Raw genomic sequence first — 43,190 nt, 5'->3', positions numbered from 1 at the left:
TCGCTTTTCTTCTATAGTAAAATGTAAAATTATTGAATTGATAGAAAATCAACCACAAGTTATGGTGATGAGCCAAAAAAATTACATTTATGAGATAAAAGTCAATGTTTCAACAAAAAAGAGCAATCCCAAGAATTTTGAAAATGCTCTTTCTTATGTTTGAAGAATGTGATTGACACTTACATCGTTACTCTCAACTTACTCATCAAGATGATGCGATGAAGATTGTAACATCTGCGCATAGATGCCGCCGGATTCCATTAATTTCTGTTGTGGGCCTGCTTCGACTAACACACCCTTGTGCATAACAAGCACTATATCGGCATTGTGCACTGTATTTAAACGGTGAGCAATCACAAAGCTTGTACGTCCCTGCATTAACACATCAAGGGCCTCTTGAATCGCAAGCTCCGTAACAGTATCAATACTACTTGTCGCCTCATCCAACAACAAAATTTTCGGGTCAGCAATCAATGCTCTTGCAATGGACAGTAACTGCTTTTGACCTTGCGAAATACCACTGCCATCTGCGGCAAGTACTGTGTCATAGCCATCCTTTAGCGACATGATAAAGTCATGTGCATTTGCACGCTTCGCTGCTTCTTCTATCTCTTCATCACTAGCATCTAATCGACCATAACGAATATTTTCACGTACAGATGCTTCAAACAAAAATGGATCCTGTAACACAAAGGCCATTTGTGCGCGCAATGCTTGTCGTTCTATTTGCTGAACGTTTACACCATCAAATAAAATCTCACCCTTTGTTACCTCATAAAATCTTGCAATAAGCTGTAAGATAGTTGTTTTTCCTGCCCCAGTTGCCCCAACAAGAGCTACCGTTTGTCCGGACTCTACGTTAAAATTAATGTCCTTCAAAGTGTAAGCTTCTTCTCCTTGCTCATATTTAAAGTACACATGTTGAAAGCTCACCTGACCTAATAGTTTGTGCTTCTGCGCAGAAGCTGCTTCCTCTTCGGACTGTTCATCCAGTAACGTAAATACACGCTCAGCACCAGCAATCGCTGACAGCACGGTATTAAATTGATTGGCCAAATCATTTAACGGTCGTGTAAATTGCCTTGCATATTCTGTGAAAATAACAATGACTCCAATCGACACATGACCATAAAGAGCAAGTACGCCGCCAATACCAGCCACAATTGTAAAGCTCATATTGTTTAAAAAGTTCATGACCTTTGGAATATATCCCGAGTATGTCTGTGCCCAAAAGCCGGTTCTTTTTAATCGTAAACTTTTTTCGCGAAACTCCTCTTTCATTCGTTCCTCTTGTGAGAAAGCTTTCACTATTCTCTGGCCCGAAATTGTTTCTTCAATCATGCCATTAAGAGCCCCTATAGCCGCTTGCTGCTCTTTAAATAACGGTGCGGTTCTCCGCGTGATCCAACGCATCGCCCAAAACATAATCGGTATAATCGTCATCGTTATTACTGTTAGTAAAGGACTTAAACTTAGCATGATGATCACTGTTCCCGTCAATGTTACTACACTAGAAAACACTTGGATAAAGGAGCTATTTAACGTTGAGCTAACTGCTTCAATATCGTTCGTCATCCGACTCATTAATTCCCCATGTTGACGGCGATCGAAAAAGGCAATCGGTAGTCTTTGGAAATGAGCAAATACACTCGTTCGTAATCTATAAATGGTTTGTTGCGCAATACCAATCATCCAATAGTTTTGCAAAAATAAAGATACTGCTAATAGCGCATAAATGCCGATTAACAGCATAATTCCCTTCTCTAGTCCTGCAAGCTCTCCATGCGTTACGTACATATCAATCATTTTACCGATTAAATACGGACCAAGGAGAGCCAAAAGGGAACTCGCCAAGACAAGTAACAGTACAATAATTAATAGTACACGTTGTTCATCAACTATTTTCCATAAACGTATTAGTGTACTTTTCCAATTTGTCGCACGAGGTCCCTTCTTTTTCTTAACAGCCTGCTTCACATCATCTTTCGTCAAAATCGGCTCATAGCCAAAAGGTTTTTGGAAAAATCCCATTATTCCTCCACCTCCTGTTGGGAGATTGCGATTTTTTTATAGAGCGCTGAAGTTTGCAAAAGCTCTTCATGCGTCCCATATGCTACCACTTTCCCTGCATCAATGAGTAAGATACGATCTGCACCTCTAGCTGTCCGAATCTTTTGAGTGACCACTAACATCGTTGCTTGTTCTTCACTCAATGCCTCCCATAATGCCTGCTCCGTTTTAACATCAAGCGCACTTGTACTATCATCGAGCATTAATATATGCCCTTTTCTTAATAATGCTCTCGCAATCGATAATCTTTGTTTTTGACCGCCTGAAAGATTGACACCCTTCTGACCGACTCTTGTCTCGTAACCATTCGGGAAATCCTCCACAGAAGCATGGATTTGCGCTTGCATTGTAGCGTGTAACACTGCATCCATTTCAGCCTCTACATCGCCCCAACGAACATTATCTGCAATGCTTCCTGTAAACAATAAGGATTGTTGTGGAACATAGCCGATGATTTCGCGCAGTTCTTGTAAATCCCATTGCTGTACATCTTTCCCCTCTACTACTATTTTTCCTTCTGTGACATCGTAGAAACGAGGAATAAGCTGTAGCAACGTAGATTTCCCTGCACCTGTTGCTCCCATAATGGCTAGCTTTTCACCAGACTTCACTCGAAAGCTTACATCGGAGAGAACAGGCGAGTCTTCCCCAGGATAAGTAAAGCTCACATGATCAAAAGCTAATTCTCCAAAACTCATGCCATTAGATGTTTTCTCTGAGGATGATGGTAGCTCAATGTCATTTTCAGTTGAAAGGACTTCTGCCATACGCTCTGCTGAGGCTTTTGCACGCGCATAAAAAATAATAATAAAGGCAAACATCGAGAACGAGCCTGTCATGCGCATTGCATAATTGATAATGGCTACAACATCTCCAAGCGGTGTTGTACCTGTAGCTATTTGCTTCGTTCCAAACCACAGCACTGCAAGTAAACTCATATTCATAATAAATAACAGTACAGGCATAATATACTCCATTGTGCGTAGAGCCTTTACAGTATCTATCTTCAAGCGTGAGGCAACTTCATCAAAACGAGAGGCTTCATATGCACCGCGAAAATAAGCCTTCACTAATCGAATAGCCTGTAGATTTTCCTGTAGTACACGATTCAAACGATCCATTCTCTTTTGCACAAGTCCAAAATAAGACACGCCTTTTGCCACCATAAAAATAAGAAAAATAAAAATAATTGGTGCGCCAATAACTAAAAACAACGCTAGTTTAGCATTTACAACAAAAGCCATAACGATGCTACCAACAACGGCAAGTGGTGCACGAAGCATAATACGCAAACTCATAAACAGTACCGTCTGAACTTGCGTCACATCATTCGTTAACCTTGTTATAAGGGATGCCGTTGAGAATTTTTGATAAGTAGCTAATGTAAAGGATTGTATTTTTTCAAATAATGCATTTCGTAAATCATAGGAAAAGCTCTGTGCTGTATGTGATGAAAAATATGAATTAACGACACCGGCTATAAAGGCTACGAAGGATAAGCCAAGTAAAACAATTCCCCATTGCCAAATCATCCCTTGATTTTGAGCTCGTACTCCATTATCTATGATTTTAGCCATGATAAGTGGCTGAGCGAGCTCCACAAACAATTCCACTAGCATTAAACAAAACGCAATCAATGCAGTCCATTTATAAGGCTTTACATAGGAAAAAATTTCTTTCATATTCTTCCCCCTTGTTCTTAGTGAAAAAAGTCCCATAAAATTCAAATATAGTAAAGAACTCCTATGTAGATAGTATTTTTATGCTTTTCCTCCACCTATAGAAAGCCACGTTACACAAACAAGCATAACGAAGACACCAACTAATTGCCAAAAACCTAAAGATGTACCAAACACAATTACTGAAATAATCATTGCTGTTAGCGGTTCAATACTAGAGAGGATACTTGTCTCAACTGCTGTAATGTATTTCATGCTACTTAAAAAAAGCACGAAAGCCACAGTACCGAAGAATATTAAAGCAATCATAAAGCATGTAACCTTAAAATCCGTGAAAACTAGCAACAAATTTGACTGCCAAATTCGACTAATAACGCCTAATGTAAATCCTCCTATAAGCATTCCCCAACCGACAACAAGTAGTACACTCCATTCTTTCATCAAACGTGCAGGGTACAATGTGTAGAAGGCAAACGTAAGACCAACAGCTACGCCCCACAATAAGGCTTTGCTACTAACTAACAAAGCGTCAAATGAAGCGTTCGTTAGTAGGAGGAAAAGACCTATTAGTGTACCAATAATCCCTAATACTTGATATTTCGGTGGCCATTTCTTTAAACTAAGAGAGACATAAGCAACAACAAATATCGGTGCTAAAAACTGTAATAAGGTAGCAAATACAGCATTACTTTCGTTGATTGCCGCCACGAAAGCAAACTGTACACCCAGCATCCCTGCTACCCCGAACACTAGGAGTTGTCTACTCCATAGTTTTTGTTTCCAAATACCGAAAATATCTTTTCTAGTTAACAATAAATATGTAAGTAATATAATACCAGCAACCGATAAACGAATTGTTAACATAAAGGAAACTGTCAATGGTGTATAGTTGAGTAACCACTCCATCAAAGGGCCAGTTGCCCCCCATAACATCGCACCGGAGACGATAAATACTATTCCTTTTAATCGTTTCATACAATTCTCACTTCCTATATAAATACTAAAAAATGTTATTTTTCTTCAATTCTTTCCTTATATTCCGCTAAAAAAGTCCCGGGATTATTAATTATCAAATTTTTACAATCATATTCATAATGACTAATTCCCGATAATTAACTATAATAATAGTATATATAGATTACTCAAGGAGATCGAATAATCATGAGTCATATGCATAAATCATTTACGATCGATGAACATTATTTAAATTCACTCCCTTTTCCTGCAATTGTTATGAATCAAGATGGACAGGCTATAAAATTGGGAAAGCTTGCTGAACAGCTATTTGGTTTTTCAGCTACTACTATTAACGAACATACAGCTTCATTTATTCACGAAAATTTACTACGTCAGCTTTCGTTAGAAAAGTATCAAACCCTTTTACAAAATGATGACAGTACGTATATCAATCAAATTCAACTGAGCACATATACAAATGAAGAAATTACAACAGCGCTGCTAGCTAATCCATTTACTGAACAAGGAGAGCGTTTCATTCTTATGATGTTTATGCTACCAGAATTAATGATTAATTTTGTCTCAAGTAGCAGCACTCTCGTAGACTTAAAACAAGGATTAGACTCGACATTTATGACAATAACACTTGATTATGATGGGTTCATTTTAGAATGTAATGCTGAATATCTAAAAACGAGTCAATGGACACCGAAACGCGTTATTGGTAAAACGTTTTGGCAGCTATTCCCTGAAAATAAAGAAAGTGAAAAGATCACAACTACTATCTGGCGTAATTTAAACAATGGCCAAACGTGGCAAGGTGAAGTCGAAAAAGTTACAAAAACAGGCCAATCTTATTGGGTACTACTAACAGCTATCCCAACATTTAATCTTGAAACGAATGAGCAACAATTTTTATTAATCGAAAAGGATATCACCAAGTCCAAGAACATACAACACCAGCTTGAAAAAATCGCTTATATCGATACAGAAACAGGCCTCATGAATGCACACCGACTCGAAAAAGTGATTTCCCAAATGATTGAGGAAGAAAGAAACTTCTCTTTTGTCTATTTAAGTATAGATAAATTTTATACGTTAAAAGAGTTACATGATCAGCAAATCGATCAAAGTCTTATTGTAGAGTTTACCAATCGTATAAAAATGTACTTCCAAGATAGCACAATGGCACGTATTAACGAAAATGATTTTGTCGTGATTACACCATTAAGTGAATGGTTTATTCAAGGCTTCCTATCTTACTTACAACAACATCCAATTTATAACAGTAATGTTGCGGTCCCTATTTCTATTAGTGGCGGAATTACACGTTATCCAGAGGATCAAACTACATTCTCCCAACTAATGAAGGCATCCATTGCTACTATTACAACTGTCCGTGAAGCAGGTGGCGATAAAATCGTCTCACTATCAAAAGCAACACATAAGGCATTAAATCGTAAAGCTTTAATTGAAAAACGTTTACTTCAAGCTCTTGACCAAAAAAACCTAAAAGTTCTCTATCAGCCACAAATTGATGTTACTTCAGGTAAAATCACAGCTGTAGAAGCACTAGTTCGTTGGGAAGATGAAGTAATAGGCGTTGTCTCACCAGATGAGCTTATTCCAATTGCTGAGGAAACTGGTCTCATTAATAATATCGGTTCCTTTATGTTAGAAAAAGCTTGTGAACAGGTACTAATCTGGAAAAAAGCTGGTCTTGATTTAAAAGTATCTATTAACTCTTCCGTACGCGAATTCCGTGATAAAAACATGGCAAAGTCAATTCTTGAAACGTTAGCGAAAACTGGCTGCCCAGCAAACCTTATTCAAATCGAAATTACAGAGAAATTTGCCCTAGAAGCAGAAGCTGCTACCTTTATCACACAGCAAATGCGTAAGCTTGAAAATGAAGGTATCGCCTTTATACTAGATGATTTCGGTACCGGATATGGTTCATTTAGATATATGCAAATTCTACCAATAGATACATTGAAAATCGATAAAGCATTTACAAGTTCTTTATTAAAATCTGAAAAAACCCAAAAGCTAATGAACGGTATGGTGCAACTCGGAAAATCTATGGAACTTAAAGTTGTAGCAGAAGGTGTCGAAACTGCTGAACAAGCAGATCTTTTGATTTCTTATGGCTGTGATGCAATTCAAGGTTACTATATTAGTAAACCAATTCATGCCGAGGAAATTGAAGCACTACTAGTTAAATAGTTAATTTAGGAGGTTACGTTTAAGAACGTAACCTCCTTCTTGTTATTAATGAAAGTCTAAATAAAGTATGGCTCTTACGCAAAGCGAGGGGTTGATTTCCGTTCCGACTGGCGCTTTGTAGCTGCCGCTTTGCTTTCGCACAGTTAAAACATTGTTGCTGCCGCTTCACTTTCGCACAGACAAAATATTGTTGCTGTCGCTTCGCTTTCGCACAGACAAAATATTGTTGCTGTCGCTTCGCTTTCGCACTACGCTTTCGCACAGAAAACATCCGCTTTGCTGCAGGGTCTCGGGCCAACAGATGTCTTTTGCGCGAAGGCTCTTTTAACATTATAAAGGAGGTTACACTTAAGAGCGTAACCTCCTTCTTTATATTTGTTCTGTCCACCGTTTTGGCTTTTCCATCCGCAATGCCAAAAGCCTTATTTCTTGTAGACCTGTTGGAATTTCGCCTTACCGGTACGTACAGAACGGAAAATAAGCTGTATAAGCACCTCTGCAAATACAAGTCCTATAACGATGGCACCTGTAATTAAAAATGCCTTTAATCCATACTGTAGCCCTTGTACATAATCATCCTCTACAACATTTCTCATTGCATTATAAGCCATGCCTCCCGGAACTAACGGGATAATACCACCAACAATAAAAATAATCATCGGCATTTTGAAGCGTCGAGCATACAAATGAGAAACGATAGCAATTACGAAAGAGCTAAAGAATGAGGCATTTACTACATCCATACCATGCTCTGTTAGGACGAAGTAAATCATCCAGCCTACTACCCCAACAAAACCACAATAAATGAGGGTTTTTCTAGGTACGTTAAAAATAATTGCGATACCAGCAGTCGCAAAAAAGCTAAGAATCAACTGTATGATATAGTCCATGTCATCTGCCTCCTAAAACGATAGAGTGACGGCAATAGCTGCACCAATTGCAAAAGCTGTTAAAAAGGCCTCTACGCCCTTTGCCATCCCTGACATAAAATGACCTGCCATTAAATCCCGAACTGCATTCGTGATCAAAATACCTGGTACCAGTGGCATAACGGAGCTAATTATAATTTTATCTAGTTCCATACCATGGCCATATTTCACTGAAAAGACAGCAATAGATCCTACTACTAATGAAGCCGTAAATTCTGAGAAAAATTTTACTTTTGTTAAGTCATTTATCAATAAAAGCACTAGGAAGCCTAGCCCCCCTGCCAAACAGGCAAAAAGGAAATCAGACCATCCCCCCTTAAACATTATAAGGAAACAACCACTCGCAAGAGCCGATGCTATTACTTGAATATATGTTGGTAAAAAATAATTTGTTTTTTGTATCGACTTTAGCTCGTCATAAGCGTCTTCTAGTGTTATCATGTGAGATGTGAGTCTCCGAGATACTGAATTTACCAAGGCTATTTTTTGTAAATCTGTTACCCTATTGGAAATCGATGTAATTCTTGTCGGCTGTGTCTTGCCTAACGAAAAAATGATTCCTGTAGGTGTGGCATAACATTGCGCGTCCAGCATATTTTGAGAATGTGCCATGCGTAGCATTGTATCCTCCACACGATATGTTTCCGCACCACTTTCAATCATAATTCGCCCTGCAAGCAATAAACAGTCAATCGTAAATTCATTATCCACTTCATGTAAAACCATTACAGTTATCTACCTCCCTCAATTATGCCTCGGCATAATTGCGTCTGGAATCGGCTTTGTGCTTAGGCCTGCGTGAGGGCCAACACGATGTTGGTCATTTCGGTAATGCCACAGGACGTGGCGTTTTTACCGAGGGCCGACACGATGTCGGTCATTTCAGTAATGCCACAGGACGTGGCGTTTTTACCGATGCAGGTCAGTTAGCCGTTATCGCATGGATGCGATGATTTTAGGCTAACATCCTTTTAGAACTCCTTTCCGATTCCATGACATCCGCCGGAGGCTTTAACTTCTTTCACCGGGTGTTTGGCACCCGCTGAAAGAAGTTAAGGTTCCTTGCCAATAGTATCGAACTGCAAATAAAAACTCAACAAAAAATTTTAACTTTTAACAAAAGTACTTTGGCTTACATAAGTTAGAAATGGTAAGCTAATGGGTAATTTATTTATGAAGATTGGTTTCCCATAAATTGATAGCAAAACATCGTAGATTCGTATAACTTTTTCAATGACTAACACGTCTTATTGTATAGAAAAATAAATATGGAAAGGAGCGTATCCATCAAAATGCCGGAACGCAGAAAAAGACGCGGCCCAATGATTGATTTCCTATTAATTGGCCTCATTATTACATTAACAACTATTATTTTAGTCATTATCCTATCAAAGGATGACTTTAAGTTTCAAAAAATTAGTGCCTCTAAAGAGACAACTTCAGATTCAATAAAGAGTAATTTATCCACAGAAAGCTCTGCGTTTCCAGGTATACGTATTGTAACAGATGTTTCTAATGATAAGCGAACTCCTTTTGCTATTCACTATCCAGAAACAGATAATAAAGCTTTTAATGATGCTGTATTACAGTACATAAAGGATTCAAAAGAAAACTATCTGTCATCTATGAAAGAAAATAAAGATAAAGAGGTAATGGGTGAGCTTAATATTAGTTTGGAAACTTTCCCATATCAAAAACATTACTATTCTTTTGTACTAACAAAAATGCTGTATACAGGCGGAGCCAATCCTGAGGTTTCAACAAAAACATTCTTCATCAATCATGAAACTGGTAAACTAATTTCCATTAAAACATTGTTGAACAACGATGAAAACAACTTATCGGCATTAGCTACTAATGTACGTAATGACTTACAACAAAATCTCAAGTTAAAGGATGAGCTTTTCAAGGATGATTTAATAAAGTCAACTGAACCGAAGTGGTCTAATTTCAATCGCTTTGCTATCGTTGATGATTCGTTACAATTCTATTTTGATGAGTATGAGATTGCTAGCGGAGCAGCTGGTTCACCAATTGTGAAGCTTCCCCTTTCACTAATCAATCCGTTGTTAGCCTCAGATTTCCAAATCGCTATGGAAAAGCCGACGAAGCCAATTAATACAGGTGATCCAAACAAAAAACGTATTGCCTTAACTTTTGATGATGGCCCACATCCAAAGGTTACAGAACAGATTTTAAATACGCTCGATAAATATCATGCAAAAGCTACCTTCTTTATGCTCGGTAGTCGTGTTAAATATTACCCTGATATCGCAAGAGACGTACTTGCACGAGGACATGAAATAGGTAATCATTCATGGAACCATCCTGTATTAACAAAACTGTCACTAGAGTCAGCAGTGAAGCAATACACATCTACAGTTGCGGAGATAGAAAAGGCCATTAATCAAAAGCCAACTGTATTTAGACCGCCATACGGTGCAACAAACGATACGATTAACGCTCAAATTTCAGTTCCTGTTGTTTTATGGACGATCGATACGTTAGACTGGAAGTATCGCAATGCACAAAAGTTACTACCTAATATCAAAAACAATTTACACAATAACGCCATTGTCTTAATGCATGATATTCATCAATCGACTGCTGATGGTCTTGATGCCGTGCTTGCTTATTTACAAGGGCAAGGCTATGAATTCGTGACAGTATCGGAAATTCTTCCATATCGTCAAAAATAACCAAAGAAAAAGTCCAATGAACGCAATAAAGTAAAAGGATTCACGCACAGTTTTGTGTGTGAATCCTTTTTGCTCTTCGGAAGGTGGATGTCGATAAAAATTAAAAGTTAGTTGATAAAACAGGAAAGTTTGTCGATAAAATTTAAAAGTTGGGTGACATTTTATTAAAACGTATGTCATGCGGATAAGTTGTTCTTCGTTACGACTGGGTGACTCCTCGGGGATAACGAAGGCTAAAACCATCACGTCCTGTGATAACGCCTTCGTGACCAACATCCTGTCGCTGCTGCTGCGTTTGTACTACGCTTTCGCACAAAAAACACCTGTTGCCCCGAGACCCTGCAGCGACAATGTTTTAACTGTGCGAAAGCGAAGCGGCAGCAACAAAGCGCAGTTAATTCATTTTTATATGAATACTTTGAAGATTTATCGGAACAACATCTCATTTTATCGGAACATTTTCTCGTTTTATCGGAACAATTTTAGCTTTTATCGGAACAATTCCTGTTTTTCTCTACTATGGGCAACTACTTAGGGATCATCGCCACAGACGAGACCCTGCAGCGAAGCAGAAGTTGTCTATGCGAAAGCGAAGCGACAGCAACAACAAATGCGGCTCCGCCCAGTCGGAACGGAAACCAACCCCTCGCTTTGCAGAATCGTCTTTTTTAATAAGACGCATTGACACAATAGTTTTTCAACAACACGAAAAGTCCAATAAACTCAAGATTGAGTTTATTGGACTTTCTTTTTATTTTATAGTTAATGTATCAAGTGGAGTGAAGTCTTTTAGCTGATAGCTCTTCACTTCATTGTTAGCTACTGTGTAAAGAGCGTCATCTATATAGACTACTCGCTGTACACGCTGCTCCCAACTTTCATACTGATCGCCAATGCTTTTATTCACAATATTTCCTTTAAGTACGATTCCTTTATCTGCAGTGATTTCATAGATTTGTGCGCCTTGACCTTTGTAGACGATTTCATCCCCCTTCCCTGCATCATAAAGGACAACTGGGAAACCAAAGTAATGGTATTCCTTATTACGGAATAGCGCTTTAGGATTGTATTGAACTTCGGAGTACGAGCCTTCTCCACCGATTTTTACTGTTGATTGTTCCTTTGGATTTTTGAAATCTGAAACATCAAACAATGACATTTTCATATTTGTTGTAACCGTAAAATTACGCTTCGAATATGCATCATAGCGTTGCTCGGTATCATAGCCAATGCCGATTAAATGTGTATCGTCTAATGGATGTAAATAGTTACTAAAGCCTGGAATCTTTAGCTCACCTAGCACGGTTGGCTTTTTCGGATCTGCCACATCAATAACAAACAGTGGATCCACTTGCTTAAATGTTACCACATATGCTTTTTCGCCCATAAAGCGTGCAGAATACACTTTTTCACCAGGAGCTAAATCTTTTACTGCACCAAGCTCTTGTAAATTTTCATCTAAAATAAATAGGTGGTTTCGTGATATTTCTTGTTCATCCCATGTACTTCCTTCAGTTGTAACGATGCGGAAATTACCTTTATATTCATCCATTGAATATTGATTTAACGCTGATCCTTTTACTTCCGTAGTACCTACAAAATTCATGGCAGTTCCATCAACATCCCATTTAAAAACTTGTGTATCCGTTATTCTTGGCATCCAGATCATATCCATAATACGACCAGCAGCAGGCACTGGATTTCCATCATAAATAGGTGTTGTTAAATAAAGTGCATTCTCCGACATATACATTCCACTACTACCACCTAAGTATCCCTTAGTATTCGCTTTTGTTTTTGCACCATTTTTTAAATCCACTGCTGTAATTAAACTATATGTTCCATCCATTGTATTAGGTAAAATAGAAATTTTCTCTAGAGGTAAACTTTTGTACTCTTTTCCTTCTACACTATCAAATGTTTTCGGTTTTAAATCCGGCACTTTTTGCTCTCTTAGCATCCAATAATTCGGATACATATTACCGATTAAGTATAATGTGTCATTTGTAATTCGAATATCTTGTAAATATCCCTCTTGCCCCATTTCACGTATAAGCTTCGGATTTTTTGGATTTGAAATATCATACAAAGTAGCTGTCGACATGCTTGTGCCTACTTTTTCTAGATATTCACCCCCAATCACTATTAATAAATGATCATATAATGCTAGTTTTGAAATATATTGTGATTCTTTCAGCTTGATTGTTGTCGTTAACTTTAAATTTTTCGGATCTTTCGCATCAACTACATTAATGCCTTGATCTTTTACAGCATAAATAAAGCCATCTTTGACAACAACAATATCCCCTTCTTCCACTCCTTCGACTTGATTATTCGTTGTAGAGGAGTTGTCTGCACTCGCTTTGTCATCGCTCTTTGCCATTTCCGTGGTTGCTTCATATTCCAGTTCTTTATGTGAATTAGCTAAAAGTGATTCAAAATATTGTTGTAGCTCTTTTTCCGATTTTACAGGTTCAAGCTTTTCAATGATGGTAAATGCTATTTCTTGCGATGTCATTTTAGTTCCATCTAGTACAAACGCTTCTTTATTCACATGTAATTTATAACTACCAGGTACTAAATCGCTTACGATTATTGTCTTTTTATCTTCTCCCACTGTTACTGTTGCTGTTACCTTTTGACCTTTGCTATTTGTTACGTAAACATTGTCTTCCGTTATTTTGCTTTCCTTTAGTGCCTTAGTAAAGGAAACTTTCCAGCTATGAGTTGTCATACTCGCACTCGTAGTCTGTGCCTCTACTTTTGGGGCCGACATCAACATAAAAATTCCTGGCAAAATAGCTAGTGCGGTGATGAGTAAAATTGCTCTCCATTTATTTTTCATCAATTTACCTACCTTTCGTAAATTTGTTTATTAATTAGACTTCCAAAGAATTAAAAAGTTACATTATTCCGAATTTTTCCTCAGTAAAAAACGAGAGAAACTGAATCCCTCTCGTTACGTTTGTTACTGCTTTTTTATGTTATTGTACTTTTACTGTATATGTCCCGTCTTCATTATCAAATTTATAAATATATAAATAATACTTTCCTGGTTCCGCAGTAAATTTACCTTCTATAATATTACCATCTTCCTGTCCATAAAATGCGCAATTTTGCATATCAGACTCATGAAGAAGCACCCATGATTCCAATTTGATTTTCATTTACGACAGAAATATCTATTTCTTTTGGAGACGTAACATCGAATATGTATACATCCGTATCATTCTAAGCAATGACCCTTTTTTATAGTTATGATGTAATCACTACAAAAACATAATAACCAACCAAAAGATCATTGGCTATGGATAACATTATTTGCTTACAACTAAAGGTTTATTAACTTTCTTGTCAAACAAATACATAATATGGCTAAGTACCAAGAAAAATACTATAAGGCCACCGATGTAGACAAGGGATTTTGCTCCTACTCTGTCGTAGTCAAAGAAAAAGTAAGCGTAATGTACTGGTTTCCCATCAATTGGCGATATACTGTACACATATCCCATTAGACCTGTGATAGTAGCAAATGCCACATATGAGAGTGGGTATATCAAAACATAATATACATCTCGGTATTTTAAATGATTAGATTCTGTAAATAGAAAATAATCTACAAGGCAAAGAATAGGTGTAATCAAATGTACTGCAAGATTATCAAATTTCCAAAGATAAAAACTCCCACCCATTGTAAAGGTAGTAGGAGCTAGCAACATCCAATAAACGATAAGTGTTAAAAGTAAATCAATTACACATATCATTTCAAAACGTGAAAAATAGCCAGCACTTCCCGTCTTCCCATCATTTATCAATCCCTTAACTGTACGTATAGTAAGTATACTAAACAAGATCAATGCTAAAAAATTGCTTTGGATAGTATAGTACATAAAGATCTTAAAATTCATTTCGCCCGATAGGATGCCCATACGTAATAATAGACCATATAATATAAAAATAAGGCTACCCATTCTAAATAATAAGGCTATAACTCTATTATGTATCATACGATTCCTCCTAATTTATTTTAATATCATTTCATTCAACCAACTATTCATCCATCATTTCATCTTAAATTTTTACAAGAAAAATTATTCTTGCATTATAGCGAAGCTTTGTCAAACATTTACCCTTACCTCCGTTCGTATTTATCCGAATTTTCAGATCGTTTGTTACAATTCAGCCTTAATGATTAAATAAAAACTATAAATAGACCAGTCTATAGTTAGACTGGCCCACCTGTAAATACCTTTTCTATTGATTCTAGAATAGAGAGTTGTTTCCTTACAAGTCTCAGCTGCTCAAATGTAAATGTCATAGATATAAGAAGTTGACCGTCTTTGATATTCTAGAGATGGTGTATAAAACGACGGTGAAGCATAGACATGCTGCCTAAAGAAAAAATCGCGTTTAAATAGGCTTCTTTAGCATGCCTATTTTTTTATCACTTGCTAGATTTGAAACAAGGATCTTTCGTGTCTAGTAATTTACTTGGTAAGCTTGATGGGCATGTGATTGTGCCCCTATTAGTCTAAAAACAAACAATCGCAACATTGTTTTTTATTTGGTATTTTTTCTTTATTCCTTTAGATACATTGATAAAAGCTGGCTTATTCTTCAAATGGCCATTTTGGTAGCATTTTTGTTAATGGCTTATCTTGACGTTTTCCTAATACATAGTCAGCCTGCATAATTGTATGAATTTCCCGCGTGCCTTCGTAGATAACCGGTGCTTTCGAGTTACGTAAATAACGAGCGACTGGATATTCATCCGAATAACCATATGCTCCATGAATTTGTACAGCATCATCCGCAGCTTTATTGGCAAAATCACAAGCCTGCCACTTTGCTAATGATGTCTCGCGCGTATTACGTACACCTTTGTTTTTCAACTCTCCAACACGATATACAAGTAGGCGACTCATTTGATAGCCCGCTTCCATTTTGGCAATCATTTGCCCTACTAGCTGGTGCTCACCAATAGGTTTACCAAATGTTTCGCGTTCATGACAGTATTTCACGCTCGCCTCGAGACACGCTTGAATAAGACCGACAGCGCCTGCAGCTACTGTAAAACGACCATTATCTAACGCAGACATCGCAATTTTAAAGCCTTCTCCCTCTTCTCCAAGGCGATTCTCTACAGGTATACGTAGATCTTCAAAAAAGAGCTCACCCGTATTACCAGCACGAATACCGTATTTACCTTTAATGGCCTTCGATGTAAAGCCCGCCATGGAACGCTCTACGATAAATGCACTAATGCCATGATGCTTTTTCGATTTATCAGTGTAGGCAAAAACGATAAAATGGTCAGCTATATCACATAAGGAAATCCATGTTTTTTGTCCATTTAACACGTAAAAATCTCCATCCCTTACAGCGGTGGTAGACATTGCGGCTACATCTGACCCTGCTCCGGGCTCTGTTAAACCAAATGCCCCAATCCGAACTCCTTTTGCCTGTGGAACAAGGTACTGCTGTTTTTGAGCCTCTGTTCCCCATTGCATTAAGGTCATGCTATTCAGGCCTGTATGAACAGAAACAGCTGTGCGAAACGCTGTATCTCCACGTTCAAGCTCTTCACAAACGATGGCGAGTGCATTGTAATCCATCCCACTACCACCGTATTGTTCTGGTACACAAACACCCATTAAGCCTAGCTCAGCAAGTCTTGACCAAATCTTCGGATTGAAGCCGCCCTCAGCATCCCACTTCGCAATATGTGGAAGTATCTCGGCATCCACAAACTGCCGCACTGTTTTACGTAACATTTCCTGCTCAGTGGTAAATTCGAAATTCATGACCAAGCACCTACCATTTCACAATCATTGCAGATGTATGAGACGTCTCCTTAATGACAACACCACGTTTAGCCATTTCTTCAATATAAGTATCGCCAGGTACAACTGATTCAGGTGCAAATACACCGCGCTCTGTAATTTTATTTTCCCCAATCATTTGAGCAACGACAGAAATTGTATTTGCTGTTGCACGAGCCATAGCCGTTTCATTAATCGTCATATCTTTACGCACGACCATTTCGTACTCATACGTCACTTGTTGTTGCGCTTTTTCACCCGCTACAATTACGCGCAGTAGCACTGCATCTGGTTTTGTACCAAGCTCAAGTTTCTTTTTAAGTGCCTCACGAACAACTGGACGTACAGAAACCTCCTGATTTTCTAGCTCTACCTTATTACTAGCATCGAGGAATCCTAAATCTGCTAATAGCTTAAATTTCTCTGCATGTCCTTTATAACGAATCGTTTTATATTCTAATGTTTGGACATTTGGGAATGTCTTATACAATGTCGATATACCGCCAGATGTATAAAATGCCTCAAGCACACCAAAATCTTTGAAATAAATAGGTTCAACACCTGATAACGATGGAACTTCTTGAAGTTTACCTTTTTGAATCACTTTTGATGGCTCCGTATAATGATCAAAGACACCATCTAGAGAAAATACTCGCGTATAGTGAAGAGGTGGCTTCGGCTCTGTAGGAATACCGCCTACAAATAGTTTAATAGATTCTACCTCATCTAATTTCGAAGCACCGTAGCCCGCTAAAATGTTGACCATACCTGGAGCAACACCCAAGTCTGGAATAATTGTTACACCTTTTGCTTTTGCCTCTTCGTCTAGATCTAATATTTTTTCTGTTACACCGCCAATATGACCACCTAAATCGACGGAATGAACACCAGCCGCGATTGCCGCTCTTGCTACACGCTCATTAAAGGAATAGAATAATGCATTAACGACTACATTGCCTTTTGAGATAACCTCCATTAACGAGTCATCGCGCTCAGCATGAAGTTCTACAACCTCAATCTTATCTGTATTTAACGAGTCCACAAAGTTCTGCGCTAAATTCACGTCTATATCCCCTAAAAATACACGCTCCACTTTGCTATTTTTTATTAAATCACGAGCTACCTCTTTCCCCATTAAACCTGCACCTAATACAACAACTTTCATCAAGAACATCCCCTTTCATTGATCTGTTATTCTGTATCGATTTGTGCTCTTTGTAATTTACCGCTATAGTCTACATAAATACTTTTCCATTCTGTATAGACATCTAAGGCAGCTACACCCGAGTCGCGGTGACCATTCCCCGTGCCCTTTGTGCCGCCAAATGGTAAATGGATTTCAGCACCCGTTGTGCCAGCATTCACATAAACAATACCTGTATCTAAATCTCGTTGTGCGCGGAAAATCGTATTCACATCTTGTGAGAAAATTGAACTGGATAAGCCAAATTTTACGCCATTGTTTACTTCGATTGCTTCATCCAAACTTGCTACTTCAATTAGAGAAACGACCGGACCAAAGATTTCTTCCTGTGCAATAATCATGTCAGGCTTCACGTTGGTAAATAGTGTAGGCTCATAATAAAACCCTTTATCATAAGGAGGCTCAGATAAAATTCTACCTCCAGCTAACAACGTCGCCCCTTCCTGTTTGCCGATTTGCACATAGTGATTAATCTTTTCTAATGCGGCTTTATTAATCACAGGTCCGATTTTCACACCGTCATCTAGGCCGTCCCCAATTGTTAGCTTTTGCATTTCGTCTAATAGACGTTTTTCTAGTTCTTCTCTTACATCTTTATGCACGATCACCCGACTACATGCTGTACATCTTTGACCAGCAGTGCCAAATGCACTCCATAAAATGCCTTCAGTGGCTAGCTGTAAATCGGCATCATCCATAACTATGACTGCATTTTTCCCACCCATCTCTAATGAAATCTTTTTCAGGTGTTTACCACCTAGCTCTGCTACCTTACTTCCTGTTGTTGTAGAGCCGGTAAATGAAATGACCTTAACATCTGGATGTTCAATCAATGCTGTTCCAACTGTTGGCCCCGTACCAAAGACGATATTTGCCACTCCGCCTGGTAAACCAACCTCTTCAAAAATTTTGCCCATTTCATACGCCATCATTGGTGTCTCATTCGATGGCTTCCAAATGAACGTATTACCAGCAACAATTGCAGGGAATGACTTCCAAGTAGCAATAGCCACAGGGAAATTCCACGGAGTTATTAAACCTACAACGCCAATAGGTGCTCGTACACTCATAGCAAATTTATTAGCCAGCTCTGACGGTGTTGTCTCCCCAAATAACCGTCGCCCTTCACCAGCCATATAATAGGCCATGTCTATCCCTTCCTGTACTTCACCTCGAGCTTCTTCAATAACCTTGCCCATCTCTTTTGTTAAAACGGTCGCTAAATGTTCCTTTTTCTCTTTCATTTTTTGACCGATGGCATATAAATAGTCAGCACGTTTAGGCGCAGGTACTAATGCCCAGGTTTTTTGTGCTTGTTTTGCAACCGCTACCGCTTCATCTACCTCACTTGCAGTAGAACGCGGTATTGTAGCTAGCTGCTCCCCATTAGCAGGGTTGGTCACTACTATACTTTGTAAATGTGAATGTGTTACCCATTCACCGCCGATATAGTTTTTAATTTCCACTACAAACACCCCCTAAACAATCTATGTTGCCTCTGCCTCATTGTTACCAATTGCATTGCTTTCAGACAGATATTATCTATTACTCTATAGTATATAAAAATAGATATGTCAAAATTCCGAATTTTTAATATATAGAGATCTGAAGAGCATTCTTTTGGATTAATAACATCGGTGACAATCGTCAGAGGCTTTATTTTCTTTTAGCTGAACATTGTTGTCAGTTACGGATGAAAGTCTTTTGTGAGTAATCCGCCGGAGGCTTTGGGCCAACAGATGTTTTTTGTGCGAAAGCGTAGTGCTAACGCAGCGGCAGCAACATGATGTTGGTCACTCAGTCATTGCCACAGGACGTGGCGTTCTTAGACTGAGTCCCTCTATTTCAGCGGATGTTTGACACCCACAAAAAGAAGTTAAAACAATCACCAATTTTCAGCTAGGTGAAAATAAAAAATACTCATTCTAGTTGTTTATATTCGACATTCACTAGCTTATTCCCTTTTTTCCTAAAATAATTAATTATGCATTGAAACTAAAACAACTTATAATCGTATACAATAACAAAACTATTTTTGGAGGAATCCCTTTATGAATAATCATGAAATTGACTACAAATTATATGGCGATGATATGCAATACGTGCAAGTTGAGCTTGACCCTCAAGAAACAGTAGTAGCTGAAGCTGGAGCTTTAATGATGATGGATGATTCTATCCATATGGAAACTGTCTTTGGCGATGGTTCAAGAGGAAGCCAAGAAAGTGGTATTATGGGTAAATTATTTGGAGCTGGAAAACGTCTAATTACGGGTGAAAGTTTATTCATGACGACATTTACGAACGTTGGTTCAGGTAAACGTCATGTGTATTTTGCTTCTCCATACCCTGGTAAGATTATTCCAATGGATTTAAGCCAATTGAACGGAAAGATTATTTGTCAAAAAGATGCATTTTTAGCTGCTGCTAAAGGAGTTTCAATAGGTGTTGAATTCCAGAAAAAAATCGGTGTTGGCTTCTTCGGTGGTGAAGGCTTCATTATGCAAAAGCTTGAAGGAGACGGCATGGCTTTTGTACATGCAAGTGGAGCTATTCACGAAAAAACTCTACAACCTGGCGAAGTATTACGTGTTGATACAGGCTGTTTAGTTGCTATGACATCTGATGTGGATTACAATATCGAAATGGTTGGAGGCGTAAAAACTGCATTATTTGGCGGTGAAGGTATCTTCTTCGCTACTTTAAAGGGTCCGGGTAAAGTATGGATTCAATCATTACCATTTAGCCGCTTAGCAAGCCGCGTCTTTGCTGCAGCACCAATTTCTCAAGGCGGTGGCGGTCAATCTAAAGGCGAAGGTGGCATTGGCGGTTTGTTTGATATGTTTAATAGATAATGGACGCTTTTTAATCAATTATGTCTCGGCATAATTGCCTTCGGAGGCTTTACTAATTTCAGCGGATGTTTGAACACCTTTGAAATTAGCTAAAGGAGCACATCTAATTACGATGTGCTCCTTTTCTTATAAATTCAGTTGAATTATACCCTATATTTCCACTGTGGACGGAGCTTAGCCGCTTTGTCGTAAAAATTACTCCTACTTCTGTTATCTTCGGTGCAATTAATCTATTCGATTCGTTACAGCCTTGCCCTGCCCATATGCGGTAAGCTCTTTAACGTTCAACATCAGCATGGCAGTTCTAGTTTGAAGCGAGGCACTACCGATATGTGGAAGTGCTACAACATTTGGAAGCGTCAATAATGGATGATCCAACGCAATAGGCTCTTGTTCAAAGACATCCAGCCCTGCTGCCCACAGCTTACCGTTTTTTAACGTATCATACAGTGCATTCTCATCGATAATGCCACCACGTGATGCGTTAATTAATACCGCGTCATCCTTCATTAAAGCAAGTTCCTCTGCTCCTATAAGTCCTACAGTATCATTGTTAAAAGGTGTCATAATAACAACAAAATCCGATTGTTTTAAAAGATCCTCCAACGACACATATTGAAAGCCATACATTTCTTCTACCTCATGGCGACGTCTACGATTGTTGTACAAAATTTTCATATCAAAACCTTTTGCTCGTCTTGCAACCGCTTGACCAATACGTCCCATACCAATAATTCCTATAGTGGATCCTGAAACATCTTTACCTACTAATTGCATCGGATACCAGCTTTTCCATTTACCCTCACGCAAATATCGTTCGCTTTCTGGAATTCTTCGAGCAGTCGCAAGCAATAATCCCCATACTAAATCTGCAGTCGTATTTGTTAAAACTCCTGGAGTATTAGTCGCCATTATTCCACGCTTACGCAAAGCTTTGACATCAATATTATTATATCCGACTGCTAAATTAGTCACGAGTTTTAAATTGGGTGCATGTAATAATAACTCTTCATCGACTTGGTCAGCAATCGTTACCCACAATACTTCACAATCTGCAACAGCTGCCAATAGTTTTTCCCGTGGTATAACAATTTCCTCTTCCTCCCATTGTTTAATATCATAATACTCTTTCAACGGCTCAACTATATGCGCTGGGAACTTTCGTGTAATAAATAATTTCTTTTTCATATTCCGAACACCCCTCTACTCAATTCGCCTATAGCGTAACACTTAGAACGCTCATTTTCTAGGAATTTCTTATCCTTATATATGTAATCGCTAGTCCTTTTTATCAGTCTACAAACTTCATCCGTCTATTTGTTGTTTCATCCTTCAGATAAGCGATTTTGTCCTATTATTTACGAAAAATAAACCTAGGCTTATCACTGAAAATTGAGAATAACATTTTGTTTAAACAGTTGGTTCATGAGGATAAGTTAATTGGAGTGAAAACTCGGCGACTCTTTGGAGATCAGCAATAGAGGAACGAAGACTAAAAGCATCAAGTCCTGTAATAACGCCTTCGTAACTCCGTGCTGTTGCCGCTGCCGCTTCGCTTTCGCGCAGATAAAACCCTTTTGCTGTCGCTACGCTTTCGCACAAAAAACACCTGTTAGCCCGACGCCCCCAGGAAAACATCCAGTCGGAACGGAAATCAACCACACGTTAAGGTGATAACAAAAAACTATGCATAGGCTTTATGCATAGTTTTTAAAAATCTCTGATTGTTGTATCTAAACGATTGGCGGCTTGTTTTAATTCCTCGGAAGATTCTCCAATTGATTCTATAATTCCTGATAATTCCGTTATTTTCAGTCCGACGTTTTGGAAGTTTGAGATAGAACCGTCTACTGAGCCAGATATTGCATCGAATGCTTTTAAAGATTCTGCGTTTTGCTCAATACTATTGTTCACCAACTCTTGGATTTCATGAATTGCTTGAACAACTTGGTTTGTAATTCCATTAGACATTGTTATGAGATCCGCGATTTGTTCAACCGAACTTTTCGTTTGATCTGCAAGCTTACGAACTTCGCTCGCCACGACAGCAAAGCCTTTTCCATGCTCTCCTGCACGTGCAGCCTCAATAGCCGAATTTAATGCTAGTAAATTTGTTTGGCCAGAAATACTTTTCACTATTTCGATAACAGCATTGATTTTTGAAGAAGATTGATCTAATTGCTCCACCATACCCGACATTTCAACTGTCTTATGATGAATTTTTCCTGTTTGCTCATTAATTAATGTAATTTTAGAATAACCTTCAGACGATACCTTTTGCATTGTTTTTGCCTCATCGATACTTTCCTTCAAGTATTCATTCACTTCCTTGGCGTTATAAACAAGTTCGGTCACTGTTTCATTAGTACTATGAGATTGAGTCTCTAGTTGCGTAGATATCCCACCTATAATTTCCTTTACATGTGCTCGAACACTATCCTGTTGCTTCTCAATTAATGTATTAGCATAATTATCATATTCCTCTAGGACAATCTGTTGTTCGAAATTACAGATTTTACTGATGGCATCACAAAACTTCTCTTCTTCGTCCCTCGGTAATTGAAGCTTATAAACAATCTTTCTTAAAAATTTTTCAAGATTTTGAAAGGCTGCTAAATACCACTTAGGATACAAGTTAATCTTCACATGCATTTTCGCTACTCGCCTTCTCTTCTCCAAAAATGCATCGTCTATACGCCCTTCGAACATTTCTATAATATGATGGCGTAATGTTTGGCGTAAACGCTCACTAGAGCTATACTTTTCAATAACATCACGTAAAACTGGCACACTTTCAATTGCATGATAAAATGCCGCTACTACCTCTAAGACATGTCGTTCAATATACGGTTTTAAACTTCTGATCAACTGCAAATCTTCTTTAGTTAAATTTACTAGATTTAACTGTAATAAACGTTCCTGATCTTGAATAATAACCCCTATGCTTGATTCATCACTTATTTCAACTGTATTTTTCTTCGGTCTATTTCCAATTTGAAACAATTTATCCACCTCACTGTGTCTATGTCTATTCTACTAGATATTATCCGAAAACAAAAAACTCTCCGAATCAATTATAAGTTCCAAACAATTAAAATGACAATATATAGGTAAAAAATATCTGTTTTCGCAACAAGGATTGAGCCACCTTACTTATAAACAATACTCATTAACCACTTAATTTTACCTAAAACAAGATAAAAACGCTAAAAAAAGCCACTCATTCTGAACCAGAAGAGTGACTTTATTAATTACATAAAGATAATAACAGCTAGTACAGCAGCTAGTACTAAACGATAAATAGCAAATGGCATTAATTTCACTTTTGAAACAAGTGCTACAAAGAATTTAATAGAAAGTAATGCAAAAATAAATGAACTAATGAAGCCCACTACATAGAAGCTAAAATAATCCATAGATAGCGTATCCCAGTTTTTCAGTACAGATACTAAACTAGCACCCGCCATAATTGGTACTGCCATAATGAAAGTAAAATCTGCGGCCACACGGTAACTCATACCACATAGTACACCACCAGATATTGTTGCACCTGAACGAGAGAACCCTGGCCAAAGCGATAAACATTGTACTAAACCTACTTTAAATGCTAAACCATAAGAAATCTTATCTAGTGAATCCACTTTTGGTTTTTTCGGCGCAAATTTATCTGCAATAATCATTAAAATTGCCCCAGCTACTAAAGCATAAATAACATGCTCTACTTTAAATAAATGATCATCGATAAAGTCTTTAAATGCAAAACCTAATACAGTTGCTGGCAACATGCCCACAATAACATGCATTAAGTTGAAGCGACCTTTCATCGAAGTAGATTGTCCTTCGATTCTATATAGCCCTACTAAGCTCAACATTCGTTTCCACATCACAACGACTACGGCTAATATAGAACCTAGTTGAACAACAATTTTAAATGTATTGGCGGGATACATCCCTAAAAACTCCTCTGTCTTTAGCCACATATCGTCCACAATAATCATATGACCTGTCGATGACACTGGTGCAAACTCTGTCAGCCCTTCGACCATGCCTAATATAAGCGCCTTTAATAATTCAATAATATCCACGTTTTCACCTTACCTTTTGTTAATTAAATGCCAACATATTATAAAATACACTTTTTCATATACTATGACTATGACATTTAGTTATGAGTAGCCTGCCTCATCACCATAACGTGGGGTTATTTTGAGCCACATGCCCAATTTACCAACTAACGAAAATTTATATCCACAACCCATAATTCAGAACGGCTGCCTATTCGCATTGGAGGACCCCAAAAGCCAAAACCTGATGAAACAAGTGTATGCATTTTCTCCTTCATCTTATAACCATGATCGAGCTCAAATACACGAGCTGTTATATACTGATTAGGCCATAGTTGACCTTTATGTGTATGTCCTGACATATGGAAGTCTACACCCATTTTTGCAGGCGTATTTAAATCATTTGGGGTATGATTCATGACAAACCAAGGCAAGTCATCTGCTGTCTTCAATGCATCTAATTGCTTTCTATCCTTGTTTGTAATATCCTCTTGCCCCGTTAATACTATCACATTATCGATTCTAATAGTTTCATCACACAAAACTTTTACATTAGCATTTTCCATCTCTTTAATAAATTCAGGGATTTGCTTGCCATAGTACTCGTGATTGCCCAGTACACCGTACACTCCATATGTAGATGTTAATTGTTTCATCACATCTGCCATTCCATCGTTAACAAACCATTTAGGGTCGTCATCCACAATATCCCCAGCTAAAAAGACGATGTCCGGTTTTGCTTCATTCGATAACGTAACAAAGCGCTGTAAATGTTTTTTATGTGATAGAACACCTAAATGAAAATCTGATGCAACTACAACTCTCATCGATTCTAGCTCACTACTCTTTTTATCCATCGTTATTTCTAAATGCCGAACAACAGGTGAATACGCTAAATAAGTGCCCACAAAACTTAGTACAAACAAAGTAGCAATTGCAATACTACCAATTATCTGTACACTTTTAAAAGGACTTAGCCAAAGAATCAAGTGTGCTGCCAAACAAAGCAGTAATCCGTATTCAAAAATAAACATCCAATAATTATGGATTATTGAAAACATTCGTAAAGACTCATGCAATCTACTAATAATAATACTAAATGCAATGATATACAGCACTAACCAATATAAAATTGGATAACGGAACCATCCCATCGCCACAAGCCAATGTCTCAATCCCCATCCTAAGTAAAAAGTTAATGCACTATATATACTTAATAAAAGAATTCCACCGATTACTTTAGGCATTTCAGTTCCCTACTTTCATATAGTATTAGTTGATTATACATTATGCTTAACATTTACATTTGCATTACGTATTTCTAATAGAAAGTAAGTGTAAAAGGGCTACCAATCCGCTCATTATATCAAGTGTACATTTCCCTTGTAATTTAATCGTTTTATTTACATGACAATCTCATTAGGAAAGTGACAATATCGTAATCTAAGGGATTACACAAAGTCGTTTACAGCACATAGCTAGAGTGCTCATCGCCTACGAAATCGAACCTATATTATGTTAGATCCCCTTTACTCTTCAATCTATTATAAAATTATGTAAAAAATCTTTGAATAATATACTTTAATTTTTCTGAATATTTAAGTAACATTGTAATTGCAAGAGAAAATTTACGCATGTATGAGGGAAAAAGGGGCGTTGTTCATATGACAAGATATAAATTCGAATCAACAGAGCATGAGTTATTTCGTAAAACCTTACGCAAGTTTTTAGCAGAAGAAGCCGAGCCACACTATCCACAATGGGAGAAAGATCATCTTATTCCACTTGAATTTTGGCGTAAGCTTGGGGAAATGGGCTATCTATGCCCCCAAGTAGAAGAGCAATACGGCGGTCTCGGATTAGATTTTAGTTTTGGCGTTATTATTCAAGAAGAGCTAGAGCGCGTAGGTTCGAGCCTTATTGGCGTTGGTCTGCATAACGATATTGTTGTGCCTTATATTGAGGCATACGGCTCAAATAAGCAAAAATCACGCTGGCTACCGAAATGTGTTACAGGCGAACATATTACAGCAATTGCTATGACGGAGCCAGGCACAGGTTCAGATTTGGCAAACATCCAAACAACTGCTATTCGTGATGGTGATCACTATATCGTCAACGGACAAAAAACATTTATTACAAATGGTATTCATACAAATTTAGCGGTCGTTGCTGTAAAAACAAATCCTCAGGCAGAAAAAAAGCATCGTGGCATTAGCCTCCTTGTCATTGAAGACGGGACACCAGGCTTCACAAAAGGTCGCAAACTCGAAAAAGTTGGCATGCACGCACAGGACACAGCCGAGCTATATTTTGAGGATTGTCGCGTACCTGTAGAAAATCTCCTTGGTGAAGAAGGTAACGGCTTTATTTATATGATGCAAAAGCTGCAACAAGAGCGTTTAGCAGTAGCCATCGCCGCACAAACGGCAGCTGAGGACATGCTTTCTTTAACAATTGATTATGTAAAATCACGTCAAGCTTTCGGAAAATCCATTAGCGACTTCCAAAATACGCAATTTAAAATAGCCGAAATGGCGACAAAAATCGAACTTGGCAAATCATTTTTAGAATCTCTAATAGAGGAACATATCGCAGGAAATGATGTCGTAACAAAAGTTTCAATGGCAAAATACTGGATAACGGAAAATGCACGTGAGCTTGCTGTCCAGTGTATGCAGTTACATGGTGGCTACGGTTATATGGAGGAATACAAGATTGCTAGAAGATATCGAGATATTCCTGTCATGTCCATTTATGCAGGTACCAACGAAGTCATGAAAGTGATTATTGCCAAGAATTTAGGGTTATAACTAAGGAAAACTATTATACCAATGAAATTAAGGTGTGATATTGATTAAAGTATAGCTCTTCGGCAAAATGAGAGGCCGAAGTGACGGATAGATGGGCTGAAACGACGGAAGGAAGAGCCGGAACGACAGATTGATTAGCCTAAGCAACGGTATGTAGGGCTGGAACGACGGATTGAAGCCTAAGCGACGGTATGTAGGGCCGAAGTGATGGATAGAAACGTCATTGTCATGGATAGAAACGTCAATTCCGCGGATAGAACTACCAATACCATGGATAGAAACGTCCTTGCCGTGGATAGAACTACCAATATCATGGATAGAAACGTCAATTCCATGGATAGTGCTGCCAATTTCGTGGATAGAAACGTCCTTGCCGTGGATAGAACCGCCAATTTCGTGGATAGAAACGTCAATTCCGCGGATAGAACTACCAATACCATGGATAGAAACGTCAATTCCGTGGATAGAACCACCAATATCGTGGATAGAAACGTCATTGCCATGGATAGTACTGCCAATACTACGGATAGAAACGTCATTGTCGTGGATAGAACCACCAATATCATGGATAGAAACGTCATTGCCGTGGATAGAAACGTCAATTCCGTGGATAGAACTACCAATACCATGGATAGAACCGCCAATTCCGTGAATAGAACTACCAATACCGTGGATAGTACTGCAAATACCGTAGATGCTCCCGCCAAAGCGACCGAATAAAGTGCCAAAATGAAGGATTTCCTCACGTATTTTATTTTTCAACATAATGAAAACAGCGGCAAAACTTTTGCCGCTGTTTTTTGTTTATGATGCTGGAATTCGAACGATTACCTTAAATAAATCTCCATCTACCTCTATACTCATACGAGCACCATGCAAATCTACAATGGATTGTGCAATGGCTAAACCTAGCCCTGAGCCCTCTGTATGGCGTGAAGAATCTGCTCGCTTAAAGCGTTCAAATAATTCATCGGCATCCTCGCTAATTTCATATTTCGCAACATTCTTCACCGTGAATTCAGCATCACCTTCTACCGTACGTTTCAATGTTATATAAACACGTGTGCCCTCTAATGCATATTTCAATACATTAACGATTAAATTATCGATCATTCTCCACCATTTTTGTCCATCCACATACGCGTAAATTGGTTCATCTGGTTTTGTCATGCGTAAATCTAAATGCGCCTGTGCTAAATCTTCCTCATGCTCCCCTACCGCCTGCTGTACAAGCTGGGTTAAATCCACTCGACTGCGATGAAGCTCCATATTACCACTCGCCATTTTAGACACTTCAAAAAGATCCTCAATCAGCAATTTTAGACGCTCTGATTTTTTATCAAGTATATGAATGTATTGCTTACGTTCTTCCTCAGTAATATCAGGATTTTTTAGTAAATCTGTATACGTAATAATGGATGTTAACGGCGTGCGTAAGTCGTGACTAACATTCGTAATAAGCTCTGTTTTTAAACGCTCACTTTTTGCCTGCTCATGCATAGACGTGCTTACGCCTTCTCTTAAATGATTAAGATTTTCTGCATGTCCTGCGAGTGATGATTTGCCCTTTACCTTGACATCACGATTTAATCGCCCTTCTGCCATGTCTTTTGTATCCTTCATAATTCGGTTTAAATAGCCCATTCTAGAAAGGAAGAGAATCATGGCTGGTATACCGATCATTGCGCAGATGCCCAAAACTAGAACGGGGAATCCGCCACCTCCTATCATTGAAGCAACAAGGCTTCCACCACCGAAAAATGCTGCCCCAATCATCACAATGGAATGTAATGCAATGGAACGATTTATAATTAAATCTGTGATTGATCCACCTAGTGACCATAAATAGCTAGCTTTTAGGTTCTCCTCTAATTTCTGCGCTGTATTCACCCGATCATACAACCAAATTAGCTGTACAAAGAACAGCATTGCAATAATGATTAAGGTACCTATTTTAAACAGCAAACTAGTGAAATACTGTACATAGTTGGATTGATAATTAATTAACTCAATCGCTTCAAAAGCAATTTCAGACGCTACCAAATATATGAATGCACTAATTAATAATAATCCAATTGGGTAATCAATTTTCATCTTTGCAAGAACTTCTTTTTCCTTTAAACCTTGTACCATCTGCAGTACTTCTTTACGCCCTTTCCATGCAAAAATAGCTGCCACAATACTCGTTAACCATATAAAGTAGAACATGTATTGATGACGTGTAAAATGGTCATAGCCTCCCAAGATGTCTACGGCTTGTGCTGATTTTTTTGAGATAGTAATAATGCCAGTGTAATCCGAAGTTTCCCTCAAATTATCTGTATCCACATTGATTTCATTTTGATAAAAAATATCGTTTAAAGAACTACTGATATTCGTAGTCGTTAATGGATGTTGCCCAGTAAACTTTATTTTGAAAGCATTACTACCTGAAACATCACCCGAACGATATGTTTTGTCTGTTTCAGTGTTCGTTAATTCATAAGACCAGTAATTATAATTTTTCACAAAACTCTTTGCTTCTTCTTTTGCTGCCTTTATATATTTATCAACAAGCTCTTCCTTTTGAGTTAGAATTTTTTTACGGACATGCTCATCATCCTCAAAATTAGCCGTAATATCTTTAATTTTTGCGTCCCGCTCTTTTTCAAGTTTTGTTTTTAAGTCCGTTGCATTTACATTAGTAGCATCTTTAATGCGATCTTCATATTGAACTTTAATACTATCTATCTGTTCTCCTAATGTTCCATAGCGATTACGATGTGCCTCTATCTCACTTTGTGTAACCACAATTTTACTTTTCAAATCCTCAGCTGTTGGTAAATTTAACACTAATGGTCCTAACTCTGACTGAAAATTATCTAGTTCTTGCTGGAAATTTTCAGATTGAAAATACGACTTTCCAATATATTTGTACCCGACCTTAGAGAACGTAAATATACCGAAAATTACCCAGATTAAACATATAAGAGCGAGAAGAGATTTCCAATTTTTTAACATACTTTTAACTCCTCTCTAAAAAATTCTCTCAAGCAATTGTAACATCCCCGAAGAGCGTGAAGTTACTATCTGATACGCGTACACACCAAAATAAATTAGTCCAATAACCCCTGCTACAAACCCTGCAATTGTAGCATATTGCTCTATTTTATTTTTCCATTTTATAGCCAACGCCCCACACCACCTTTAAATAACGTGGATTTTTCGGATCTGCTTCGATTTTTTCACGTATTTTTCGAATGTGTACAGCCACAATATTTTCCGCATTGTAAGCTTCCTCATTCCACACACGCTCATAAATCTCTCTTATCGAAAATACACGCCCTGCATTTTTCATTAATAATTCCGTAATCTTATATTCGATTGGTGTTAATCGAACAGGCTCTCCTTCTAAATTGATTTCCTTTGCATCTTCATCTAATACAAGTCCGTTGATTTCTACCTTTGCTGCTCCATCATTGTACGTCCCAAGTTGTACATAACGTCGCAGTTGAGATTTCACTCGAGCCAACAGCTCTAATGGATGAAAAGGCTTTGTGACGTAATCATCTGCGCCTACAGACAAACCATGAATTTTGTCGCCATCCTCCGCCTTTGCACTAAGCATTATAATTGGAATGTTACGGTCTTCTCTAATTTTAAACGTCGCTGTAATTCCATCCATATTTGGCATCATAATATCTAAAATAATTAAATGTACTTCATTATTTTCTAATTTTTCGAGGGCCTCTAAGCCGTCAGCAGCTTTAATGACATTGTAGCCTTCATTCTTTAAATAGATTTCAATACCATCACGAATATCTTGATCATCGTCTGTAACAAGAACTGTAAGTTTCGTCATGATATACACCTCGCTCTCAATTAATAGTGTACCTTTTAAATCTTAAAAACCAGTTATTATAAAAATGAAGAATTTCTTAAGGTTTTAATGAATCTTATCACCCTAACGTGGAGTTGATTTCCGTTCCAGCTAGGCGCTTTCCTGGGGGCGTCCGATGAGCCGCTTGGGCCAACACGATGTTGGTCACGAAGGCGTTATCACAGGACGTGATGGTTTTAGCCTTCGTTCCCCTATGATGCTCGCTCCAGGGTCTCATCTGTGACGCTATTCCCCAAGGAGTCGCCTAGCCTCCACTCCAATCAACTTATATACAGGGCATATGTTTCGACATTTATGTGCAAAGGGAAGACCAGCAGAAAGGGCTAGTCCAATCCCTCCTATATGGACAGCCCCTTCCCTATTATTAACCAATTGCCATTACAGTTGCTATTCCCCACACCTTTGTCGGCTGTGATTTCCATAGTATCCATTCTAAAGCACCAGAAAAGACAGGAGCGCTACCTATCGTTACAACTGTTCCTATAGCTACACCTGTAAGACGAATTGATGAGAAAAAAAGACCTAGGAATAACGCAATGCTCGTAGCAGCTAAACTTGTCCATTTCCATGACCATTTCAGAAAGCTCATTTTATATAGCAAAATGGTAATAGCTAATCATCATTTATTGCCCCTCGACCGTCACCACTCATTAACATTAATAATACAGATTTATCCAAAATCAAACAATTACCATTTTCCTTTTTCTTTGATCATTAACCCATAGTAGGCTTTCTATTCAAGGGAGGTTATAATAAAAACAACAAAAGGAGCGAAATTTATGTATAAAACCATTGAAGAAACAGCCATCGAACTTGGTATGCCAGAGGATCAAGTACTTCGCTTAGTTTACGAGGGCCGTATCCGTTCAGTATACGACGGTGATCAAATACTGATTAATAGCGGACAATTCAGCACTTATTTTGAGCAGTTAGATCGTATTAAAGAGGAAATTGAAATTTGGCGGAATACACCTATTCCTGAGGATATTGATGTTAAAGATGAGGATTAAAAAATGCCTATCATTAAACAATTAGCACATTGTTGAATGATAGGCATAATCTATCTAATTATATCGTTACGACAAATCCAGCTCGCTTACCGATAATTTCAGCATAATCCTCAACCATGACACTAGCTGTTGGATACATACCTGCCCCAGGTCCAATTAACGTTAATGTGCCAATATAATTTGTATCCAATGCCACAGCGTTATTAACATCATCAACTGGATAAAGCGGATGTTCTTTATCAACTAACTGTGGGCCAACCTTTGCGACCACTTTACCATCTGCTAGCTTCTCAACCTCAGCAACGTGGCGGTAACGCAAGCCTTTTTCACAAGCTTCTTTTACTTGCTCTGCCGAAATACTATCAATGCCAACCACATCAACGTCAGCCCAGTCTGGTTGTTCACCAAATGCCAAAGCACTTAAAATCATTAATTTTTTAAAAGCGTCCTGGCCTGAGATATCATTATATGGATCTGCCTCTGCATAGCCTAAATTTTGCGCCTCTTTTAAAGCAGTTTCGAACGACCAGCCCTGTGAACGCATTTTCGTTAAAATATAGTTGGATGTCCCATTTAAAACACCCTGAATACGACTAACATCATTGACAAGCAAAATATTTTTCATCGTTTTAATAACTGGTACACCGCCAGCAGTCGTTGCCTCAAAGCCTACAAAAACACCGTTTACTTTTGCAAGATCCTGTAGCTCCAAGCCTCGTTTTGCAAACATTACTTTGTTAGCTGTAATGACATGACATTTATGTTCAACAGCGCGCTTTAAATAAGTAAATGCTGGCTCCTCATTGACGATCGCCTCAAAAACAACCTGCATACCTGGTTCTGCTAAGACTTCATCCATGCTAGTTGTCATTAAATGCGCTGTGCCTGGTACACGTTCACGGCTAGTGTCTGTAACTAAAATCTTTGCAACTTCTAGCTCAATTCCTAATTTATTTTTAAGCTCTTCACGCTTTTCGTTTAATATATGGTAAATTCCTTGACCTACCGTTCCAAATCCTAATATAGCTGCCTTTATAGTTGCCATTCCTATTCCCTCCAACTTACATTCCGCAGTTTCATTATATTTATTTCGTCTCAGCTTAATTCTTACAGATTTTGAATTGTGCGCCGACTATACAAAGCAGGTCAGTTTGCCGTGTTTCTAACACTTCATCTTCAGACAGATATTTAGTCATGGCGTTTCACTTTCGCTACAAAAAAAAATCCTGAATGAAGATACACTATGAAACAAACAAATTCAAATAATTCAAAAATCAACTTAAAGAAAATTGTAACGTAAATGCAAACATTGCACAAGAAAAATCTTTCTAGGATGGACATTTGTTTCCTCTAGAAGTGCAAAGGAAATCGTTTTCATTCCTTTATTATATGATTTTTCACTTGATCTATAATAATTGAACAAATATTGACGATTCTTTATAAAAAAATAAGGATCATCACCATAGCGTGGGGTTGATTTCCGTTGCGGCTGGGCGCTTTGTTGCTGACGCTTCGCTTTCGCACAGATAAAACATTTGTTGCTGACGCTTCGCTTTCGCGCAGAGCAGAGCTTCCTGGGGGCGCCCACCATCCACTCCAATCAACTTATATTTGGTATAAATTTTAACAAATGTCATCCACAACTTTTGGTGATGATCCAAAAATAAATACCTTTCTTCTATTATATGTATGTAAAATACATTCATATTTTGAAATATATTAATTAAAAATTTTTTTCAATTATGCTGGTCTATCTTCCTTATCTAATTAAAAAACTCATTCCCTGTAGCAGCAGAGAATGAGCCCAAATATATGAGGGATAATTAACTAGCTTTGGCTAGCAATTTATAACGATATTGTGTTAAAGCTTGTTGCACCAGTCTTATTTCCTCCTGCGTAAAATTTGGTATTGCATACGTACGTTCAACTAATTGGAATGTGCCGTATTTTAAATAATACTCTGTCGCAGGTAGAGGAATATGACTTGTTCCATAGCATTCATAAGCTTCGAAAACTTCTTTTACTGTATAGCCTTCCTCGTTGACATAAACAACTTCCTTAAAAGCAGAATGTCTAAAGATCTCTTGCCATTTACTCTCAACTGACGCAAGTATGTTTTGAATGGACATGTTGTTCACAAACACATGACCTTCATTTAACTCATAAATAAGATAAGATGCAATGTTTTGCGCACTATACACATTTCCCATTTAAAACACTCCTTTATCATCAGTTTTGTAGATAAGAGTAGCTACTGGCTGAGCAACTACTCCTCTTCATCTATATTCAAAAGTGGGGGAGCACTTATGAAACTAATTTAATTGGTTCTAGGTTGGTAGCCCTTCGAACACTTTTCTTATTCTCTAGTATAAAACACGGGATTAAGTAAGTCAATAATACTTATAAAATTACTAGGTATTAATTTTAGAAGATTTCGGTTACATCACCAAATGAGGTGAACGGATGATGCAGCAACGTTTGACGCATTACCGAATGAGGCCTATCGAATGAGAAAATACGTAAACGCTACAACATTAGCCAATATGTTTTATTTATTAAGCTTCTACTTTTTGTTGTGAAGCTGTTACTTGTTCAATCGCTTGTTCTAAATCTGCAATAATGTCCTCTACTGCCTCTAAACCGATGGATAAGCGAATGAGCGACTCGGTTACGCCAGTTTGGATTAGCTCCTCAGCTGATAGTTGCTGATGTGTAGTAGATGCTGGATGAATAATTAACGATTTGGCATCCCCTACATTTGCTACGTGCGAGAATAATTTCACACTATCGATTAATTTACGCCCTGCTTCACGTCCACCTTTAATACCAAATGTAAGTACTGAACCGAAGCCATTTTTCAAATATTTTTTAGCTAAATTGTGGGTAGGAAAATCTTCTAAGCCATTGTAATTTACATATTCCACAGATGGGTGGTTTCGCAAATATTCGGCTACTGCTAATGCATTTTCATTGTGTTTAGGAATACGCAAATGAAGCGTTTCTAAACCTTGTAATAAATTAAATGCTGCATCGGCACTTAATGTTGGTCCAAAGTCGCGTAACAATTGCACACGCAGTTTTGTGGCAAATGCAGCCTCTGCTGTGTCAATACCATAACGCAAACCGTGATAAGAAGCATCTGGCTCAGTAAAGCCTGGGAAACGCCCACGAGTCCAGTCAAACTTCCCTGCATCTACTACAACGCCACCTAAAGTTGTGCCATGGCCGCCTATCCATTTTGTTGCGGAATGAACAACGATATCTGCACCAAAGTCAATTGGTGTAGAGCCATATGGTGAAGCAAATGTGCTATCAATAATTAATGGCAAGCCGTTTTCATGTGCTATATTTGCTACTGCTTCAATATCTAATACCTTTAAACTTGGGTTACCGTAAATTTCAGCGAACACCGCTTTTGTTTTATCAGTAATAGCTGCTTGGAAATTATCTGGATTTGTTTCGTCTACAAAAATTGTTTTAATACCGTAGTTTGGTAGTGTGTTGGCAAATAAATTATAAGTACCTCCGTACAAAGAGCTTGCTGCGACAATTTCATCCCCTGCACCTGCAAGATTTAAAATGGAAAACGCAATTGCTGCTGCACCAGATGAAAGTGCTACTGCTGCTGTACCGCCTTCTAATAAAGCGACGCGTTTTTCAAAAACATCTACAGTTGGGTTTGTAATTCGTGTGTAAATGTTGCCAACTTCCTCTAAGGCAAAAAGACGTTGCGCATGAGCAGTGTCTTTAAAAACGAATGCCGTTGAGCGATATACGGGTACTGTACGAGATCCTGTTACCGGGTCTGGCTCTTGGCCACCGTGTAACAGCAATGTTTCTGGTTTAAAATTTGTCATTGTATACCTCCAAATGGTTATTTTTTTACGATGGTACCGGAGATGAGGAGGATTTTTTCAGTAGAAAACAAAAACCCTCTTCAGCTAAGAAGAGGGTTGCGGTTGCAAGTTTTCCTCCCCTTATCTGCCAGATCCAAATAAGAATCTGTAGGAATTAGCACCTTAGCAAGTTCGTCACTTACTGGTTGCCGGGCATCATAGGGCCTATCCCTCCGCCGCTCTTGATAAGAGTATGAGATTCAATTTCCATCGTTGTTACAAAGTATAAACATAGACTTTTTTTCTGTCAACACTAAAATTTTATTTTTTCCGAAACTTCTGTCTGCTTTTTTACGTATTACGAACGCATACACTATTTTAGTATTTATTGTTTATATCACCAAAAGTTAGGGATGCAATTTATTGAAGTGTAGGTCTTTATATCGTTGATTGGAGTGAGACTGGGCGACTCTCGGGATTAGCAATAGAGGAATGGAAATCAACCTCACGCTATGCTGATGAGCTTATTTGGAAAGGAGGACTTTTATGATAAAAGCCGTTATCATTTTTCTTCTTGTTGGTTATTTGACTGGCTGTATTCACGGCTCTAAAGTTGCACAGTTTTTATCCGGGGTAGATTTAAAAAAGACTGGTCATGGCAATGCAGGTGCCTCTAATGCTACTCTTTCCCTTGGATGGAAATACGGCCTATTAGTTGCACTGATCGATATCGGTAAAGGCGTTGTAGCTATAATCGGTGCACATGTCTATTTAGCTGACATAACACAATTAACAGAAGCACAAGTTTGGCTCTTTATCTATATCGTAGCTGCTGGTGTCATTCTAGGTCATAATTTCCCATTTTATATGGGCTTCAATGGCGGAAAAGGAACTGCTTCAATCATAGGGATATTACTTGCGATTGATTGGAAAATTGGCTTATTTGCACTCATTTTATTTGTTATTTTATCTTTCGCAACGAACTATTTAATTGTCGGTGTACTTGAATTTTATCTCGTTTTTTGTATAGCCACTTATTTATGGATTCCTGGGGTTGGCCCAACGATGATAGCCCTATTACTTTTTGGTATAGCCATCATTTTGCATATCGAAAATATTAAGCGACTGATGATAGGAACTGAGCCTAAAGTGACTTCTGCATTCAAAAAGAAAAAATAATATTTTCTGGATATTATTGTCTTTTCTATGACCACATATTTTCTCGTAACTGCCCTTTATTTCTATAAATAGAGGGTATTTCACATACTAGTTTTTTTACAATAATTAGACAAATTAACTTTCTTAGTAAAGCATTTTACTAGCCGATGTTATAGAAAATTGTAGTAGGAAGGAGGAATATGTATGTCTACTTCTGAACAAGCAAAATCAAAACGTAATTTGAAGCCGCTATGGATCGTATTGGCCTTCGCTTCATTAATCATCATTACTTTTTTACCTAACAACAGCGATTTACCTGTAGCTGGACAACGAGCTTTGGCTATCTTAGCATTCGCGGTCATCCTATGGGTTACAGAAGGGGTTACCTGATCACTTTTGGGCACTACCCGATCACTTTTCCGGGTTACCTGATTACTTTGGGGCTCTACCCGATCACTTTTCCGGGTTACCTGATCACTTTTGGGCTTACCCGATCACTTTTCCAGCTTACCTGATCACTTCCCAGGCTTACCTGATCACTTTTCCGGGTTACCCGATCACTTCACGGGCTTACCTAATCACTTTTCCGGGTTACCTGATCACTTTTGGGCACTACCCGATCACTTTTCCGGGTTACCCGATCACTTTTGGGCCCTACCCGATCACTTTTCCGGGTTACCCGATCACTTCACGGGCTTACCTGATCACTTTTCGGGTTACCCGATCAGTTTCCGGATTACCCGATCACTCTGGGAGCTTACCCGATCACTTTTCCGGGTTACCCAATCACTTCACGGGCTTACCTGATCACTTCCTGGCCCAACCCGATCCTTCTCGAGGATGCTTTTTTGGATTGCATTTTTAACAAATTAAAAGCCTTGAAGGAACAAGCCAACTGTCCTTCAAGGCTTTTATTACTTTATTATTTCGATAAAGCAGGGTTCTTCATCGTACCATTTTTTGCGTAATTCACATGCCAGGAGAGCGCTTTTTCTAGATTGTGCGGCGTATGGTGCCCACCTGTTGCTTCATTGGCATCGTTAAAATACTTCCATAATTGCTCTCGATATTCTGGGTGTGCACAGTTATCGATAATGAGCCCAACCCGTTCTTTTGGAGCAAGCCCACGTAAATCTGCTACTCCCTGCTCTGTTACGATTACGTCTACATCATGCTCTGTATGGTCTACATGCGAAACCATTGGAACGATACTAGAAATATTTCCGCCTTTCGCGTAAGATTTTGTGACGAAAATACCTAATCGTGCATTACGTGCAAAGTCCCCGGAGCCGCCGATTCCATTCATCATTTTTGTGCCAGAAACATGCGTAGAATTCACGTTACCATAAATATCTACTTCGAGTGCTGTATTAACAGAAATTAACCCGAGTCGGCGAATAATTTCTGGTTGGTTAGAAATTTCTTGTGGACGTAATACTAGTTTATCTGCATATTTTTCGAAATTACCATAAACTTGGTTTCCAACTTCCTCGGAAAGGGTAATTGAAGTAGCAGATGCAAAGTTTACCTTCCCTGCATCAATTAATTCGAATACCGCGTCTTGCAGTACTTCTGAATATACTTCTAAGTTCTCAAACTCAGAATCTTTAAAGCCTAATAAAACGGCATTTGCTACTGAGCCTACACCTGATTGAATTGGTCTTAGGCTTGTTGTTAAACGACCTACTTTAATTTCTTCACGTAGGAAGTTTAATAAATGCTTGGCCATAATATCTGTTTCTTCATCAGCAGGAACGATCGTTGATGGCGCATCTAAAATATCTGAAATCACAATACCTTTTACTTTATCTAAATCTAGTGGTATACCAATTGTGCCAAGCCGATCGGATACATTTTGCAATGGAATTGGATCACGTTTCCCTTGTGGTCCTGGTACAAAAATATCATGGACACCCTCTAATGCATCAAGCTGAGCTACGTTCAACTCAATGATTATTTGGTCTGCCTCTTGCACAAAGATCGGAGAGTTACCAACCGAAGTTGTAGGAATTAGTAAGCCGTCTTCTGTAATAGCAGCTGCTTCAATAATCGCAAAATCAATAGGACCAATAATACCTTGACGTACTAACTCCGCATTATGTGATAGATGCGCATCAACAAATGTAATTTCACCACTGTTGATTTTATTACGAATACCGGCATCCGCTTGGAAAGGTCCACGCTTACGAATAACGCCAGCTTCTGCTAAGTATTGGTCAACCTCGGGGCCAAGTGATGCACCTGTATATACATCTACCTTGAAGCTCTCTTTTTTAGCTTTCTCCACAAGTGCAAGAGGTACCACTTTAACATCACCAGCACGGGTAAACCCGCTCATCCCAAGTACCATACCGTCCTTAATCCAAGATGCTGCTTCTTCTGCTGTTACAACCTTGCTCCGCAGCTGTTCATTACGAAGCTTTTTCGCCAACTTTTCTGCCATTCCTTATTCCTCCTCCATCCCACTTTATTTTTATTCAACTAATTACTCGGTTTAATCTCCTGGTATAGTCATCCAATTATTAGAGATCCAACCAATTAAACCGTTCATGCATAATTTTAAACTATTTAGAATTTTTAATCTATAACTAACAAAATATTTTATTTTACGAGAGATTTTATACATTCGCAAATTATTTAAAAATAATTTCAACACCGAAAAAATTCGATTTTGAAGACGAAGCGTGATATGCTCTTGATATATATATAGGGGAAAAGGAGATTTTATAAATGGTTAAAGAATTATTACGGAACCACTCTTCAGTTCGTATTTATGATGGAAATCCGATTTCAAAAGAAATTATTGAAGAATTAATTGCTACTGCACAAATGGCTGCTACATCTCATTTTGTACAAGCTTATAGTGTAATTTGGGTAACTGATGAGGAGAAAAAAGAAAAATTAGGATTGCTCTCTGGTAATCCTCGTCAATACGAAACTTCTGGCGGTGCCTTTATCTTCTGTGTAGATTTCAAGCGTCTTCAAACAGCAGGTAAATTAGAAGGTGTAGACATTGTAGCTGATTCGGCAGAAAACGTACTTGTTGGGGTAGCCGATGTATCATTATTCGCGCAAAACTTTGTCGTTGCTGCAGAATCTATGGGATATGGAATTTGTTACATCGGAGGAGTCCGTAATAAGCTAGAGGAAATAAGCGAATTATTCAATCTACCTGACTATGTTTTCCCACTATTCGGCTTAACAATTGGGGTTCCAACTCGTCGCAACGAAGTAAAACCTCGATTACCTGTCGCAGCAGTATTACATGAAAATGAATACAATACAGAAAAATATGAAGAGCTTTTACCAGCGTACAACGACACAATGGAAGCATACTATAATAATCGCTCATCCAATCGAAAAATTGATAACTGGACAAAGCAAATGGCTGATTTTTTAATTGAACAACGCCGTCCTCATATCAAAGATTTCTTAGCAAAAAAAGGTTTTAATTGGAAATAATTTCATCAACAAGCTGTGTGGAGTTACTATCTTATGATAGTAACTCCACTTTTTTATATTTTGTTTAATTAGATTGTACGATGAGCGGTTTCAGGTATCATTATAGGGAATTTTTCTGTGCGAGCCAATTGGAACAATTTCATCATCGTCGCAATAGCAACATCATCTATAAAACTATAAAAACATCCGCACAAAATCACACGCATTAGATGATGATACATTTACCTTTATGTTAATGGGCTAAATTAAGTAAGGTAGTATAATCTTCAATCCATGCAATATCCATGAATGGTGATATCATATAAATAGGAATTGATAGAAAAATATAGATATAGGAGAGGGCTATATGAGTGTATACAAAACACAATCTGGAAGAGAAATGTCATTAAAGCTTTATGATGCTCAATTGAAGAAATTGGATTATTCATGTAAGGATCTTTACGTTCATACTCGTTTTGGAAGAACTCATATCATTGAAACTGGCAATCTATTGGGTGAACCATTGCTAGTATTTCATGGCGGGAATAGTACGACTGCCTATAATTTACTAACATATAGGTTCCTGCTTAAAGATTTTCACATCTATGCGGTTGATATTATTGGTCACCCTGGAAAAAGTGATGAAGTGAGCCTCTCTCCTAGAAATTATGATTATGGAAAGTGGGCAAATGACGTTATTATAGGGCTTGGATTTGATAAAATAGCTTGTTTTGGGGTTTCGTTTGGAGGCGGAGTTTTGGCAAAACTGATGTGTATCGCACCAGAAAAAGTAGGAAAATCCGTATTAATTGTGCCATCAGGTATTAATAATACCTTTCCAATCAGTACTGTGAAAATGATGATACCATTACTCAAATATAAACTAACAAAGATAGAAAAATATATAAAAGAAACGGCTTTATTTATGGCTATTAAAGAAGAAATTCTTGACCAAGATACTTTGGATATGGTGAAAGATAGTTTTGATCATGTAAAAACAAAAGTAGGGATGCCCTCCAATGTGAGTGAAAAATTAATGCAACAGTGTAAAGCACCGACACTTATTATGGCAGGAGAAAAAGATTGTTTATTTCCAGCGAAGAAAGTATTACCCAGAGCAAAAAAAATCATACCAAATAACACAGTTCATATGCTAAAAGGGTGCGGACACATGCATATGATGCCAGAGCGTGAAAAGAAAATGATCGTTGATTTCTTAAGTGTTTAGTAACGGCGAATATTAGATCAAGTTGAACACTTTAGAAAAATAAAAACATCGTACGCGAAATCGTGTATTATTGAGGCTCCAACACCAATCAATAAGAAGGGATTTCGAATACGATGCTAGAACAGAATAACATAAAAATACCGAATAAGAAAGCACGCCTTATACAGTTTCAACTTGGAGAACTTCAAGGCTACTTGAACGCCGGAATTACAAATAAGAGCGAACTTGCGCGAAAACTCAAGGTTTCGCGCGGGACAATCTACAATGAACTCGCTCGTGGCACGACCACTCAAGTAAAGAAAATTTATCTATACGACGCAATATCTTGCGGAAACAGGTCAAGCTGTAACAAATCGAAACGTGGCCCGTTCTTGTAAACCGTTGAAGTTTGAGCGCGTGAAGGCATTTTTGGCGTTCGCAGACGGACTGTTACTTGATCGCACAAAGACCATGTCTCCAGATACGATTGTTGGTCTTTCGAAGCTCAAAGGGTTGTTTTCTCCGGAAGAAATGGTCTCAACAAAGACACTCTATCATTATATCGCGCTTGGTCTTCTGAAAACCCGAAACAGTGACCTTCTCTTAAAGGTACGTCGTAATACCAAGGGGACTAAGAAAACGCAACGCCCAAACAAGACGATTCTAGGTAAAAGTATTGAAGAACGTCCTGATAGTGTTGAATTTCGTGAAGAATTCGGTCATTTTGAAATTGACTCCGTCGTGGGGCACAAGGATAAAGAGAATGATGTGCTACTAACCTTGATTGAGCCGGCGTGAATTCATCGTAAAGATGGACGGGAAGGACGCCGATTCAGTTAACTACACACTCTCTTCAGTCCTCAAAGAATTCGGTGAATACGCATCTGCTGTCTGATAGATATCTATCCTATCACCAAACATTTCTGACAATCCAGCGATTTCAGAACCATTATCTGCGGTAATTGATTTGAGTTTCTTGAGTTCCTCTTCAAACAGTTCATTTGGTGTCTTGTAGGCAAAGATTTTTCTTGGTAGGTTGTTCAATCATACGAATGTGCGTCGGGCTACAATACTCAATCGCATGTCCTTTAGGGAGGAAACGACGAAGGATTCCGTTGTGGTTCTCATTTGTTCTACACTTCTACGAAAAGTATGGATGAGCGAATGACCGCAGGGACACCCCGAGCCTCCCTCCAAACAGAAAAGTCTCCTGTTCATCAGTCAGCTTCGGAAACTCCGTGATTTAACAAGGCTATTGAAGCACGTATAGATGACTTATTACAAAATTACCAAGAGGAACTGGCGCTATTAACGACGATTCCTGGTATTAAAAAAGATACGGC

The 43,190-nt window shown here is 38.2% G+C and carries 32 protein-coding genes, 2 pseudogenes and 1 riboswitch; of the genes and pseudogenes, 10 read left to right on the top strand and 24 right to left on the bottom strand.

The window, feature by feature from the left end:
• Positions 1-198: 198 nt before the first annotated feature.
• From AMS59_RS23270 to AMS59_RS23260, 3 genes are all read right to left on the bottom strand, one after another.
• Positions 199-2,031 carry an ABC transporter ATP-binding protein gene (locus AMS59_RS23270; RefSeq protein WP_053486084.1) on the bottom strand — a complete coding sequence of 611 codons (1,833 nt, stop codon included), beginning with the start codon at positions 2,029-2,031 and terminating at the stop codon, positions 199-201.
• The gene (locus tag AMS59_RS23265) at positions 2,031-3,752 is read right to left on the bottom strand and encodes an ABC transporter ATP-binding protein (protein WP_053486083.1); all 1,722 of its coding nucleotides are present in this window, start codon (positions 3,750-3,752) and stop codon (positions 2,031-2,033) included. Before AMS59_RS23265 ends, AMS59_RS23270 begins: the two co-directional genes overlap by 1 nt.
• A gap of 78 nt (positions 3,753-3,830) precedes the next feature.
• Positions 3,831-4,724 (bottom strand): DMT family transporter, encoded by an 894-nt coding sequence (locus AMS59_RS23260; RefSeq protein WP_053486082.1) that lies wholly within the window; start codon positions 4,722-4,724, stop codon positions 3,831-3,833.
• A gap of 186 nt (positions 4,725-4,910) precedes the next feature.
• Here AMS59_RS23260 and AMS59_RS23255 point away from each other — a divergent pair, with 186 nt between their 5' ends.
• On the top strand, positions 4,911-6,932 hold the full coding sequence (locus tag AMS59_RS23255) for a bifunctional diguanylate cyclase/phosphodiesterase (protein ID WP_053486081.1): 2,022 nt from the start codon (positions 4,911-4,913) through the stop codon (positions 6,930-6,932).
• 422 nt (positions 6,933-7,354) lie between these two features.
• On the opposite strand, the gene AMS59_RS23245 is transcribed toward AMS59_RS23255, so the two are convergent.
• Complete coding sequence (locus AMS59_RS23245; RefSeq protein WP_053486079.1) at positions 7,355-7,822, bottom strand: threonine/serine exporter family protein; 468 nt, start codon at positions 7,820-7,822, stop codon at positions 7,355-7,357.
• A gap of 12 nt (positions 7,823-7,834) precedes the next feature.
• The gene (locus AMS59_RS23240) at positions 7,835-8,587 is read right to left on the bottom strand and encodes a threonine/serine exporter family protein (RefSeq protein ID WP_053486078.1); all 753 of its coding nucleotides are present in this window, start codon (positions 8,585-8,587) and stop codon (positions 7,835-7,837) included.
• 566 nt (positions 8,588-9,153) lie between these two features.
• Here AMS59_RS23240 and AMS59_RS23235 point away from each other — a divergent pair.
• A complete protein-coding gene (locus AMS59_RS23235) occupies positions 9,154-10,560 on the top strand; it encodes a polysaccharide deacetylase family protein (protein WP_053486077.1) in 1,407 nt (468 codons plus the stop codon).
• A 751-nt stretch (positions 10,561-11,311) separates the two neighbouring features.
• On the opposite strand, the gene AMS59_RS23230 is transcribed toward AMS59_RS23235, so the two are convergent.
• The 6 genes and pseudogenes from AMS59_RS23230 to AMS59_RS23210 all read right to left on the bottom strand — a co-directional run bounded on the left by AMS59_RS23230 (position 11,312) and on the right by AMS59_RS23210 (position 19,052).
• On the bottom strand, positions 11,312-13,405 hold the full coding sequence (locus AMS59_RS23230) for a beta-propeller domain-containing protein (RefSeq protein WP_053486076.1): 2,094 nt from the start codon (positions 13,403-13,405) through the stop codon (positions 11,312-11,314).
• Positions 13,406-13,544: 139 nt separating this feature from the next.
• Positions 13,545-13,785 (bottom strand): annotated as a pseudogene (locus AMS59_RS24625) (pre-peptidase C-terminal domain-containing protein); the annotation flags it as partial.
• A 92-nt stretch (positions 13,786-13,877) separates the two neighbouring features.
• Complete coding sequence (locus AMS59_RS23225; protein WP_053486075.1) at positions 13,878-14,567, bottom strand: Pr6Pr family membrane protein; 690 nt, start codon at positions 14,565-14,567, stop codon at positions 13,878-13,880.
• Positions 14,568-15,170: 603 nt separating this feature from the next.
• Complete coding sequence (locus AMS59_RS23220; protein WP_053486074.1) at positions 15,171-16,364, bottom strand: acyl-CoA dehydrogenase family protein; 1,194 nt, start codon at positions 16,362-16,364, stop codon at positions 15,171-15,173.
• 10 nt (positions 16,365-16,374) lie between these two features.
• Positions 16,375-17,547: a saccharopine dehydrogenase family protein gene (locus AMS59_RS23215; protein WP_053486073.1), complete on the bottom strand. Its 1,173-nt coding sequence runs from the start codon at positions 17,545-17,547 to the stop codon at positions 16,375-16,377.
• Between the two features lie 26 nt (positions 17,548-17,573).
• The gene (locus tag AMS59_RS23210; RefSeq protein ID WP_053486072.1) at positions 17,574-19,052 is read right to left on the bottom strand and encodes an aldehyde dehydrogenase family protein; all 1,479 of its coding nucleotides are present in this window, start codon (positions 19,050-19,052) and stop codon (positions 17,574-17,576) included.
• 585 nt (positions 19,053-19,637) lie between these two features.
• On the opposite strand from AMS59_RS23210, the gene AMS59_RS23205 reads away from it, so the two are divergent.
• A complete protein-coding gene (locus tag AMS59_RS23205) occupies positions 19,638-20,438 on the top strand; it encodes a TIGR00266 family protein (protein ID WP_053486071.1) in 801 nt (266 codons plus the stop codon).
• 225 nt (positions 20,439-20,663) lie between these two features.
• Here AMS59_RS23205 and AMS59_RS23200 read toward each other — a convergent pair whose 3' ends face one another.
• The 4 genes from AMS59_RS23200 to AMS59_RS23180 form a co-directional block, all read right to left on the bottom strand.
• Positions 20,664-21,626: a D-glycerate dehydrogenase gene (locus tag AMS59_RS23200; protein ID WP_053486070.1), complete on the bottom strand. Its 963-nt coding sequence runs from the start codon at positions 21,624-21,626 to the stop codon at positions 20,664-20,666.
• 522 nt (positions 21,627-22,148) lie between these two features.
• Positions 22,149-23,450 carry a globin-coupled sensor protein gene (locus AMS59_RS23190; RefSeq protein ID WP_234007899.1) on the bottom strand — a complete coding sequence of 434 codons (1,302 nt, stop codon included), beginning with the start codon at positions 23,448-23,450 and terminating at the stop codon, positions 22,149-22,151.
• 239 nt (positions 23,451-23,689) lie between these two features.
• Complete coding sequence (locus tag AMS59_RS23185; protein ID WP_053486067.1) at positions 23,690-24,523, bottom strand: undecaprenyl-diphosphate phosphatase; 834 nt, start codon at positions 24,521-24,523, stop codon at positions 23,690-23,692.
• A gap of 146 nt (positions 24,524-24,669) precedes the next feature.
• Positions 24,670-25,749, bottom strand: coding sequence for a metallophosphoesterase (locus tag AMS59_RS23180; protein ID WP_053486066.1), 1,080 nt, complete (start codon positions 25,747-25,749; stop codon positions 24,670-24,672).
• 417 nt (positions 25,750-26,166) lie between these two features.
• Here AMS59_RS23180 and AMS59_RS23175 point away from each other — a divergent pair, with 417 nt between their 5' ends.
• On the top strand, positions 26,167-27,315 hold the full coding sequence (locus tag AMS59_RS23175; RefSeq protein WP_053486088.1) for an acyl-CoA dehydrogenase family protein: 1,149 nt from the start codon (positions 26,167-26,169) through the stop codon (positions 27,313-27,315).
• A 27-nt stretch (positions 27,316-27,342) separates the two neighbouring features.
• On the opposite strand, the gene AMS59_RS25665 is transcribed toward AMS59_RS23175, so the two are convergent.
• The 5 genes from AMS59_RS25665 to AMS59_RS23155 all read right to left on the bottom strand — a co-directional run bounded on the left by AMS59_RS25665 (position 27,343) and on the right by AMS59_RS23155 (position 31,784).
• Complete coding sequence (locus tag AMS59_RS25665) at positions 27,343-28,080, bottom strand: hypothetical protein (protein ID WP_156304762.1); 738 nt, start codon at positions 28,078-28,080, stop codon at positions 27,343-27,345.
• A 39-nt stretch (positions 28,081-28,119) separates the two neighbouring features.
• Positions 28,120-30,315 carry a histidine kinase dimerization/phospho-acceptor domain-containing protein gene (locus tag AMS59_RS23165; protein WP_053486064.1) on the bottom strand — a complete coding sequence of 732 codons (2,196 nt, stop codon included), beginning with the start codon at positions 30,313-30,315 and terminating at the stop codon, positions 28,120-28,122.
• A 15-nt stretch (positions 30,316-30,330) separates the two neighbouring features.
• Positions 30,331-30,486, bottom strand: coding sequence for a hypothetical protein (locus AMS59_RS26050; RefSeq protein WP_199777833.1), 156 nt, complete (start codon positions 30,484-30,486; stop codon positions 30,331-30,333).
• The gene (locus AMS59_RS23160; RefSeq protein ID WP_053486063.1) at positions 30,464-31,156 is read right to left on the bottom strand and encodes a response regulator transcription factor; all 693 of its coding nucleotides are present in this window, start codon (positions 31,154-31,156) and stop codon (positions 30,464-30,466) included. The genes AMS59_RS26050 and AMS59_RS23160 overlap by 23 nt, the downstream gene beginning before the upstream one ends.
• Before the next feature lie 403 nt (positions 31,157-31,559).
• Entirely contained in the window at positions 31,560-31,784 is a 225-nt protein-coding gene (locus AMS59_RS23155; RefSeq protein WP_234007898.1) for a hypothetical protein, read from the bottom strand.
• Between the two features lie 190 nt (positions 31,785-31,974).
• On the opposite strand from AMS59_RS23155, the gene AMS59_RS23150 reads away from it, so the two are divergent.
• On the top strand, positions 31,975-32,205 hold the full coding sequence (locus AMS59_RS23150) for an excisionase (protein WP_049667308.1): 231 nt from the start codon (positions 31,975-31,977) through the stop codon (positions 32,203-32,205).
• Positions 32,206-32,263: 58 nt separating this feature from the next.
• Here AMS59_RS23150 and AMS59_RS23145 read toward each other — a convergent pair whose 3' ends face one another.
• The 3 genes from AMS59_RS23145 to AMS59_RS23130 all read right to left on the bottom strand — a co-directional run bounded on the left by AMS59_RS23145 (position 32,264) and on the right by AMS59_RS23130 (position 36,062).
• Entirely contained in the window at positions 32,264-33,250 is a 987-nt protein-coding gene (locus tag AMS59_RS23145) for a homoserine dehydrogenase (RefSeq protein WP_053486061.1), read from the bottom strand.
• Positions 33,251-34,028: 778 nt separating this feature from the next.
• Positions 34,029-34,415, bottom strand: a complete 387-nt coding sequence (locus tag AMS59_RS23135) for a hypothetical protein (RefSeq protein WP_053486059.1) — start codon at positions 34,413-34,415, stop codon at positions 34,029-34,031.
• Positions 34,416-34,760: 345 nt separating this feature from the next.
• The gene (locus AMS59_RS23130) at positions 34,761-36,062 is read right to left on the bottom strand and encodes an O-acetylhomoserine aminocarboxypropyltransferase/cysteine synthase family protein (RefSeq protein ID WP_053486058.1); all 1,302 of its coding nucleotides are present in this window, start codon (positions 36,060-36,062) and stop codon (positions 34,761-34,763) included.
• Between the two features lie 117 nt (positions 36,063-36,179).
• A riboswitch (SAM riboswitch) is annotated at positions 36,180-36,293 on the bottom strand.
• A gap of 294 nt (positions 36,294-36,587) precedes the next feature.
• Between AMS59_RS23130 and AMS59_RS23125 the strand changes: the two genes are divergently transcribed.
• Positions 36,588-37,220 (top strand): glycerol-3-phosphate acyltransferase, encoded by a 633-nt coding sequence (locus tag AMS59_RS23125; RefSeq protein ID WP_053486057.1) that lies wholly within the window; start codon positions 36,588-36,590, stop codon positions 37,218-37,220.
• 183 nt (positions 37,221-37,403) lie between these two features.
• Positions 37,404-37,586 (top strand): annotated as a pseudogene (locus AMS59_RS23120) (hypothetical protein); the annotation flags it as partial.
• Positions 37,587-38,121: 535 nt separating this feature from the next.
• Here AMS59_RS23120 and AMS59_RS23115 read toward each other — a convergent pair.
• A complete protein-coding gene (locus AMS59_RS23115; protein WP_053486055.1) occupies positions 38,122-39,642 on the bottom strand; it encodes a succinate CoA transferase in 1,521 nt (506 codons plus the stop codon).
• Between the two features lie 287 nt (positions 39,643-39,929).
• Between AMS59_RS23115 and chrR the strand changes: the two genes are divergently transcribed.
• The 3 genes from chrR (at position 39,930) to AMS59_RS23095 (ending at position 42,645) form a co-directional block, all read left to right on the top strand.
• Positions 39,930-40,661 carry a class II chromate reductase ChrR gene (gene chrR, locus AMS59_RS23110; RefSeq protein WP_053486054.1) on the top strand — a complete coding sequence of 244 codons (732 nt, stop codon included), beginning with the start codon at positions 39,930-39,932 and terminating at the stop codon, positions 40,659-40,661.
• Positions 40,662-41,007: 346 nt separating this feature from the next.
• Entirely contained in the window at positions 41,008-41,868 is an 861-nt protein-coding gene (locus AMS59_RS23105) for an alpha/beta fold hydrolase (protein ID WP_053486053.1), read from the top strand.
• Between the two features lie 306 nt (positions 41,869-42,174).
• Positions 42,175-42,645 carry an IS30 family transposase gene (locus AMS59_RS23095; protein ID WP_156304760.1) on the top strand — a complete coding sequence of 157 codons (471 nt, stop codon included), beginning with the start codon at positions 42,175-42,177 and terminating at the stop codon, positions 42,643-42,645.
• Positions 42,646-43,190: the final 545 nt, after the last annotated feature.

Source organism: Lysinibacillus sp. FJAT-14745 (genome assembly GCF_001275675.1).
GTDB lineage: Bacteria > Bacillota > Bacilli > Bacillales_A > Planococcaceae > Lysinibacillus.
The sequence above is the reverse complement of the archived record's forward strand: the minus strand, read 5'-3'. Positions and strand labels throughout refer to the sequence as shown.

What these genes read in the sequence shown, in the direction of transcription:
- AMS59_RS23105 (WP_053486053.1), top strand. Translation starts at nt 41,008, where the DNA reads ATGAGTGTATACAAAACACAATCTGGAAGAGAAATGTCATTAAAGCTT.
- AMS59_RS23180 (WP_053486066.1), bottom strand. Translation starts at nt 25,749, where the DNA reads ATGCCTAAAGTAATCGGTGGAATTCTTTTATTAAGTATATATAGTGCA.
- AMS59_RS23225 (WP_053486075.1), bottom strand. Translation starts at nt 14,567, where the DNA reads ATGATACATAATAGAGTTATAGCCTTATTATTTAGAATGGGTAGCCTT.
- AMS59_RS23125 (WP_053486057.1), top strand. Translation starts at nt 36,588, where the DNA reads ATGATAAAAGCCGTTATCATTTTTCTTCTTGTTGGTTATTTGACTGGC.
- AMS59_RS23155 (WP_234007898.1), bottom strand. Translation starts at nt 31,784, where the DNA reads ATGAGCTTTCTGAAATGGTCATGGAAATGGACAAGTTTAGCTGCTACG.
- AMS59_RS23270 (WP_053486084.1), bottom strand. Translation starts at nt 2,031, where the DNA reads ATGGGATTTTTCCAAAAACCTTTTGGCTATGAGCCGATTTTGACGAAA.
- AMS59_RS23160 (WP_053486063.1), bottom strand. Translation starts at nt 31,156, where the DNA reads ATGACGAAACTTACAGTTCTTGTTACAGACGATGATCAAGATATTCGT.
- AMS59_RS23135 (WP_053486059.1), bottom strand. Translation starts at nt 34,415, where the DNA reads ATGGGAAATGTGTATAGTGCGCAAAACATTGCATCTTATCTTATTTAT.
- AMS59_RS23200 (WP_053486070.1), bottom strand. Translation starts at nt 21,626, where the DNA reads ATGAAAAAGAAATTATTTATTACACGAAAGTTCCCAGCGCATATAGTT.
- AMS59_RS23175 (WP_053486088.1), top strand. Translation starts at nt 26,167, where the DNA reads ATGACAAGATATAAATTCGAATCAACAGAGCATGAGTTATTTCGTAAA.
- AMS59_RS23220 (WP_053486074.1), bottom strand. Translation starts at nt 16,364, where the DNA reads ATGAATTTCGAATTTACCACTGAGCAGGAAATGTTACGTAAAACAGTG.
- AMS59_RS23265 (WP_053486083.1), bottom strand. Translation starts at nt 3,752, where the DNA reads ATGAAAGAAATTTTTTCCTATGTAAAGCCTTATAAATGGACTGCATTG.
- AMS59_RS23255 (WP_053486081.1), top strand. Translation starts at nt 4,911, where the DNA reads ATGAGTCATATGCATAAATCATTTACGATCGATGAACATTATTTAAAT.
- AMS59_RS23145 (WP_053486061.1), bottom strand. Translation starts at nt 33,250, where the DNA reads ATGGCAACTATAAAGGCAGCTATATTAGGATTTGGAACGGTAGGTCAA.
- AMS59_RS23240 (WP_053486078.1), bottom strand. Translation starts at nt 8,587, where the DNA reads ATGGTTTTACATGAAGTGGATAATGAATTTACGATTGACTGTTTATTG.
- AMS59_RS25665 (WP_156304762.1), bottom strand. Translation starts at nt 28,080, where the DNA reads ATGTTGAAAAATAAAATACGTGAGGAAATCCTTCATTTTGGCACTTTA.
- AMS59_RS23260 (WP_053486082.1), bottom strand. Translation starts at nt 4,724, where the DNA reads ATGAAACGATTAAAAGGAATAGTATTTATCGTCTCCGGTGCGATGTTA.
- AMS59_RS23150 (WP_049667308.1), top strand. Translation starts at nt 31,975, where the DNA reads ATGTATAAAACCATTGAAGAAACAGCCATCGAACTTGGTATGCCAGAG.
- AMS59_RS23205 (WP_053486071.1), top strand. Translation starts at nt 19,638, where the DNA reads ATGAATAATCATGAAATTGACTACAAATTATATGGCGATGATATGCAA.
- AMS59_RS23215 (WP_053486073.1), bottom strand. Translation starts at nt 17,547, where the DNA reads ATGAAAGTTGTTGTATTAGGTGCAGGTTTAATGGGGAAAGAGGTAGCT.
- AMS59_RS23235 (WP_053486077.1), top strand. Translation starts at nt 9,154, where the DNA reads ATGCCGGAACGCAGAAAAAGACGCGGCCCAATGATTGATTTCCTATTA.
- chrR (WP_053486054.1), top strand. Translation starts at nt 39,930, where the DNA reads ATGGTTAAAGAATTATTACGGAACCACTCTTCAGTTCGTATTTATGAT.
- AMS59_RS23130 (WP_053486058.1), bottom strand. Translation starts at nt 36,062, where the DNA reads ATGACAAATTTTAAACCAGAAACATTGCTGTTACACGGTGGCCAAGAG.
- AMS59_RS23165 (WP_053486064.1), bottom strand. Translation starts at nt 30,315, where the DNA reads ATGTTAAAAAATTGGAAATCTCTTCTCGCTCTTATATGTTTAATCTGG.
- AMS59_RS23115 (WP_053486055.1), bottom strand. Translation starts at nt 39,642, where the DNA reads ATGGCAGAAAAGTTGGCGAAAAAGCTTCGTAATGAACAGCTGCGGAGC.
- AMS59_RS23230 (WP_053486076.1), bottom strand. Translation starts at nt 13,405, where the DNA reads ATGAAAAATAAATGGAGAGCAATTTTACTCATCACCGCACTAGCTATT.
- AMS59_RS23245 (WP_053486079.1), bottom strand. Translation starts at nt 7,822, where the DNA reads ATGGACTATATCATACAGTTGATTCTTAGCTTTTTTGCGACTGCTGGT.